The sequence below is a fragment of the Flavitalea flava genome (genome assembly GCF_054461575.1).
The window spans coordinates 1-52,413 of sequence record NZ_JBTLQH010000043.1 but is presented as its reverse complement, the minus strand read 5'-3'; the positions used below and the strand labels follow the sequence as shown (position 1 = coordinate 52,413).

General features: G+C 45.5%; 47 protein-coding genes. 25 read left to right on the top strand and 22 right to left on the bottom strand.

All coding sequences use genetic code 11. The annotated features are described in order from the left end of the window. The 11 genes from ACX0G9_RS25965 to ACX0G9_RS25915 all read right to left on the bottom strand — a co-directional run. On the bottom strand, positions 1–333 hold a 333-nt coding region (locus tag ACX0G9_RS25965), incomplete at its 3' end, for a hypothetical protein (protein ID WP_459067888.1). Between the two features lie 329 nt (positions 334–662). Beyond that, entirely contained in the window at positions 663–1,010 is a 348-nt protein-coding gene (locus tag ACX0G9_RS25960; RefSeq protein ID WP_459067887.1) for a hypothetical protein, read from the bottom strand. A gap of 367 nt (positions 1,011–1,377) precedes the next feature. Then, positions 1,378–1,881, bottom strand: a complete 504-nt coding sequence (locus ACX0G9_RS25955) for a hypothetical protein (protein ID WP_459067886.1) — start codon at positions 1,879–1,881, stop codon at positions 1,378–1,380. Further along, positions 1,878–6,572, bottom strand: a complete 4,695-nt coding sequence (locus ACX0G9_RS25950) for a DUF6443 domain-containing protein (protein WP_459067885.1) — start codon at positions 6,570–6,572, stop codon at positions 1,878–1,880. The genes ACX0G9_RS25955 and ACX0G9_RS25950 overlap by 4 nt, the downstream gene beginning before the upstream one ends. Positions 6,573–6,611: 39 nt before the next feature. Further along, positions 6,612–8,291, bottom strand: a complete 1,680-nt coding sequence (locus ACX0G9_RS25945; RefSeq protein WP_459067884.1) for an Ig-like domain-containing protein — start codon at positions 8,289–8,291, stop codon at positions 6,612–6,614. Positions 8,292–8,336: 45 nt separating this feature from the next. Beyond that, entirely contained in the window at positions 8,337–13,043 is a 4,707-nt protein-coding gene (locus ACX0G9_RS25940; protein WP_459067883.1) for a hypothetical protein, read from the bottom strand. A gap of 83 nt (positions 13,044–13,126) precedes the next feature. Further along, positions 13,127–14,608, bottom strand: a complete 1,482-nt coding sequence (locus ACX0G9_RS25935) for a hypothetical protein (RefSeq protein ID WP_459067882.1) — start codon at positions 14,606–14,608, stop codon at positions 13,127–13,129. A gap of 364 nt (positions 14,609–14,972) precedes the next feature. Further along, positions 14,973–15,368, bottom strand: coding sequence for a hypothetical protein (locus ACX0G9_RS25930; RefSeq protein ID WP_459067881.1), 396 nt, complete (start codon positions 15,366–15,368; stop codon positions 14,973–14,975). A gap of 53 nt (positions 15,369–15,421) precedes the next feature. Beyond that, on the bottom strand, positions 15,422–16,891 hold the full coding sequence (locus ACX0G9_RS25925) for a glycine-rich domain-containing protein (RefSeq protein WP_459067880.1): 1,470 nt from the start codon (positions 16,889–16,891) through the stop codon (positions 15,422–15,424). A 55-nt stretch (positions 16,892–16,946) separates the two neighbouring features. After that, the gene (locus ACX0G9_RS25920; protein WP_459067879.1) at positions 16,947–18,053 is read right to left on the bottom strand and encodes a hypothetical protein; all 1,107 of its coding nucleotides are present in this window, start codon (positions 18,051–18,053) and stop codon (positions 16,947–16,949) included. 16 nt (positions 18,054–18,069) lie between these two features. Continuing rightward, entirely contained in the window at positions 18,070–19,323 is a 1,254-nt protein-coding gene (locus ACX0G9_RS25915) for a DUF1028 domain-containing protein (RefSeq protein ID WP_459067878.1), read from the bottom strand. 240 nt (positions 19,324–19,563) lie between these two features. Between ACX0G9_RS25915 and ACX0G9_RS25910 the strand changes: the two genes are divergently transcribed. From ACX0G9_RS25910 to ACX0G9_RS25900, 3 genes are all read left to right on the top strand, one after another. Then, on the top strand, positions 19,564–20,271 hold the full coding sequence (locus ACX0G9_RS25910) for an NAD(P)-dependent oxidoreductase (RefSeq protein WP_459067877.1): 708 nt from the start codon (positions 19,564–19,566) through the stop codon (positions 20,269–20,271). A gap of 93 nt (positions 20,272–20,364) precedes the next feature. Further along, the gene (locus ACX0G9_RS25905; RefSeq protein ID WP_459067876.1) at positions 20,365–20,727 is read left to right on the top strand and encodes a YciI family protein; all 363 of its coding nucleotides are present in this window, start codon (positions 20,365–20,367) and stop codon (positions 20,725–20,727) included. Positions 20,728–20,739: 12 nt separating this feature from the next. Continuing rightward, positions 20,740–22,017, top strand: coding sequence for an RNA polymerase sigma factor (locus ACX0G9_RS25900; RefSeq protein WP_459067875.1), 1,278 nt, complete (start codon positions 20,740–20,742; stop codon positions 22,015–22,017). Between the two features lie 67 nt (positions 22,018–22,084). On the opposite strand, the gene ACX0G9_RS25895 is transcribed toward ACX0G9_RS25900, so the two are convergent. Further along, complete coding sequence (locus ACX0G9_RS25895) at positions 22,085–22,276, bottom strand: cold-shock protein (protein ID WP_459067874.1); 192 nt, start codon at positions 22,274–22,276, stop codon at positions 22,085–22,087. Between the two features lie 112 nt (positions 22,277–22,388). Here ACX0G9_RS25895 and ACX0G9_RS25890 point away from each other — a divergent pair, with 112 nt between their 5' ends. Then, positions 22,389–22,967 (top strand): O-methyltransferase, encoded by a 579-nt coding sequence (locus tag ACX0G9_RS25890; protein WP_459067873.1) that lies wholly within the window; start codon positions 22,389–22,391, stop codon positions 22,965–22,967. A 75-nt stretch (positions 22,968–23,042) separates the two neighbouring features. On the opposite strand, the gene ACX0G9_RS25885 is transcribed toward ACX0G9_RS25890, so the two are convergent. Next, complete coding sequence (locus ACX0G9_RS25885) at positions 23,043–23,696, bottom strand: response regulator (protein ID WP_459067872.1); 654 nt, start codon at positions 23,694–23,696, stop codon at positions 23,043–23,045. A gap of 206 nt (positions 23,697–23,902) precedes the next feature. After that, positions 23,903–24,469 (bottom strand): hypothetical protein, encoded by a 567-nt coding sequence (locus ACX0G9_RS25880; protein WP_459067871.1) that lies wholly within the window; start codon positions 24,467–24,469, stop codon positions 23,903–23,905. Between the two features lie 190 nt (positions 24,470–24,659). Here ACX0G9_RS25880 and ACX0G9_RS25875 point away from each other — a divergent pair, with 190 nt between their 5' ends. From ACX0G9_RS25875 to ACX0G9_RS25830, 10 genes are all read left to right on the top strand, one after another. Further along, the gene (locus tag ACX0G9_RS25875; protein WP_459067870.1) at positions 24,660–25,235 is read left to right on the top strand and encodes a hypothetical protein; all 576 of its coding nucleotides are present in this window, start codon (positions 24,660–24,662) and stop codon (positions 25,233–25,235) included. A 9-nt stretch (positions 25,236–25,244) separates the two neighbouring features. Further along, the gene (locus tag ACX0G9_RS25870) at positions 25,245–25,868 is read left to right on the top strand and encodes a hypothetical protein (protein ID WP_459067869.1); all 624 of its coding nucleotides are present in this window, start codon (positions 25,245–25,247) and stop codon (positions 25,866–25,868) included. Beyond that, complete coding sequence (locus tag ACX0G9_RS25865) at positions 25,838–26,623, top strand: sensor histidine kinase (RefSeq protein WP_459067868.1); 786 nt, start codon at positions 25,838–25,840, stop codon at positions 26,621–26,623. The genes ACX0G9_RS25870 and ACX0G9_RS25865 overlap by 31 nt, the downstream gene beginning before the upstream one ends. Next, on the top strand, positions 26,616–27,305 hold the full coding sequence (locus ACX0G9_RS25860) for a response regulator (protein ID WP_459067867.1): 690 nt from the start codon (positions 26,616–26,618) through the stop codon (positions 27,303–27,305). The genes ACX0G9_RS25865 and ACX0G9_RS25860 overlap by 8 nt, the downstream gene beginning before the upstream one ends. Before the next feature lie 52 nt (positions 27,306–27,357). Further along, positions 27,358–29,115 (top strand): DUF6377 domain-containing protein, encoded by a 1,758-nt coding sequence (locus tag ACX0G9_RS25855; RefSeq protein WP_459067866.1) that lies wholly within the window; start codon positions 27,358–27,360, stop codon positions 29,113–29,115. A 190-nt stretch (positions 29,116–29,305) separates the two neighbouring features. After that, positions 29,306–31,870: a TIM-barrel domain-containing protein gene (locus tag ACX0G9_RS25850; RefSeq protein ID WP_459067865.1), complete on the top strand. Its 2,565-nt coding sequence runs from the start codon at positions 29,306–29,308 to the stop codon at positions 31,868–31,870. A 72-nt stretch (positions 31,871–31,942) separates the two neighbouring features. Then, the gene (locus ACX0G9_RS25845; RefSeq protein WP_459067864.1) at positions 31,943–34,915 is read left to right on the top strand and encodes a SusC/RagA family TonB-linked outer membrane protein; all 2,973 of its coding nucleotides are present in this window, start codon (positions 31,943–31,945) and stop codon (positions 34,913–34,915) included. 18 nt (positions 34,916–34,933) lie between these two features. After that, a complete protein-coding gene (locus ACX0G9_RS25840; protein WP_459067863.1) occupies positions 34,934–36,565 on the top strand; it encodes a RagB/SusD family nutrient uptake outer membrane protein in 1,632 nt (543 codons plus the stop codon). A gap of 60 nt (positions 36,566–36,625) precedes the next feature. Further along, complete coding sequence (locus tag ACX0G9_RS25835; protein ID WP_459067862.1) at positions 36,626–37,756, top strand: SusE domain-containing protein; 1,131 nt, start codon at positions 36,626–36,628, stop codon at positions 37,754–37,756. 51 nt (positions 37,757–37,807) lie between these two features. After that, a complete protein-coding gene (locus ACX0G9_RS25830; RefSeq protein WP_459067861.1) occupies positions 37,808–39,217 on the top strand; it encodes an alpha-amylase family glycosyl hydrolase in 1,410 nt (469 codons plus the stop codon). 8 nt (positions 39,218–39,225) lie between these two features. On the opposite strand, the gene ACX0G9_RS25825 is transcribed toward ACX0G9_RS25830, so the two are convergent. Then, positions 39,226–40,350, bottom strand: a complete 1,125-nt coding sequence (locus tag ACX0G9_RS25825; RefSeq protein ID WP_459067860.1) for a branched-chain amino acid ABC transporter substrate-binding protein — start codon at positions 40,348–40,350, stop codon at positions 39,226–39,228. Positions 40,351–40,476: 126 nt separating this feature from the next. On the opposite strand from ACX0G9_RS25825, the gene ACX0G9_RS25820 reads away from it, so the two are divergent. Continuing rightward, the gene (locus ACX0G9_RS25820) at positions 40,477–41,289 is read left to right on the top strand and encodes a hypothetical protein (protein ID WP_459067859.1); all 813 of its coding nucleotides are present in this window, start codon (positions 40,477–40,479) and stop codon (positions 41,287–41,289) included. 95 nt (positions 41,290–41,384) lie between these two features. Here the strand turns inward: ACX0G9_RS25820 and ACX0G9_RS25815 are convergent, their stop codons facing one another. Next, on the bottom strand, positions 41,385–41,801 hold the full coding sequence (locus ACX0G9_RS25815) for a hypothetical protein (protein WP_459067858.1): 417 nt from the start codon (positions 41,799–41,801) through the stop codon (positions 41,385–41,387). A 45-nt stretch (positions 41,802–41,846) separates the two neighbouring features. Between ACX0G9_RS25815 and ACX0G9_RS25810 the strand changes: the two genes are divergently transcribed. From ACX0G9_RS25810 to ACX0G9_RS25790, 5 genes are all read left to right on the top strand, one after another. Beyond that, positions 41,847–42,605, top strand: a complete 759-nt coding sequence (locus ACX0G9_RS25810) for a DeoR/GlpR family DNA-binding transcription regulator (protein ID WP_459067857.1) — start codon at positions 41,847–41,849, stop codon at positions 42,603–42,605. Between the two features lie 26 nt (positions 42,606–42,631). Then, positions 42,632–43,390 carry a helix-turn-helix transcriptional regulator gene (locus tag ACX0G9_RS25805; RefSeq protein ID WP_459067856.1) on the top strand — a complete coding sequence of 253 codons (759 nt, stop codon included), beginning with the start codon at positions 42,632–42,634 and terminating at the stop codon, positions 43,388–43,390. A 40-nt stretch (positions 43,391–43,430) separates the two neighbouring features. Then, positions 43,431–44,531, top strand: coding sequence for a flavin-containing monooxygenase (locus ACX0G9_RS25800; RefSeq protein ID WP_459067855.1), 1,101 nt, complete (start codon positions 43,431–43,433; stop codon positions 44,529–44,531). 93 nt (positions 44,532–44,624) lie between these two features. Further along, positions 44,625–45,080, top strand: a complete 456-nt coding sequence (locus ACX0G9_RS25795) for a PA2169 family four-helix-bundle protein (protein WP_459067854.1) — start codon at positions 44,625–44,627, stop codon at positions 45,078–45,080. Positions 45,081–45,236: 156 nt separating this feature from the next. Continuing rightward, positions 45,237–45,659, top strand: coding sequence for a nuclear transport factor 2 family protein (locus ACX0G9_RS25790; protein WP_459067853.1), 423 nt, complete (start codon positions 45,237–45,239; stop codon positions 45,657–45,659). A gap of 19 nt (positions 45,660–45,678) precedes the next feature. On the opposite strand, the gene ACX0G9_RS25785 is transcribed toward ACX0G9_RS25790, so the two are convergent. Further along, positions 45,679–45,897: a hypothetical protein gene (locus ACX0G9_RS25785; protein WP_459067852.1), complete on the bottom strand. Its 219-nt coding sequence runs from the start codon at positions 45,895–45,897 to the stop codon at positions 45,679–45,681. 116 nt (positions 45,898–46,013) lie between these two features. On the opposite strand from ACX0G9_RS25785, the gene ACX0G9_RS25780 reads away from it, so the two are divergent. Together ACX0G9_RS25780 and ACX0G9_RS25775 are read left to right on the top strand one after the other, a co-directional pair. After that, entirely contained in the window at positions 46,014–46,439 is a 426-nt protein-coding gene (locus tag ACX0G9_RS25780) for a hypothetical protein (protein ID WP_459067851.1), read from the top strand. A 109-nt stretch (positions 46,440–46,548) separates the two neighbouring features. Next, a complete protein-coding gene (locus ACX0G9_RS25775) occupies positions 46,549–47,442 on the top strand; it encodes a haloalkane dehalogenase (protein ID WP_459067850.1) in 894 nt (297 codons plus the stop codon). 7 nt (positions 47,443–47,449) lie between these two features. On the opposite strand, the gene ACX0G9_RS25770 is transcribed toward ACX0G9_RS25775, so the two are convergent. Continuing rightward, complete coding sequence (locus tag ACX0G9_RS25770) at positions 47,450–47,773, bottom strand: hypothetical protein (RefSeq protein ID WP_459067849.1); 324 nt, start codon at positions 47,771–47,773, stop codon at positions 47,450–47,452. Positions 47,774–47,942: 169 nt separating this feature from the next. Between ACX0G9_RS25770 and ACX0G9_RS25765 the strand changes: the two genes are divergently transcribed. Together ACX0G9_RS25765 and ACX0G9_RS25760 are read left to right on the top strand one after the other, a co-directional pair. Then, entirely contained in the window at positions 47,943–48,665 is a 723-nt protein-coding gene (locus ACX0G9_RS25765) for a DUF2278 family protein (RefSeq protein WP_459067848.1), read from the top strand. A 99-nt stretch (positions 48,666–48,764) separates the two neighbouring features. After that, complete coding sequence (locus tag ACX0G9_RS25760) at positions 48,765–49,661, top strand: haloalkane dehalogenase (protein WP_459067847.1); 897 nt, start codon at positions 48,765–48,767, stop codon at positions 49,659–49,661. Between the two features lie 175 nt (positions 49,662–49,836). Here ACX0G9_RS25760 and ACX0G9_RS25755 read toward each other — a convergent pair whose 3' ends face one another. From ACX0G9_RS25755 to ACX0G9_RS25745, 3 genes are all read right to left on the bottom strand, one after another. Next, positions 49,837–50,337, bottom strand: coding sequence for an Abi family protein (locus tag ACX0G9_RS25755; RefSeq protein WP_459067846.1), 501 nt, complete (start codon positions 50,335–50,337; stop codon positions 49,837–49,839). A gap of 293 nt (positions 50,338–50,630) precedes the next feature. Continuing rightward, the gene (locus tag ACX0G9_RS25750; RefSeq protein ID WP_459067845.1) at positions 50,631–51,200 is read right to left on the bottom strand and encodes a hypothetical protein; all 570 of its coding nucleotides are present in this window, start codon (positions 51,198–51,200) and stop codon (positions 50,631–50,633) included. Continuing rightward, positions 51,184–51,459 (bottom strand): AlbA family DNA-binding domain-containing protein, encoded by a 276-nt coding sequence (locus ACX0G9_RS25745; protein ID WP_459067844.1) that lies wholly within the window; start codon positions 51,457–51,459, stop codon positions 51,184–51,186. Before ACX0G9_RS25745 ends, ACX0G9_RS25750 begins: the two co-directional genes overlap by 17 nt. A gap of 207 nt (positions 51,460–51,666) precedes the next feature. On the opposite strand from ACX0G9_RS25745, the gene ACX0G9_RS25740 reads away from it, so the two are divergent. Next, positions 51,667–52,077 (top strand): hypothetical protein, encoded by a 411-nt coding sequence (locus ACX0G9_RS25740; protein WP_459067843.1) that lies wholly within the window; start codon positions 51,667–51,669, stop codon positions 52,075–52,077. A 3-nt stretch (positions 52,078–52,080) separates the two neighbouring features. On the opposite strand, the gene ACX0G9_RS25735 is transcribed toward ACX0G9_RS25740, so the two are convergent. After that, positions 52,081–52,413 (bottom strand): ribosome maturation factor RimM (locus ACX0G9_RS25735; RefSeq protein WP_459067842.1); only part of this gene is annotated, 333 nt, incomplete at its 5' end.

Here is a 52,413-nt window from a genome sequence, read left to right as displayed (position 1 = left end):
CATCAAACCCGTACTGCTCAGGACTAAGATAGTAATAAACAGGGCATACCGTTTGTTCTTTTTGATCAAAAAGTACCCTACCAATAAGAGGTAAGCCGGTAACAGAAATGGTGTAGATCCGAAAAAGGTGAACCCGATCATCGTGTCGATCAGGGCGGGGTTGGAATGCCTGGCGACAAATTTCTGGACGCCTTCGTCAAAGGCATCTTCCCGCTCATAGACCGCCTCATACGCAATAAAGGCAAACGCCGCCAGAGATAAAAGGAATAGGGAAGCTACCACGAGGACTTCAAGGGAGATTGACTTAATTTTATTTTGGAGGGTGGGATTCATGGTGGCTGCGTTTAGCTTACATTTAATAATTAAACCAATGTTTCAGCACCCTACCTCAAAAAGACGCTGATTTTTCTAGCAGGCAAAAGTTAAAGCCAAATTCACCTTACAATCTAGGCCATCTGAACATAAATTCAAGAAAAAAAATTTGTCAATGGAGTTCAAAACAGCTTTCACTAATAGATTATTTTATCTACTTTAAACTTCGTAATAGGTATCGAACATTGTTTATTAAAAAAATAATACAAATTACGATTAGTAGTAATTGGGGGATTGTCTCACTTAGTAAACTATTTGAATAGTCGGAGCTTTTATTTCTTGATAACATGTTAAAAATAAAAAAAATAACCTGGTAATAAAGACAATATAGGGCTGCGGCAATGCTTACTATATAATACAATTTCATAAGACAATACTTTATTGATCTCCGAATTTTCTACCGCCCTGTCAATTACTCCTTCGCCTGACACACCACCATTCATTGCGTTCTGAGCATGAGCCGCAGCCTCTAGGTGTGCTTGGGTGTCAATATATAATTCAATTGGAACTCCACCTTCTTCCCTACCTGAAGCAAGCATTATATTTTCTCCCTCTAATATGGCATAACATGTTGTAAAAGTACCATTGTCTTTTTTGGTCCGAAGATTTGCGCTTTCATCATCAACAGAATTCAACACGCCTAGAGGCAATAGGGCATACAATCCATCCTTAGCGGCTGCCCTAAATGAATTCTCCTGATATTCATCATGCGTAGCATATCTAATTAAACCTGCTTGGTCCCCATCTCTACTTTTGGCCTAAATAAAGAGCATTACCCTTTTCTGAGAAGAAAGCGTATCTCCCAAGGGGTCATTATGCAAAATAGGATTATTTATTTTCCATCGAAGTGTAAGGACTTTCAGTTTCAATAGGCTTTAAATCGACCTGCCGCCATCTTTTTAATTGTGAGTCAAGCTCCCTTAGCTGTGTTTCATACATCCCAACCCTGACCCATCAGCAAATTGCTAATCCCCGCCATCGTCATCTCAAATGGATGATAATGATTTATTCCTTAACTGATATAGGTATGACACTAAGGCTATCAACTCTGATTGGTAACCCTCCAAAAGACCTTATGAGAATAAAATGATTTTTTAATTTAAATTTATCAATATTAGAAGATTGTGCCATTTGGACATTTGACTTGGCATATTTGTATAGCAAATAATATAACCTAACTGGAATCACCCGGAGATCTACACCTTTTCCCTTGCTATACAAACTATAATTCAACAGGCTGCTTGAATGCCCGTATTTTTCTAAGGTATCCAAAGCAAGTTGTTGCCAATTCAATTGTATCCCTATTTTCAGAGTTTCTGTAGAAAAGTCAGCCATCTGAATTCCTCCAATTTGGTCTTTTAACGGCACAAAAGTTGGATATTCCTTATCAGTGTAATACAAAAATCCGATTTCGCATTTTTGAATATCGTGCGGATTTTCCTTCAATATTTGACCAATAGATTCAAATTTCGATAAAACTATTATTAATGCTAAAAATATTTTTTTCATGGTTGACTATTTTCATTTTGAGAATCTCTCACTACATCTCCAAGGGTAGGAGCTGTTTTAATCCCCCTGGAATCGATATCAACCTTCCTGTTTAGAACTCCTGAATTTGTACTTTTTTTATTAAAATAATTCTTATAATCACGATAATGCGTATCTCCGATTCTAAACACATTATCCGTACCCATCACATCGTCTTTAAATCCTTCATCCGCCTTACCTACTCTCTTTCCGTCAGAATTGATCCACTCGGAATACCTATCAGATAACCCCAAAAAATGAAAGGTCTCATGAAAAACATCGTAGTCAAGATCTTTAGATTTAAGATACAGTGTTCCGGTGCGTCCTGTGCCATAAATGGTTCCTAGTCGTTTATCCCCCTGATAAATCCCATACTGTTCAGGATTCACCTCAGAAACACCAGCAGCATCTACTACATTTAACAAATTTTCACCTTTGCTAAGATCCTTTTCTTGCTTGTCTTTTGCGTATTTATATGTAACATTAAAGCTAATAGCAACGCCGTTTTCAGTCTTGGAAGAAAACTTATTTGAAACATTATTATTAAATCTGTTGGCTAAGTCATCACTTGCTGCATTGCCCGTCAAATAAACTGTACTGGATATTTGCACTCCGGTAATCTGTCCACTTTTATCCCTTGAAATTGTGAATAATGCATCTTTACCGTCTGGGTCCACTCCATTTATCGGATTGTTTATGGTATAATTATAAGGGGTAAATCCAAAAAATTTTTCTGCTTTAGGGTCTATAGTTTGCCACCTTCCAATTTGGGCATCATAAAATCTAGCCCCATAATCATATTCCTCCAACCCACCCCCATCAGAAAACTCCTGACTCTGCAATTCCTTCCCATTATACCGATATTTATTCTGAGCATACCCCGTCTTCAACGCCTTATCACTAATTCCCGCCATCGTCAGCCCAAACGGATAATAATGATTTTCTTCCAATAAAGGCCCCCTGGTATGCGTTACCTGCAAGTTGTCAAAGAACACTTCGATATTGTCCGTCTCGTTGCTGTTATAAATATACAAATATCCGCTTTCAGTAATCGGTAAATTGGGTTTTTGGTGCTTTTTCAGCTCCAGGTCAGCCCCTACCTGCTCGAAACCGCTGCTTTCTGCCACATAATTGAACTGGTTATCGAACAGCACCCAATTGATAAAAGCACGGGGTTTGGTATTAACTCCCCCTGCGTGATTATCCGTCAGGAATTTGTTGATATTGGTGTTTAGCGGTGTGGAATTAGCCAGCATCGCTCCGGAAGTCGGGTGGCCTCCTCCAGGCAGCCCCCCTACTCCACTGATTAGGGCAGCCAACAGATCCGATAAGGGATTGGCTGGCGGTCCTGGGGTTATTCCATTGGTTTTATAATAGCTACTGACCTGGATACTAAATTGGTCACCCGCCATGACCTTAAGGGTAATACCTGGTCCGATTTTCTGGCCCAGGGAGCTTCCGCTCAATTTGGCCGCAAAATTATTTGGGTTGGTGGTGTTATCCGTTGGATAACCTGTCGGTAAAGCTGTTCGGGTTTCCTCTATTTTGCTGTAATACAGATTTTCCGTTGCACTACCCGCTGTCTCCATCGTAGCGGCCGGATACTGATTGCTTTCCTGTTCATCAGTCAACACAACCCGGGTATTTCCCAAATGGTCTTTAATCAGGTAGTCAAATTTGAAGGAGGTCTGATTCTGGCCGCTAACCAAATTGGAGACCAAACGAACTCGTCCTTCTTCATGACCGAAGGATTGGAGCGTATCGGCCGCCGTGGCACTGCCTGCCGTCAACGATTGTCTGCCCTGGTATTGAAATCCTCCTATATAGGTAGTAGAAGTCTGGACGTTGGCCCCATTGTCAACGGTTGTCTTTTTCAACTTGTTGCCTGCCGCATCATAGATATAGGTGATCGTACCCTTTGTTCCGGTTGCCGAATTAACGGTTACCTTCCAGGGTAGGTTCAGGTGATTGTAAATAATCCCATCTGTCGATAAGGATCCGATATCCTTATTCAGGTCACGGGTCAGGTTCCCATTAACATCATACTTGTAATCGATCGCAGTAATTGTTTTGCCCGTGGCATAGGGACTGAGGGAAGATGTTCTAAAGTCGCCAAGGGTGGTCGGCTGTGCGTCAATATGCGCATCGATTACATTTAGCAGCTTATTGCTGTTGGTATTATAAGAATACGTTAGCTGGTCGATATAATCACTGCCGCCTAATCGCCATCCCTTTTGGCTCATGGCTTGTATATTGCCATTCTCATCATAGGCTTTCGTAGGATCATTGCCATCTCCCATGACACTGGTAAAATCGATGCCTGCCGTCTTATCCCAAATGCCGCCTGCGTTTTGATTAAAATCCGCAAACAAGAGCCGGTTCAGATTATCATATCCAAAGCCATAGGATCGTTGTTTACCGTCTCCTTTACTCCGCCATTTGGTCCCGGAGATATTGCCGTTCAATTGATTGTTGCTAAAGCCCCAGTCATAATTAAGCTCCATGCCAAACCAACGGCTATTGCCGCCATGACTATTATCGTTATTGGCATAATCCTTATTGATCCCTTTCAGCCAGCCCCGAATATTGTAACTGTAATCCAGGGTTTCCAGGAAACTGCTGCCGGGTACCTGTCCAATTTGTTTCTGTTTTAACTGCCCAAGCTGGTCATAGGCGCTTTGAGACAATAACCGCTTGGTATTAACGTCGTCATTAATGGTTTTGTATACCTGCAACAACCGGTTAGCATGATCGTAATTTAGATTGGTCTTTACCCGGGTATTACCATCACTCGTAGCTACTGGATTATTGTGTGCCAGGTAGCTGGAAATCACCTGGCCAGTAAAATTGTATCGATTGGTAATGGCATCCTTGCCTCCCTTATAATTATCAGTCTGAGACTGAACGATACGGCCTCTATCATCATAAAATGGCGTTGTGGTTAGCCAACTGCCCTTTGTCAGATCCGATGGATCTTCCAGCACCCGAATTTTAGTACTAGTTATCATTCCAAGCGTTTGTACCTTGGATTGGTCCACACCAGCCTGAATATCTTCCGGATGCGGATTCGTGCCTGCGTCCAATAAATCATTGTATTTTGTCGTGTATTGCCTGTCTGTTGCCGCATAATCATCATAAAAGGTCATCGTCAGGGCAATAAAATTTCCGCCGGATGGAATAGGATTATCCAGGACCGTTATTGTATTAGTAAAAGGGCTACCTGAGGTTCCGCCCGGTATAATTTCAGCGGTAAAATCCACGATATCCGGCGTTTCAAAACCGTTATCCAGGGTCACCAGATTCAGGGCCTGCTGGCTGCCGTTCTGTAAATTATTCAAGACCAATTCCTGAGAAAAAGAAGCCGGACTGCTTCCGCTGACGGGTAGGGTGCCTGGAATACTATTTCCTGTATTATCATTCACATATTGCTGCAATTGATCCCGGGTGCCATTATAGGTAATCATTCCAGTAGCCGTTGGCCGGTTTTGCCCATCGTACAATGTCGTCATCCAATGATTAGGAGTCCGTATGTTGGCATCCTGGGTAAAGACAAGCCGGTCACGTTTGTCGTAGACTAAATATACCCAACCTGCACCGGGTACTTTTTTGGCGATCATTCGTTTACGGGCATCATACTCATAGCGGAAACAGAGTTCATTAATGGTTGTAGGGTCGGTAGCTACATTCCAACCATTCCCCGCTACTACGGGTACCGCTTTAGGGGAAAGGACAAAACGCAATTGATTGAGCAGATCATAAATATAATAGGTACAGAGCCAACCTGAATAGCCGGAATAATCTGAAGCTATCGTTCCCACCTGTACTTTCCTTAGGATCACCAGTCCTTCCTTATCCTTATATTCCACTACGGCATGGTTATGCTCATCCAAGCTCACATTTTTGTATAATTGCCCCGCAGGATAATAGCCCGACGAAGTTGGAATATTGGTCAAAATATCATTATTAGCAAAGGTTAGCGGGTCGCTATTAATTGTCCATATCCGAACATTGTCTGCATCGGCGTTCACCAGGTATTGTTGGGAACTTCCCTTTCCGCTTCCGGCCCAGCTATTTCCAGGTGCCATGGTTTGCAATACGCGGTTTAACGGCGAAGCTTCAAAATTCGTTTGCCCATAATAGATCTGCTCTCCGGTATAGGCCGATTGTTCGGCGGGATAGATACTTTGATAGAAGCTTTTCTGGTCGGTAAACGGATCTGATTTAACCCCACCGTCACTGGAATTTTTTGTCGAGGCTACATAAGGTAGATATTTTGTCACCTCTCGTCCAAATTGATCATAGGTATCCATGCTAACCATATCCAAAGGGTTGTTGCCGGGAGTGATCTGCCGGTTAACCGTTTGTAAGGGCCTCCCCAATCCGTCAAAATAACTAGTAGTTTCTTTGACATCCATATATCCCGCCGCATCGAAAATTGCGGTATCGGTAATGCGCGTCATCGCTGTTCGTTCCCGCACAAAATTGACCAAGGGCGTTAGTCCGACCGTCCAATAGCCTGTAGGTGAAGGAAGTACCGTTCCTGAAGGAGCAGGGACCTGGGTCGCCGAGCTGGGTGTATTCGTAGGCTGCGATTGCGCCCGGGCAAGCAGACCGACCTGGAAGATCAGAAGGGCTGGGAGCACCCTATATATAACGTTAGCTTTATGCTGCATAAGTCAATGGCTTGGATAGTAGGTTCAGGGGTCTTGGGCCTATTTTTTTTCTTTAATCAGTCTTTTCAGTTCTTCGATCTCCTGTTGTTGTTTGTCCAGGACTTTGTTCTGCTGTTGCAATTGCTGGTTCTGCTCCTGTAATTGTTGACGCTGTTCCTGCAATAGTTTTATAGCCTGCGTTTGCTCGTTTAGTTTCTTGTGTTCCTGGATCAGGTATAGAGTCAACTCTTCGATCTTTTTCAAGAGCGCCGCCTGATGGGCACCCACATCGATCCCGTTAGCCTGTACTTCCTGCTCAGAAGCGATACCTGGCAGGTGTTTGTGCTCGGATACATAGCGTTCGATCTCCGCCAAATCTGGCAGCTGGTAGCCTTTCTTAAACACATAGTCCGGCCAGGTGCCTGCTGTTTTTACTTTCACCTTGGTAAAAATGGCTGTGCCATTCACCGCCAGTTTGTAGCCTTGGGTATTGCTCGTGCCGATTCCGATATTATCCGCCGAATCATAGACCACCCCTCCGGCGTATTGCCAGCGACCCGTCAAACTGGAAGCCGTCCGGTAGAATAGATTACCACTCGTATCACTGACCAGGACCCGGCTTTTGGTACTATCGCTGGTCAAAGCCGCCAGTCGTACTGTTCCGGTCGTATGAAACTGTGCGGTCGGAGTTTTGGTCCCGATCCCGATATTTCCTGTAGGTAGGATGCTCATACGTTCGATGTTCTTGGTCCGGAAGGCCAGCCGGTTGCTGTCCACCGTTCCCACAAAACTGGTGTCACCGCCCGTGGCGATATTACCTGTCGTGGACCAAAAAGAACTTAAGGATTCAACACTGATATTGATCGTAGTAGTATTGGTATTGCCCAGACCGTCAATTGCTCTTGCCTTTAAAGTATAGACACCCGCATCAGGGCCATACCAAACCAAGGAGTAAGGGGAAGTGGCCGATTCCCCGATCTTGGTATTATTGGCATAGAACTCGACCTTGGTGATTGTCCCTCCCACTTCCGAAGCCGTGGCAGCGATAGTTATATTTCCGTCTTCTGGGATCACATCCCCGTTAGCGGGACTCGTAAAAAGAACGACAGGTACCGGACTTGCCGTACGGCCACGGGTGATCTGCAAACCAGCTATACCTGCGGTATTGCTTAAGGAGGCTACCGTATTGACATACACATTGATTACCCCGCTGGCATTGGGAGCAATATTGGTGAAAATGGCTCCATTGGCGGTGTTATTGTTGGCATCCAGATCGCTATACCCATATACTGTGGCTCCTGTTACCGTATAACGGGTCGGGCTCAGGTCAAAGGAAGTCCCGCTAAAGCTGGTGGTCATTTTAAGGGTATAAACACTATCGACATTCAATCCGCTGATCTGTAACTGAGGCACGGCGGCATTATAAGTCGTCAGGCTGCCATACTGGAACCATTCGTTCACCATAACGCCTGCCGGGAAAAAAGTGCCACTAGCCATACCGCTACCATCATTGGCTGCCTGGGTACCGTTCCAGGCTACCCAATTGGCGGTGCTCACTGAACTGATCGTGAACCCGGAACTCGTTGCTGAACGCACGGCTACGGAAGGATCACCGGCTACATTCGTCCAGCCGGAGACAGGTTTGGAAGTGGCAGAAAAATTGAAACTGGCCGTTTGGGCCTGAAGCGAAGTAGATCCATAACCAAGAATCAGGAGCAGTATCGGGAGTATTCTTTTCATATTGATCATATTAAAGGGCTATACAAAGTTTTTGAATGCTTTTTTTTATTGAGTAATTCCTTCGATCGTTATCGTCCATCCCTTAGCCTTTAACACGTTTACGGCCGATGTGCTTGCACTGGTTCGGGGATTTCCACCTGAATACATATTAATTTGGCCACCTTCTATAAATTTTCCTGCTCCGGCAGCTACCTGGATAATAATATTATCTATAACCGTTGATGGAATAGGTACAGGGAGATTATTCGTAGGATCATTGGAATGATTCTGGCTACCGGCATAAATAAAGACGTATTTCAAATTAGGTAAACCGGACAAATCCTCCCGGTCCCAATGCTCATCACATATAGCAATCATAGTCAGCTGGGTGAAAAAGGTATTCCAATCGCTTTTAAGCCGGCTTAGTTTAAAGGTAGGGTCATGATAACCTGCTTTATATATTCCATTGCCATAATTAGTATTAATAATCTGAAGGTTTGAGTTATTCTTCAGGAAATCCTGGGTATAGTTCAGGTTCATGGCCGGGTTAATGCCATCGCCGAGGTTGGTAACAAACTGTACTATCGAATGGATCGAATTCCAATTCGTGATCCCGGCCACCGAATTCAGTGTGGGCGATTGAAAACAGGATCCACCGATAACTGTGGTATTTTGCGGAAGGTTACCGCGGAGATTGCTTAGGTGTAACAAACTGGTGGCAGGAACAAGGGCATTGTCCAACGCCTCATTCTCCGTCCCATCATTATGGTAAAAGGTCAAAGTCTTTACACTGTTGGTCGGGTAATTATGTATCATTACTACATTGCTACCATCGTTATTACTCCAGACTGTATATGTCGTATTGGGGGCAAACACAGCAGGAGTGTCGGAAGATTTAGCATTCATATACATACCAGTGCTATCTCCAAAATCTACATATTTTGCATTTGCTCCCGTAACGCCATCCATTTTGTTCCAGGCCAGATCTACCTGGTAATAACGGCAGCCCGTCACACCAGCAGGAAGGGTCTTTCCGGTATTCAGGGTCATATTAAAATGCATGGAATCCTTACCGGTAGCTAAAGATCCAAGAAGGGCATCGTCTGCGTCGCTATTCCATCGGGCCACATATTCCGACTGATTGTTCGCATTACCCAACAACTTGCCACTGACGCTAAATACACCCACCGGATAGCCCAGGGTTGTACCTCCTGTGAAGGTCTGCATAGGAATAGGATAACAATTAGCTCCGCACCCGGCGATAGCCTGGTATTGGTACTCATAGGTTTTCAGAATATTATAATCCTGATCGCGAATGCGTTTGAGCCGTTGAAAGCCATCATACTCATAATAGGTGATCCGGTTACCTACATCGCATTGACTGGTCATGCCTACTAAGGGAGTATACGTGTAAGTGGTCATCTGGGCGTCAGCCGGATAAAGGCGAAGTTCGTCGATAAGACCGCTGCCGTTGATACTAATGGTAGTCTGACCGGTTACTTTATGCACGTACAAAGTCCAACCATTGATGGTCCTGCCTTTGGTGGGGAACCCAGTGATGGTGCCTGAGATGGTGAAAGGTGATGCATTTCGGGTCCAATAGGATACCAAATAAATGATAGAGTTATTCAAACCTGATTTAGTAATCGAACCGTTTAAATTGTAAGATTTATTACCAGTAACAGAAGTAGTATTATCAGCACTCCCAGTACCTATTCCCCAATTCCCATTACCGTCAGCCTCAAAACTAGTATACGCGATAGATGCAAAATCAGAATTAAGTACTTCAGCGATCGGAAAATATGATTTATAGTCATAAATGTACGCCTGTGTTTTATCCTTTGATTTGGTTATCTCAATCGGATTGTTAAAATTGTCATATTTACTAAAAATTAATCTTTCCTCATAATGGTTATCCATAATAAAGTTACCAGCCCCATCAATATAGCTTTGAGTAAAAGATGAAAAAAGTAGAGGAGCGCCTATCTTAAGGCTATAACTTTTATTAATTTCAGGCTTATCTTTTTTATACGTTTGCAAAGTTGCACTTATAACATAATCAACCCCATTAATCGATTTTAAAATTATTTTCTCAATTGGCACTATCATATTTAAACTCACAATGAATTTTAAACCCAAAGCGTCATCAGAAACAGCGTTTGCATTGTTATTGTAATCGAAGGAATAAATTATTTTTTGCTTTTCTGATTGATTTTTACTATCAAAACCTTCTTGTATAACAGGCATTGTATGATAAACGGATGACTCACTTATATTACTTATATTACTGATCGTGTTTCCCTCCAAATATTCAGTTTGTATCGATTGATTTTTATAGAATTGTTCAGAGAATAACATTGAAGCATTAGTCCTAAATGAAACGGTAGCCATACTCATTGCAGAACAATACATTCCATAATCTGCCCTAAAACTGATTGCCAAATTTTGTCTATTACTGTTAAAGTAATTATTATCTATTTCTGATCTCAATGAAAAACTAGTACCAGTTGATTTATAAGTTTTTTTAGTAAGGATACTTCCAGAACGCCAATAAGTATTTAAAGCTGGGGTATACGGTTCGCCATTACTACCTCCTTCATTAGATGTTGGAAGAAAACTGTATTCTGTCTTACCGTTGATGCCTCCTTCATCATCATATTCAGTAACATATAAATATTCAATATTAGCTCCCGCTACTGTTGCAATATTTTGGTCATGAAGAACATATTGAGCACCGCATGGAAGACAATAGTTAGCATCGGGTGCAACTCCTATGTTAAAGCTGGTCAAATAATTAGGTATATTTCTGAGAACGACATGACTCAAATTGTCATCGTAAACATACTTTTTTATCAGAATTTGGTTCCCTCCTATTCCATCATCGTTTATTATCTTAGCAATTCTACAACCTCCAATTGGATAAGGAGGAATTGCACCTGATGGTTGAACCCATTGTCCAATATCAAAGTTGGCTTGTAATGGAATGCAATTACCTGTATTGTCATTGCAAGATACTCCTGAAGTAAGAGAATAGGTATAGGTGCCACCTGGTAAAAATATAATACCCTGTCCTTGGAGTGAATTTAGTGTCGTATGCTGACTTAATAAATGCATAATGCCATCGACCCCTACTTTGGGACCGGTAAAATTTATTATGGGACTTTCAAAAAAGGTGGGATCTAAATCTTGGTAAATTCTTACATCGTAATATCCGTCATTGGCAAGTGTAAATGAGCCTGAAACATTATGTTCATCTCCGTATCCAGATACACTTTGAACATTGGTCCAATTTCCTGCTATTTCGTTTTTTACGAGAGATTGTGAAAATTGTAAATATATGGATAGCGAAGAAATATCGGAATAATTTTGAATAGAAATCTGATTAGGTTCATATTGAAATGTGGACGTTCCGCCAGTAGGATATTTTATACTTTTTATTAACCCTGTCTGAGACGAGTTAAAATCACATGTTCTATCTGCATAGTTTCCTTGTACCATATCAATCCAATTGGGAAGTATTTGCGAATAATCTGCTTTTGGAAACAAATTCATGTTCGATTTTCCATTATAATACCCCCAATGATCCTTTGATGTTGAAAAAAAAGCCGATGATCCACCCGAATTACCTCCATAATACGTAAATGCCCAATTTCTTCCAGCGACTGATGTATTTCGCTCCTGAATCGATTGAAGTGTAAGTCTGCCAGCTGCAGAATAATTCTGGGTAAATAAAAATTGCTTTATAAGAGTACCATTGCTATTATAGGTAGAAAATCCTTTAACCGAAGGAACATTACTTGCACTAATGGAAGAAATGTCCTGACGACTATCATTGCTGATTGAAAATTTAATATACCCAAGATCAAAGCTCAAAGAATCGAGTAATAAATAATCCTGGCTTACAAATGTTGAACTGGAATTGCTTGATGGAAATGGGCAAAAAGGTTTATTGCCCCTATCAGGCATCTGGGTAATAATCGAATTTGGTCTTGTATAACTAAGGTTAAAAGTTTTATAAAAAAATTTAATTTCTCTATTATTTTTAGTAACTATTTTACTTAGTCGAAATGCAGAAATGCTGCTGAATGAAGGTCTTATTTCAACATCACCAGCATCATTCATCGTTGCGTATTCAGTAGATTCAAAATAGAATTTATTACCCGAATAATCAATAACCATAAAGCCTAAAGCAGTTTTTGAAATCTTCAAATCAGACTTTTGGGTAGTCCGAGCATGCCAGGTAGGGTCAAAATAAAAGGAGTTATTAATTCCTAAAAAATTAAGTGTATACAAATCAAACTGGGTATCACTCAAATCATTATTTACAACTCCTGTGAGATACCAAAATTTTTGTTCATCCGTCATGGATCCACTAAAATATGTATTAAGAGGATCAATCCCCCCATTATAAAGACCATATTGTGGGTCAAAATCATTATTTCCCCTTTGTTGATATAAAATTGCACCACCGACTTGTAAATCCCATCCAAGCCCCACACTGGAAGGGATTTCGTCGATCTGTAAGCCATTATTGTGATAGGTTAGCTTTAATGGAATTTCCAGCCCGTCCACTGATATTTTATCTAAATCGATTGAAATATCTGCCATACCCGTGCTTAAAGAAACTGGCACTTCCCCATATTTTCCTAATCCGGCAGCATCGGGAGATTTAGGAGTGATCTGTGGTAACGACAAATTATTCTGCCCTTTTAGGGGGTTGTAAAAAGAAAGCCCAAATGTTATTAAGTATCCTATGTACAAAAGTTTCTTCATCGTCATTTTTTTCTACCTTGAAAAATTATTCACCAACATTTATTATTAGTTTCTGCTAATTATACAATTGTCATAAAGTTTTTTTAAAAACTATACCCAATCCTGACCTTAAATGCAGCCTGATAAGGAACCTGACTGTAACTCAAGAAGTCCCACAACAACTGCAGATTGCCTTTAACCCGGCTATTGACTTTATATTTTTTCGTAACCCCTACCAAGCCGCTTCGGGTCCAATCACTCAATTGGTGCATCTGCTGAAAGGAAGCAAAGGGTTTTTGATAATTGTATTCGAAACCGCCAGTGGCGAACCAGCTGTTTTTTATGCGGATTTCGGCAAAGCTTCGAATACCTATCCCTTGATTGGTGATGGCGATATGATTGATATCCCGACCCCAGCCTATCCGGTAGGCTCCGCCAATACCCAGCATCGTTTTTTCACTCAATTTATAGCCCAAAGAAATTCCGATATCAGAAGTGGCCGGAAAGGCGGAAACGGAAGGCAGGGATTGGAAATTCGCTCCCCATTCGAGTCTGCCCAATAAGGACCGGGTTCGCATCGGATTTGGTTTGAAATCAGGAATATCCATGGAGCTGTTTCCTCCGCCTAGACCGGCGATCTTATCCTGCAAAGCCTTAAGCTTGGCCCGGGCCTCCTGGATATTTTGTTTGACAATTTGTTCTCCACCCGGACCTCCGGCGGCCAGTTGACCCTTTAATTGATTTTGAATTTCGGAGCGGGTTTGCAGCCCTTCCAGGGGTTTGGTATTACCGGGTTCAACGCCTCCCGGAACGCTGAATAGACCTGCCAAATCAGAATGGCTTTTCATGAAGGATTGGAAGGCTGGCGTACCATTCAGGATACCCAACGCTCTTTTCGTTAATTTATCGGGATCCGAGAGTTCGTTCTTGTACGCTTCCAATTGAGCTCCGTAGTAGTAGGCTTCTCTCGAATAGCCCTGATAGGCATTTTGTAAACCCGATGGCAAATGGGCATAATGACTCAGGGCTTGCCGAATCTCTTCTTTCCGCTGGCTGATCAAATGTTTTACCTGATCTGCACTTTGCAGTTTGTTTTGCAATTGGTTCACCTGCCCAAGGGAGCTTTGGAGTTGAGTTTGCACGGATTGGCTACCGGCTAATAATTTGGGATTCTGTTGAATAAATTTTAAAGAGGTCTTTACGGAATCTAAATAGGGAATATAGGTATTCGAACTGACTGCCTTATTGAGGGCACTTGGTACTCCTGAAGGGGAAGAGTTGCCTAACTGTTGGGTAAGCGCTTTATAATTCCATGAATTATTACCAAATAGTTTATTCGCAGCTGATGAGTCTTCTTTATAGAGTTTCTTGCGGAGTTTCGATTCTTTTGCCGCCAATCTATTCAGGTATTTTTCCGTCTGACGGTCAATGGAATTCCCCAATCGAATCGATTGATTATTTACACGATTGAAATATTGGGATGGAATGGAGAGTAAGGAATCTTCAGGTCCGGATTGGGTCTGGGCTTGGGTTATAAGGGGAGTAAAATAGCATAGTAATACTATTCCACTCATGAATAATTTCATATAAAGTCGGTTAGGGGTAATCAGTAAATTAGCTTGCCTATAACCGACAAAGGAATTATTTTGGAAATAAAACAGGGTAGGATTAAAGAAATAAAAATATCTTCTGTCAGCTTAGGGAGTGCGAAGTAACCAAACAATTCTGAATAAAAAAAAGTGTTTGCAAAAATTTAACCTACAGGAGTATATTTACTTTTCATGAGCGCTGACCCTTAGGCGTAAGATACGTGTAAACACTTATAAAATTGAGAGATAAAATATGACAACGTAGGACGTATTGAGGAGAAATGACCGCACCTGATTCATTGAATAAAAAGATTATATCCTTAAATTACTTAAGGTCCACAAAAGTTAAATTGGAAGATGGCTAACTAGTTTTTTGGGTTTTAGCCTTTTCTTCTTTCATATCTAAATACCAGTTAATCAAAAGGTAATAATTGATCGCACAGTAAATTACTAACATTAATAATGATTTCAATTGTATTTCGGGGGAAGATACTCCCATAATCGTTAGGCCTGCGGTCTGGGTTATTGAAAAAAAAGAAAGCAGATTGAATGTCGCTAAGATTAATATCAGCCCTGTTAATAATATGGCTGGCTTGTACCTCACAAAATAAAGCACCGCATTAATCGCAACTAAAGTCAACGCCACATAATGCCGCCAGGTAGCCATATAATCCGTTGTTATGATCTCAAACCAGGTATATAAAACTATCAGGCTAATGATTAAAAATGGAATGGCAGGTAATAATCTATTTTTCATATCCTAACATATTTTGTTTTAACTATCTTGCTTTCACTTTTACTATCCATTTCTCAATCCCCTCCCCCGCAGCCTCCGCAGCCACCACCCCCGCAGCTACTGCTTCCGCAGCTACTTCCGCCACAACTGATATTATAACCATTTCCACCACCTGAATCCCCGCCCCACCAACCCTTGGACAACAGGCGGTGATTAACCGGGGTTACCGTAGTAAAGACGCCGGCCAGCAAAAGCCCTGCGGGAAGTCCATCCATAGCAGCCAGGCCTTGCAGGGCGAATTGTGGAACGATCCGCCCTTCTTCTCCTGCCTGATTACGTAGACGTCCATTGATCAGGTCTTGGAATTTATTGGAAACGAACCAACGATCAGCTAACCGAGTCCATACCAATAGATAAAGGAAGAACAAAATGATCATCTCCCCGATAAGGAGACCAACAGGTCTGTTATTGGAAATGCCCTGTATTATCCTAACGATGGCCATACCATAAAAAGGAATGAAAAAAAGATAAGTACGCAGGTATGGCTCCCGATGACGCGCAATTTGGTTCAACGCTTCCAGGCTGGGATGAGCAAAATTCTTCCGGTCATACCAATTGGCAGATATGTCTTCGTAACTATGTCTGCTTCCATCCGCCTCTGCTGCAAAAGCAGTTATCAGCGGGTTGGTTTCTCCGGGCATAGGCTTGTAATGATAAGCCTTTACAACAAAACGATTATCCTCCTCGTCTAATGCAAGCAGGTCTCTTTCAATGAGGTCAACGATCCCAACCTGTACAGCCCGGTCCCTGCCATATAATGCATTGGCCAATTGATAAGGAGAGGCTTCTTCCGGAAAATGGGCCAGGGTGATCTTTTGGTTCCGTTTGTTAACCAGGTAACAAAAAAGAATATAGGCCAGGAAGAGAAAAACCCCGTACAAGGGAAAGAACCGGAGAAATTCCGGTCCGTCCAGGGAAAAAGGAAACGGGGTATTATATACTAACCAGATAAAAAGAAACGGAATCGATGCTAACAAACAAATAGCCGCTATCCCTGTAAAACTCAAGCGAACCGGAATTGTTTTCGGCACTAATTTTAGTTTTTCAGGGGCCTTCCTGGAATGCCGTTTAGCTGGAGGCCAGATATCGGCTGGGGGATAAGTTCCGAATATGGAATAGTATAAGTTGAGGGTTTCGTCATACCATTCCCGGTGTTTATAGTCTTCCTGGTCACCTCCGGCAGAGGGGAAATGATGGATTTCCTTGCCCAGGGCATCCCTGCAAAAGTCTATCCAATAAGATCGGGTATAGGTCAGATGGAGATGCCATACCTCGTCAACTGCATGGGAAGGAGCTGCTCCATTTTCCGAAATGCAACAAAGTAATATGAACTTTCGGTACTCGTCAATGGCTCTTTTGGTAAAGGAGCTCGTCCAGTTCTGTTTGGCTGCCAGTTTCTTTGAAAAGGTTATTGTCGCCTTTTCGTCGTCAAAACGAAAGTTTTGTATTTTTTCCCAGAGAGAAAGGTGTTGTTCAGGGACCATTAGGGTTAAGGCTTGGGTTGCCTAAAATTAGTGGAAAAAAGGAGAAATCTTTATTTTAAAAATTTAAGTGTTTCGCTAAATACCTTGCAACGGTATCGTAAGCTTTAGCATTGGGATGACCATCATTCAGAATATAATATAGGGGATCTTTTATGTCTAAAATCCCGGAAACCCTGATTATATGGACACTATCTTTCCTGAGCCTCGTTATCTTATCTTCCAATATAGGGCGATAATATCTATTGGGGTCACCTTCCTGAGAAATATTATCCCAAAATAATAATAAAAAAGTACCTCCGGTTTCTTTTGAATATTGGCTCATCTTCCTGATCATTAAATAGGCCTTTTGATATTCTTCTGTTGACACTTTTTTAGCTCTCCTTTTTTCTTCAATATTGGTGACTTTATCTTTTATAAAGCTATAACAACCAAAAAACGAAGAATAATAAGCAATATCATTGTTTACAAAAGGCAAAGACCCTCCATATACCAAAGAATCACCAACAAGTTTGAAAGAGGGTCCGGGACTCCAATCATATAAACCACTTGCCCTTAAAACATGGTCCGGAATCATGGTATAAATAAATATTTTATTTTCATTATTCTTCTTGGCATATTTATCCAGAAATAATTCGTAAACGTGGTGAAGCCCATAACCAACACCCCCTAAATTGAGGGTTGAAATACCTTGTAAAGCACCCAATTTATCAGGAAGTGTTTCGTGATCATTAACACCTTGACCAAAGGTTAAACTGCAACCTAAAAAAATGACTTTTGGAATGGGGGATCCAGGGTTTAGATAGCCGGCGCGATGATTAAAACTAAACGAATTTATGTTAGAATCTGCGATAATTGTATAGTTGGCGTGGTAGATACTATTTCCATTGTATGATAATTTTGAACTGCTTAAAACCCCTGTTTTACTAATTTGGTATCCTAATACGCTGTGAGGTTCAAAAAAAACTGCATTATCAACTTTTTCATAATAATCTTGTCTCGTCTTAAAAAAATTCCGATAGGCCGTTTCAATTATGGATAGGAAAAAAAATAATGAAGTGCAAATTAAAATAATATTATTAAGTCTTTTTCTTTTCCTGGTTAAATAAGCCAATGCGAAAAGAGATACATTTCCCAGAATAAAAAATAGCAGATTTTTGCTCATGGTTTTGCCGAAATTACTAAAAGTTGCCCATTTCCAACATCTTCACCGCCTCCTCATTCCCCGGATCAATCCTCACCGCCTCTGCCAAAACAGTTTTAGCCTCCTCTTTCCGGTCTTCTGCCAACAACGCTTCGGCCAACTGGTAATTCAGATAAGAAGAGGCTGGAAACAGCCGCAACGCCTTTCGGGAAAGCAATTCCTGCTCCGGGGCACGATTTAATTGCCCCAATAAAGCGACGGCGCTGATCCAGTCCTTTTCACTGAATTTGGTTTCATCGATCAGCCCTTTCATCCCAGGCTGCTCCTTGAGCAAATAAAAGGCAGGCAGGTTTTCTTTCCAGGCCGGATTACTACGGAGAGCAGCCCGGATAACGGTAACCGCCCTTGCCTCTTCGTGTAAGAGTAAATAGCCGAGGGCTATTTTGCCTTGGATCCCATTCCAGCCAGCCAACATTCCTTCCGCCACGGACAAAAGGCCCTTGCCCTTTTGACTATTCCTGATTGGGCCATTCCCTTTTTGGCTGCTCTCCATTTGAATGGCTCCGATAGCCTGGTTCAGTTTTATTCTGCCATAATGATAATTCAGCAACCGTTGAAGATCGGTAAAAGGATCTTTGGAATTGTCCACCCGTATATCAATATTGTTGAACCATTCATTACGGGTTCCCTTGACGGCCAGCGCAGCAGATTGTTTACCGGTTATCTGACCACCGGCTTTTTGACCGGCGATCAATGCAGCCAGGAGCCGCTGTGCCAGGGTGCCTGCGGCTCCTTCGAAGGTGGAAGACATTTTAAGCAATACGCTGTCGGCAAGCTGGTTGCCCATTACTATATACCCTTTACCTGATAAAGAGCCAGCCTTCCCTTTTTGATATTTCCAGGCTGAGCCCGTGAAGGCATAACCATTCCCCAGACTATCGATGCCTGATACCTGCCGGAGAAAGGCGTCGGAATCCTTTTTCAGGGTATAGTCAATGGCCTCCTTAATATTCCTGCCAGCCTTTAATTGCTCAAAACCATTGATCGCATAAGCAGGCTCGGTTTCGGCAATCACGGAGAAAGCGCCCAGCCCGGGCTGGATATACACAGTGGAATTGCCCACATAGATATTATTGGTGGCTACGGCAATACCCCATTCCTGCGAATGGGCATCATAGGCTATAATGGAAAAAGTGGCATTGATATTCCGGCCGGTAATCAGGGAAGGAAGGTTTTGAGCAAACAAAGAAGTACTGCCTGATAAAAGAAGCAGAAAAAGTATTTTTCTCATATTCAACTAAATTGGCTTTATGGAATCGATTTAGCCAGGGGTTGGTCCCGGGCATTCAAAAGGCAGACAAAAAAACAAAATGTTGCATCTGATGTAATTGATACCTTATAGAAAAGTATATCTTTGTCTTATTAAAATCTCGCTATAAATAGTGTTTCTCCCTGCTGCAAAGGTCTCAAAGGCGATTGCAGCCCTCGTTTCATTTTAACGAATTCATTTCAACTATTTATACAGCATTACATGGAAAAAATTACAAAAGTCGCCGTCATCGGCGGCACCGGCAAGTCCGGGAAATACCTGGTCAAACAATTAATCCATCGGCAGATCCCTATTAAGATCCTGGTCAGGAATCCTGATCATTTTCAACTAAAAGATCATTTGGACGAAGGCCTATCCGGTAATAATACCGGTCATTCTAATGAAAACCCCTTAATCGAGGTCGTTCAGGGCGATGTCCGCGACTATTCCACTGTTCTTTCTTTGCTGAAAGGTTGTCAGGCGGTTATCAGTACTTTAGGCCTGGGCATACCTCCCAGCGAAAAGAATGTTTTCAGTCAGGCGACCAAAAATATCCTCCGGGCGATGAAGGTTACGGGTGCTGCAGGACGATATATCGTAATAACCGGTTTGAATGTCGATACCCCTTTTGATAAAAAGGGGCCTAAAACAAAAATGGCTACCGATTGGATGTATGCCAACTATCCGCTGACCACGACCGATAAACAAAGGGAATATTCTATCCTTACCCAGAGTGCCCCAAACAATATAAATTGGACCTTGGTCAGGCTGCCAATGATCGAACAAACGGAGGAAAGCAGGGAAATAAGCATAAGTTTGGAAGACTGCCCCGGCGATAAGGTCAGCGCCGTCGATCTGGCTCGTTTTCTTATCGGACAATTGTCGGATGATACCTATAGTCAGAAGGCTCCTTTTATTGCAAGCCGGTAAAATTTCAGGGACTTTTAAAAAAAGGAAAATTGTTGTCCTATTCCGGAACCCCTTGTTGTTATGAGGTATATATCACCTTAAAAATGAATTTTTATGAAAGAGTATGTAATGATCTACAGAACGAGCAACAATCCCGATTTTAAGCCAACGCCCGAACAGGGGCAGGCCATGATGACCGAATGGATGAATTGGGTGGGAGGCATAGCGGCCAGGGGTCAACTGGTGGACAATGGCAAACGCCTGGGCCTGAAAGAGGCAAGAACGGTATCTCCCGGCAATATGGTCGCCGATGGCCCTTATACGGAGATTAAGGAGTTCATCAATGGCTATACGACCATAAAAGCCAAATCCCTGGATGAAGCGGTTGAACTGGCCAAAGCCTGTCCATTGGTTCTTTCAGGCGGAGGAAAGGTAGAGGTCAGAGGGGTCGTAACGCCTGACGATTTTGAAGGATGATCATAAGTAAACATGGATGAACGCAGAACGATACCAGGGCTGATTTCGGAGCTCTACAGAAAAGAGTATGGCAAAATTGTGACGGTGCTTTGCAGCCGGTTTGGAATGTCTTTTATGGAGACGGCTGAGGACATCGTGAGCGATACTTTTTTGTCTGCTGCCGAAACCTGGGGTATCAATGGCCTGCCTGAAATTCCTGCTGCCTGGTTATATACTGTGGCCAGGAACAAGGCCCTGAATGTGCTCAAACATGACAAGGTAGTGGAAAAGATGGTCAGGTCCGATCTGGCACAGGGCGGCGCCAAAAGTTGGGAGGCCTGGGAAAAAATGGAATCCGCGATAGAATCGGGCATCGACCTTTCTCCCGGGAACATTTCGGACAGCCAGTTACAAATGTTGTTTACCATTTGTCATCCTTCGATCCCTACGGAGGCTCAGGTCAGCCTGGGTCTCCGTATCCTTTGCAGTTTCACCATCGATGAGATCGCACAGGCCTTACTGACCACCAGGGCAAATATTAACAAACGCCTTTTTCGCGCCAAGGATAAACTAAGAACCGAACAAATAAAAATCGTTCTCCCTGAGAAAAAGGAAATAAATACCCGGCTCGATGCGGTGCTGATTACCCTGTACCTGCTTTTTAACGAGGGATATTTTTCGGCCAGCCCTGATAAAGTTTTGCGTAAGGACTTTTGCCTGGAGGCGATGCGGCTGGCTTTATTGCTGGCCGGTAATAACCAGACTGCCTTACCGAAAGTATATGCCCTCCTTGCCCTGATGTGTTTCCAGGCCTCGCGTTTTGACGCCAGGATCGACCAAAGCGGCGATCTGGTCCTGTATGAAGACCAGGATATCGGCCTTTGGGATACCGACCTTATCAACCAGGGAAATACCTTTTTTGTAAAATCGTCAACAGGAAATGAGCTATCCGTATATCATCTGCAGGCAGCCATTGCCTGGTGGCATACGCATCAGGCAAGCACAAAAGAAAAATGGGAAAATATCCTCAGGCTGTATAATAAACTGCTTATCCTTGCCTACTCCCCCATGGCGGCGCTAAACCGGGCCTATGCTTTTTCAAGGGTGTACGGCAGGGAAAAAGCGATCCCGGAAGCAGAAAGCCTTCGTTTGTCGGGCAACCTGTTCTATCATAGTTTGCTGGGAGAATTATATACCGGTATCGATAAGGAGATGGCCATTAACCATTTGGAAAAGGCACTGAACCTGGCGGGATCGAAGGAGGAAAGGGCAGTGCTGGCAACCAGACTGGCGGCATTAAGTAATTCATAACAAGATGGACCACAAAAAAAGGGATACCAAACGGCATCCCCTTTCCAATGATTAAGCTATATAAAATTTAGATAACTTTTACGTTAACTGCATTTAATCCTTTTTTACCATTTTCAACATCGTAAGAGACATTGTCCTTTTCACGCAGTTCTCCACCCTGAAGGCCGGAAGCGTGAACGAAAATATCCTTACCGCCATCTGAGGGCGTAATAAAACCAAATCCCTTGGATTCATTAAAAAACTTAACTGTTCCTTGCATTTTTAAATATTTATAGCCTGCAAGGTACGCTTTTTAGGCGGAATTATCTAATATGTTAATCCCCCTCCCCCCAGCTGCATGGGGCAATGGTTAAATAACCGTAATCTTGTGCATGATCCACGCCATAAATCAGCCATTTCCCAAAGCTTATCCTGCCATCGCGGAGGCTACAAGTCAATCCGGGTTTACCATGGCTTCCGATGTCCTGACCTGCTCCTTACTCCGGACCCTGGCCGTCTCGAAACCCGGGGGGAGATTTTTGGAACTGGGAACCGGCACCGGATTCTCGACATCCTGGATACTGGATGGAATGGATGCCGGGTCCACCCTGGTTTCTATTGATAATGATCCGGTCTTTCTGGAGATTGCCCAACAATTTTTAGGCAGCGACCCCCGGATGGAATTGGTTTGCACAGACGGCGCCAAATGGGTGGAAGAGAACAAACAACAAAAATTCGACTATATTTTTGCCGATACCTGGCATGGAAAATACCTGCTTTTAGAGGAGGTCCTGGGCATGTTGAACAAGGGGGGCTTATACCTGATCGACGATATGCTCCCTCAACCAAACTGGCCGGACGGGCACCAGGAAAAGGCCCTTCAATTGGTCAGTACTTTAGAAGCCAGAGAAGACCTGTTCCTGACCAAACAAGTCTGGGCCACAGGTATCCTACTGGCCGTTAAAAAATAACAAATTCCACTCTCCTGTATGACCAATTTTACGATTGGGTTTTCTTTGAGCAGAACCCCCACTTCATCCAGAGCCTTAACCGGTAGCAGGATATATATGAATCCGTATCGCATAGAGCACCAGACCGACCCGGGTGGAGATTTGTAATTTCCGGAAAAGTGAATCCCGGTAGCCGTCTATCGTCCGTTCGCTGACGAACATTTCTTTCGCGATCTCGTAATAGGTTTTTTCGCTGCAGGCCAGTTTCAAAAAAGCCAGTTCCCTGTCGGAGAGGCTGGGGAAAGGGTCGGAGGCGGAGTCTGAACCGATGGACCTTAGCGTATCCGGAGAAACCGGCTCATTATAATAATATCCGTCACTGATCACGGCGTCGAAAGCCTGTCTCAACTCTTCCGGTTCGGCGTCTTTCAGCAAATATCCCCTGGCGCCACAGCGGATCATCCGCAGGATCGCCTTTTCCGATTCCATGGTACTGAGGGCCAGAATTTTAATGGCAGGGTAATTTGCGCTGATCCATCCGGCCAGGCCATACCCATCCATTTCCGGCATGACGATATCCAGCAACACGATATCCGGCAGACGGGCCGGGTTAAGCTGGCGGATAAAATCGTTCCCGCCTTCGGCATCCAGGATGACGGTATAATTGGGAAAAAGATTGATCAGCGCGCATAAGCCTTTCCGGAACATGGTATGATCATCTACAATAGCGATATTTTTGGATTCCTTCATAAGGGATACTGACGTAAATACGGGAGGACAGCTTGTAATGGATAAGGTTTCTGAGGTAACAACTACAAAGAAAAAAAACGTAAAAATAATGCTCCTGTCAAAGGTTTTCCGACGATTCAGGGATCAGATTCAAGGATCAGATTCAGGGATAAGGGGTTTGGAATCTTTTATGCGGATCACCCCGACAGGAGCAAAATGCTACTGAACTATACTACTTTAGCTGCTGCTACCAGCGCTGCAAATTTTTCGGTAAATGGATCTTTAAAAAAATCATCCACATCGGAGGAGGGACTCGATAAACCAAGTAAGGTAGGCGAGGGATGGGGAGGGGGTTTCGGAGGCCAGGTATCCTCCGGGTTTAGCCCTGCCAATCCACTCGAATGGCTGAGAAAATGAATGGGAAGTATATTTTCATCATCACCAAGGCCAACGAAACAGCTGGTAATCCTGCCGAATCCCGGCTTGCCGGCTATCACAGGACTTTGGTCTACCGGATCTTCCAGACCGAAAAATACGCCGAATTTTGAAAAACCGGGAGTCTGTGCTATGGTATTCAGGCTTGTTAATCCATCCTGATCGATATAGAATTGCAGCAATACATCAGAAGGTTCGATCTGAAGATCGGCAGGGGCCTTATTATTATACAGAAATTCGGCGATCCGTTTCATTTTAGTATAAAAACCGACTACCTTAATCCTGACAAAGTCAATACTTATTTCATCAGCATCCGCAGTAAATTCTTCCAAATCACTCTGCGTAATTGTGTACCTCATAAATGATAAATTAATGATTAAAAAATAAGATGTCATTTTCCATTGTGGTCCCGTTCATGAATGGTAGATCAAAAATAAGGGTCGGAGGCTCTCCCTTCACCCGTGGAAAACACCCCTTTTTGGATTCCTGGCAGAATACATTCGTAATTCTTAAACCGATGTTGTACTTTTTAATCCTAAACCATCATTTATGAAAAAAATTGAATTGCCTTGTAAGCGTTTGGGCGAAGCGACCCCTCTGGAGGACATCCAGTTAAAAGTGTATACTTTTTATGAGAAGATGAGAAGGATAGCCCAATTCCTTAAAGACAACAACGCACCACCTGAGATGCAGATCGATCCGGAAAATCTTAAACTGGAATTTTATATCGACAAGAAGGCTATAACACGGCTCATCAATATTTGCATGCAGGATAATTTTGCAATCTTCGGTGTGTTCTTTGGTTTGCAGGATCCGAAAGATCAGCAACCGTTGAAGGGAGATGCTGAGATTTTCGGTGAACTAACAGGCTGTTTTCTTGGCCTGGACGATGACCGCAATATCCTCGGGTGCCATTTCCCAAAAATACCTGTTGGCACCACCAAACCCGTGGTGGTCATGGGAGAAGATACCTGGCCTCCCCATCCCCCGAAACCTATCCCTCCCGTTGCAACCGGATCAACAGCGCAAACACCCCGGTATTTTTCTTTGGCCAGTAATCCAATGGATGTCTGTAAGTATTTTCAGACGGATGTTTCTGCCAAGGTATCCACCGGAAGCAAATAAGATAAGCTGATGAAGTACATCTATTATTTTTTGCTGGTCTCCGGTCTGGTCATTTTAATCCTGCGGAGAAAACGTATCGACCGGCGGTTGTTACTGTTCGGTCCTCTTTATTTCTTCAATATCGTGACCGAACTGATAACCGATCTGACGGATACCTATTTCTATTACCATATCAACCAGGCCATCGGTTGTTTTCTGTTATTCCTGTATTACTTTCTGTTATTCCGGGAGAACAGGTATCGTAAATGGATTTGGGTGGCCTTCGGGTTGTATCTGTCATTTTTTACCATTTATTTTATCCGTTATCCTGCCTATTTCTTCAACTTCGATCCCATCGACTTTGTCGTGGAAGGGGTCTTCATTACGCTGTTTTCTTTGTATTACCTCGTGGATTTATACCGGAGCGAAGAACAGCTCCGGTTTTTTCAATACCCGCATTTCTGGGTCGCATCCGGGAATTTGCTGTTTTATTCGGGAGCTTCCCTGTTTATGGGTTTTGCCTTTACCTTGCTGAAAAAGGACCGGCCTTTATATGATGAATTGAGTTATATTGTCTATTTTCTTAACTTGATACTCTATTCCATATACATCAAAGGATTTTTATGCCATTTGCAGGGGAAGAGGCCAGGATAACCATCTTATTGGGGACATTGATCATCCTCTTTTTCGGCGTCGCTGTTATTACCCTGTTTACCCTGTTTAACAAAAAAAGCCAGCTGAATCTGAAAGAAAAGGAGATCATGCGGGCAACCTACGAAAAGACTATTCTCCAATCCCAGTTGGAGATCCAGGAGCAGACCTTCAACGTCATCAGCGGAGAATTACACGACAATGTGGGGCAGGTACTGAGCCTGGCAAAGGTCCAGATCAATATTATGACCGAGAGCGATAATCTCAATAAGGGGATGCTGAACGAGGTAAAGGAAAATATCGGCAAGGCCATGAAAGACCTCCGGGATATTGCCAAGGGGCTTAGCAGCGACCGGATCCGGTTGCTGAGTATTTATGATACCGTGGAGGAGGAACTGGACCGGGTCAACAAAAGCGGGGTGCTCCGGGCAGCCCTGTCCAGGAATGGCCAGGAGTTCCGGCTTGACGAACAAAAAAAACTGATCCTCTTCCGGATCATCCAGGAAAGCATTCAGAATTGTATCAAACATGCTGCGGCTTCCGAAGTAAGGGTATCCTTTTTTTATGAGGACCGGGGCTTGAAAGTTTGTATCCAGGATAACGGCAAAGGATTTAACCAGGCGGAGATCCGTAGAACCAATGAAGGACTGGGTCTTATGAATATAAAAAGAAGGGCCTGGCTTGCCGGCGGGGAGGCCCTGGTGGAGAGCAGCCTTAATTTGGGAACTTCCGTAAACATCAGTATTCCATATGAATGAACCCCTGATAAAGGACAATTTGGTGCAGGACGGCAAACGTATTGCCATCGCGGACGATCATACGATGTTCCGGCGTGGCCTGGGCGCCTTGATCGATCTTTTCCCCGGTTACCGGATGGTCCTGGATGCAGCCAATGGAAACGATTTTATCCGGCAGTTAAATCCGGATCAATTACCCGATATTGTTTTGCTTGATATTGCGATGCCGGAAATGGACGGATATAACCTGGCAGCCTGGATAACCGCTAACCATCCGGAGATTAAAATGCTGGCCCTCAGTACCATGGAATCGGAAACGGCCATCATACGGATGATCCGCGCAGGCGCAAGGGGATACCTGCTGAAAGATGCCGAACCGGCGGAGTTAAAGCTGGCATTCGATGAGGTATTGAGTATTGGCTATTATTATAACGAACATGTTTCCCGGCAAACTATCCGCAGCGTCAACCTGCTGGCTGGGGAGCCGGATGCAGGCAACAGTCTGTCAAAGATGTCGGAGCGGGAACGGGTATTTCTTCAGCTGGCCTGCAGCGAAAAAACCTATTACGAGATCTCCAAAGAGATGTTCGTCAGCGAACGAACGGTCGATGGTTACCGGGATTCGCTTTTCCGGAAATTGCAGGTCTCCACCCGGGTCGGTCTTGCTTTATATGCGGTCAGGAACGGATTGGTGCATTTATAAATATAGTTGGGTTTATGGTTATATTTGATTGCCGGAGGAAAGGCAAAGCTATATGCGACAATTGATTATCCTTTTTTTATTGCTGACCGCCGGTCTGACGGGTGTCCGGGCCAATAAGGATAGTCTGTTGACGGAACTGAGCCGTACCATCCCCCTATCCCCCCGTTATGACTCGGCCCGCATCGGGGAGATCAACCAGTTAAAACAATTGCTGGATGCGGCTGGCAGCGCCAAGGGCCCTACCCCGGATGCCGCCGGCGGACCGGCTGCCGATCTTTTCGCAATCCACGAAAAAATTTACGAAGCGTATAAGGTTTTTAAATACGATTCCGCATATAGTTATGCCATTCGGCTGATCGGGATTGCCCGCGACCGGAAAGATGCCGGTCTTATGGTCGCCGCAGAGCTAAAACTCAGTTTTATCCTTTTGTCCGCCGGTCTGTACAAAGAAACCTACGACTCTCTCCATTCCTTATCCGCCAGACCAGTACCGGATAGTCTTAAGGGAGAGTACTATACCTTATGGGGCCGGTATTATTATGACATGGCCGGTTATGCCAATGACCCTTATCATTCCGTGGATTATGATATCCGGGGCAACCAATACCTGGATTCTGCCCTTAATTTTTATAAACCTGCCAGCTTCGAATACACGTATTACAGCGGTCTGAAGAATTTCAAACAAGGCAAAGTCAATGAGGCGGCCACCTTTTTTGAGAAACTGACCGGCAGTTCCGGTCTTACCGATCACCAGCTGGCCCTGACTACATCCACCTTAAGCGCCATTTATTTCCAGCAGGGGGACAGGGATAAGGCCATCGACCTGTTAATAGAGGCTACCGTAGCCGATATCCGGTCTTCCACCAAGGAGACCGTGGCTATTTTTCACCTGGCCGAGCTGTTGTACAAAAGAGGCGATCTGAAACATGCCGTCATGTGTATTGAAAGCGCTATCGCCAATGCGGAGTTCTATGGGGCGCGGCAACGAAAAATTCAGGCCAGTTCCATTCTGCCCCTGATCGAAGGCGAGCGGATCAACGGGATCGAGGCGCAAAAAAGCATGCTTATCCGTTATGCCGTTCTGGTCACCCTGCTGGTACTGGCCCTAATCGCGCTGGCCTGGATCGTACTGCGGCAGGTAAAAAAACTGAAACGGGCGCAGCAAGCCTTATCGGAGGCCAATGACCGGCAACAGGTTATCAACCGGCAACTCGGGGAAGCCAATCACAAACTAGGAGAGGCCAATCACAAACTAGGAGAGGCCAATCACAAACTAGAAGAGTCCAATCACAAACTGGAGGAGTCCAATCTTCGGCTGGAAGATGTCAATGAAAAATTGGAAGAAGCCAATAAGATAAAGGAGGAATATATCGGGTACTTCTTTAACATGGATTCCGAATTCTACAGCAAGCTGGATAAGATCAAGGCCAGTATCGAACAGAAACTCCAGGAAAGAAGATATGACGATATAAAATTCATCCTTAACCGTATCGACGCCCGTAAGGAAAAAGAAGAGCTGCTCCTGAGTTTTGATAAGATTTTTCTGAAGCTTTTTCCCAATTTCGTGACGGATGTCAATTCCCTGCTAAAAGAGGAAGACAGGATCCGGCTGAAAGAAGGTGAGCTCCTTACCACGGATCTGCGCATCTTTGCCCTGATGCGGATGGGGGTGGCCGACCCGGAAAAAATTGCCGCGATCCTGGAATATTCCGTCAAGACCATTTACAGCTATAAATCCAGGATCAAGATCAAGGCCATTATCCCCGGCGACGAGTTCGAGGAAAGGATCATGCAGATAAAAACGCTCTGATTCCCTTCGCATTTTATTCTATATAAAATTTTTACATATATAGGTACTATCTTCTCTATCAATATTTTATTTCTCCCCTCTCCCTTGTTTTAATCTTTATTTTTTCCATTTCGGTTTGAAAACTTGTCCCGCCCCCCGCAGGATCGTTCCTTTATTCCCATTTTATAACGAAACGATTGCTTAAGCCGGTATGAAGAAAGTTCTCCACTCTTTTGTCGTAGCCATTATTACCGGGTCTGCCGGGATCCTGGCGGCCGCCATCCCTTTCCAGGTTGTCCATGCCCAGAATCCCCAAAATCCTCAGAATGCCCGCTATGCCATCACAGAGGACGCGATCGTCCCGACCGGGGATATCCGGCAGGCCAGTTTTCTTAACGGCAAGTTGGATCTGACCACCACGCAGGCCTTTATACGGATCCAGGTTTACAGCCCCTCCATCATAAGGGTCCGGATGTCCAGACAACCGTTTCAGGATAGCGACGACTTTTCATATGCTGTAATCGCCGGTCCGCTAAGCGGCAAACTGGAACAGGACCGGAAGGGAGTCGCGGGAGCCGGAGCTGAGGATAACACGAACAACATCGAGATCCGTTTGCATACCGACTCCCTGCGTATCCGCATACAAAAAAATCCATTTGCCATAAATTTCTATACACCGGACGGGCGGCTGATCAATGGGGATGAACCCGGGCTCGGCACCTCCTGGAACGGAACAGAAGTAACTACCTACCGGCATCTGCAGGAGGGTGAACGTTTTATCGGTCTGGGAGAAAAGACCGGGAACCTGGACCGCCGGGGTAATGCCTATACCAACTGGAATTCCGATGTGTTCGGCTATAGTGTTGCCCAGGATCCCCTTTATACCACGATTCCCTTTTATATTGGCAATCATCATGGCCTGTCCTATGGCTTCTTTTTTGACAACAGTTACCAATCGGATTTTAATTTCGGAGCGAGCAATAACCGTTTCTCCTCCTTCGGGGCCAGGGGCGGGGAAATGAATTATTATTTCCTGTATCGTAGCTCCGTTGCCGGTATCATCCAATCCTATACCCAGTTGACCGGCCGCATGAAAATGCCGCCGCTCTGGAGCCTGGGTTATCAGCAGAACCGTTATTCCTATTATCCGGAAACCGAAGTTTTCCGGATCGCCCATACCCTGCGGGAAAAAAAGATCCCTGCGGACGGCATTACCCTGGACATCCATTATATGGATTCCTACAAACTCTTCACCTGGAATAAAGATCGGTTCCCCGATCCGAAAGGGATGATCGACAGCCTGGATAAAATGGGGTTTAAGATCACCCTGATCGTAGATCCGGGGATCAAGGTAGAGCAGGGTTATCCCGCTTATGAGAGCGGTCTGGCGGGTAATATTTTCCTGAAATATGCTGATGGGCAACCTTATACCGGGCAGGTATGGCCGGGCTGGTGCCATTTCCCGGATTTCACCAGCGAAAAAGGACGCAGCTGGTGGAAACAGCAGATCACCGGTTATACCAGGGTGGGCGTTGCGGGGATCTGGAACGATATGAACGAGATCTCCACCTGGGGGCAGAAGATGCCGGGCAATGTATTATTCGATTATGACGGGCACCCCACCACGCATTTAAAGGGTCATAATGTATTCGGTCTGCAAATGGCGCGGTCCAGTTTTGAAGGCAGCCGTCAGGCCCTGCAAAAAAGGCCATTTATCCTGTCTCGCTCCGGTTATGCCGGTTTGCAGCGGTATTCCGCCCTGTGGACGGGAGACAACCGGGCCGAGGACGATCATATGCTGGCCGGCGTCCGGCTGATGGCCAGCCTGGGTCTCAGCGGCATTGCCTTTACGGCGATGGATATCGGAGGTTTTACCGGTAACCCTACCCCGGCCTTATATAGCCGCTGGATGCAGCTGGGGGCCTTCATCCCTTATTTCCGCAATCATACCCAGTTAAATACCAAGTCCGCCGAACCCTGGTCCTTTGGAGAGGATATCCTGGATATTTCCCGGAACTATATCAATCTGCGTTACCGCCTTCTCCCCTATCTCTATTCGACTTTCCGGGAAGCTACGCAGAACGGTATGCCGGTGCTCCGGTCCCTGGCCATCGATTATACCGGGGATGAAAATATCTATCAACCCTTGTTTCAAAATCAATATTTATTCGGCCCCTCCTTCCTGGTCATGCCGCAGGAAAGCACCACCCAATTTGCGAAAGTTTATTTCCCCGCCGGAGACTGGTATGATCTCTATACGGATAGGCGAACGGATAGGAAAGAAAAAGGCGGAACCGAAAAACTGATCGAGCTTTCTCCGGCCGTACTTCCTGTCTATGTTAAGGCAGGCAGCATTATCCCTATGCAGTCCCTGGTACAGTCCACCCGGGAAAAACCTTCGGATACGCTGACCCTGCATATTTACAACGGCCCACAAACGGAGTTTCTGTATTACGAAGACGATGGGGAATCCTATCGTTATGAAGAGGGAGCCTTCTTTCAACGGATCATCCGTCTCGATCCGGCCACCAGGACCATCAGCCTGGACAAAAGAACGGGATCGGGGTCTTCTTCCAAATTCCGGGCAATCCGTTTGGCCCTGCATGGTTTTGATCCGGGGTTAAGCGCAGTTACCGCGAACGGCAAAACCGTTCCCGTAAAAAACGCACTGATCTCTTTCCTGTCCGTCGCACCGAAGGCTGGAGATGTTTACAGTTATGAAGTGAAGAGCCTGGTGGTGGAGAACGGCCAGGAGACCATCACGATCGGTTATTAAAACGACTATTTAGTATCCTGCGTACCCTGTACATCAACCATTTTTTCAACACGTTCACTCAATATGCCATATATGAATGTATCATTTGCACCAAAACTGCTACTGCTCGGGACCTTCTGCTGTCTGGGTCTGCTGCGGCTAAACGCACAGCAACCAGCCGGGGCCGTTACAGGCCCTGTTACCGGAACCGTTAAGAATGAAAAAGGAGAACCGGTCGAATCCGCATCCGTCCAGGTACTCCATAAAGGAAAAGGGGTGTATACCGGAAAGACCGGCGCCTTTTCCCTGCTGGCCTCACCGGAGGACAGCCTGCTGATAACTTCCGTCGGTTACGAAAATCTGCGCACCAGGGTCCAGGCCGTGATGAGCCTGGTGCTTCGACCCTCTTCCTCCACTATCCTGAACGATGTGGTGGTGATCGGTTACGGTTCCACCCGCAAGAAAGAGTTGACCGGGTCCATAACGACCGTCAATTCCAAGGACTTCCAGATGGGGGCCATTACGACACCGGAACAACTGATCGCCGGCAAGGTAGCCGGGGTCTCGATCACATCCAATGGAGGAGCGCCCGGAGCGGGGAGTACGATCCGGATCCGTGGAGGCGCCTCTTTGAATGCGAGCAATGATCCGCTGATCGTTATCGACGGACTGCCCTTCAGCGGTAATAATATCTATGGCTCCTCCAATGCGCTGAGCCTGGTGAATCCCAATGACATCGAATCGTTCACCGTGCTCAAGGATGCAGCGGCGACGGCCATTTATGGTTCCAGGGCTTCCAACGGGGTGTTGATGATCACTACTAAAAAAGGAAAGGCCGGCTCACCGGTGCTGAGTTTTACCACACAGGTGTCCCTCGCCAAACTGATCAAAGAAACCTCCGTGCTGTCATCCGGCCAGTTCCGCCATTTGGTGGATAGCCTGGGCAGCGGGACCTATGACGGTACACATACGTATAAGTCACTCCTTGGCAGCGCCAATACAGACTGGCAAAAAGAGATATTCCGGGCAGCCATCAGTACGGATAATAACCTGAGCCTGACCGGAGCGGTGAAGAACATGCCCTACCGGGTCTCCGTCGGTTATCTCAATCAGGAGGGTATCGTGCGGACCGATAATCTGCAGCGTTTTTCGGGAGGCATATCCCTGAGCCCCCGTTTGCTGGACGGAGCCCTGAAGATCGATATCAATCTGAAAGGAGCCCTCAGCAAGGCGCGGTTCGCGAACGGATCTGCCATCCAATCCGCTATCAGCTTCGATCCTACCCAACCCGTACACGCCAAAAACGAATTCGGCAATTATTTCGAATGGGCGTCCACGACCGGTTCTACGGTAACCCTCACCAAACTGGCTACCCGAAATCCCGTATCACTGCTCGATCTTTATCATAATCAAAGCGAGGTCCAGAGAAGCTTCGGCAGCGTGCAGATCGATTATGCACTGCCCTTCCTGCCCGATCTGCATGCCAATGTGAACCTGGGTTATGATGTCGCCAAAGGCAGCGGAACGATCAAGGTGCCCGCCTATGCCGGTCAGAATTTCCTGGATACGGGTCAGAACAACCAGTACAGAAATTCGATCGCCAATACGGTAGCCGAATTCTATCTTTCCTATGACAAAAAATTGTCTTCCCTCAAAAGCCGTGTGACAGCCACGGGAGGATATGGTTATTATGATAATCTCTCTAAGAATTATTTTTATCCTTTTGTCCAGGCTACCGGACATGTCACCCAAGGCACCAATCCGCCGCATCCTTATGACAAGCCCCAAACAGTACTGCTGTCTTATTACGGAAGACTGGTCTATTCTTATGACGACCGTTATTATCTCGCCGGTACCATTCGTACGGATGGTTCTTCGCGGTTCAATCCCGATGTGCGCTGGGGGGTATTTCCTTCGGCAGCCTTCACCTGGAGGGTCAGCCAGGAGCAATTCCTGAAGAACAATACCACTCTTTCCGATCTGAAACTGCGGCTGAGTTATGGCGTAACGGGTAACCAGGACGGCATCGGCGCCTATCCATACCAGGCAGTTTATTCCACCGGAGATAATAGTTCCAGGGTACAGTTCGGGGATTCTACCTATAATATGGCTTCTCCCGGCGCTTATGACGCGAATATAAAATGGGAGACGACGACCACCTATAATGCCGGTCTCGATTATGGATTCCTGCAAAACAGGATCACGGGCAGCATCGATTTTTACCAAAAGAAAACAAAGGATCTCCTGAATATCGCTCCGGTGGCAGCGGGCACCAATTTCAGCAATACGCTGCTGACCAATGTCGGTAATGTGGAGAACAAGGGCGTGGAAGTACAGATCAGCGCCAACCTGGTGAAAACACGGTCTTTCAGCTGGGATGCCGGCTTTAATGTGGCGTATAATAAAACCACCATTACCAATCTTACTGCATCGAAGGACCCCTCCTTCCCCGGAACGCTCTATGCCAATAACGTGCAGATCAATGCCGTGGGATACGATGCCGGCTCTTTTTATGTATACCACCAGGTCTATGAGAAGACAGGACGTCCCATCGAAGGTGTCTATGAGGACGTGAATAAGGATGGCCTTATCAATACGCAGGATCTTTACAAATATAAATCCCCCTTCCCCAAATGGATCATGGGTTTCAGCACCCAGTTCACGTATAACCGCTGGACGCTGAGCACGGTGCTTCGGGCGAATGTGGGCAATTATATGTATAACAACGTGGCCCAGGGCGCCAACAAGGCCAGTATCTTCAATACCCTGGGGTTCCTGTCCAATACGCTGACCGATGTGCTGCATTCGCAATTTATCAATGGCCAGTCGCAATCCGACTATTTTGTACAGAATGCATCTTTCCTCAAAATGGATAACCTGGGGCTCAGCTATAAACTGGGGTCGGTATTCCGTCAGCATGCGAGCCTCCGTATCAATGCCAATTGCCAGAATGTTTTCACGGTGACAAAATATACGGGCATGGATCCGGAGATCTATGGCGGTTATGACAATGTCCTTTACCCAAGACCAAGGGTCTATGTGTTAGGGGTAAACCTTCAATTTTAATTGTTTAATACCAAGTATATGACCAACAAATTACGCTTTACCAATAATCGGCCGGCCGTAGCCATGCTCTTTGCGACTGGTCTGATCCTTAGCCCGGGGCTTTTTTCTTCCTGTTCGAAACAACTGGATCAGCAGCCTTTGAATTCCAATACTGCGGCGGTTCAATATACCACGCCCGGCGGGTACAAACAGGTCCTTGCCAAAGTATATGGAAGTTACACCCTGGTCAGCAGTTCGGGTGCAGGCAATTCGGATATAAATGTGGCGGGTATATCGGATCCTGCCACCACGGATTTCCTCCGGTCCTACTGGAATGCCCAGGAGCTGACCACGGATGAGGATATTTGCGCCTGGAATGATGGCTTTCTGCAGAATTTTCACAATTTCAACTGGACATCCGCCAATATCTATTTAACAGCCCTGTATAGTCGCTGTTTGTTCCAGATCACGGTCGCCAATGAATTCATCCGCAATGCCTCGGAAGATGCCATCAACAGCCATGGTTTCTCCGTGTCAGACATAAAGGAAATCCGTCATTACCGCGCCGAAGCCCGTTTCCTCCGGGCTTACCAGTACTGGGTGCTGATGGATCTGTTCGGTAATCCTCCCTTCGTGACGGAGAAGGACCAGATCGGCAAATTTTTTCCGAAGCCCTTGAAAAAAGCAGAGCTGTTCGGTTATATCGAGTCAGAGCTGAAGGCGATCGACACTTCGCTCGCCGCACCCCATCAGAATGAATACGGCCGTGCGGACCAGGCGGCAGACTGGGCATTGCTCTCCCGTCTTTATCTGAATGCGGAGATCTATCTGGGTTCGGGAACAAAAAAATATACCGAAGCAATAACCTATTCTTCCAAAGTGCTGAATGCCGGCTACTCGCTGATGCAGCAATACAGGAATCTTTTCCTGAGCGATAATAATCTGAACAATCCCGAAGTGATCCTGCCGATCGCCTATGACGCAAGCAGCGCCCAGAATTTCGGAGGTACGACCTTCCTGATCTGCAGTTCGCACAGCAATGTACCTGCAGACAATGCGGCCTATGGCATTCCCGGCGGCGGATGGAAAGGCAACCGGAGTACCAAGGCCCTGCCCCAGCAATTCGGGGATTACAGCGGCAATGGTGACAAACGGGCTATGTTCGGTCCCGGTACGGTGGAAATATCCGATCCGATCACTTTTGACTTTGGTATTGCCGTATACAAATTCAGCAACAAAACTTCGGCCGGGACCACGCCGTATTCTCCCAATGGCGTTCTCTGCAGTACGGACTTCCCGCTCTTCCGGGTGGCCGAGATGAATCTCGTGTATGCGGAAGCGGTACTCCGGGGCGGCAGCGGAGGCGATGCGGGAACGGCTCTTACCTATGTGAACCAGCTTCGTGAACGGGGATATGGAAATGCGAATAACGATCTGACCAGCCTTACCCTGCAGGATATATTAAATGAAAGACAGCGGGAACTGTATTGGGAAGGATTCCGGAGAACCGATCTCATCCGTTACGGCCTGTTTACCGGCAATACCTTTCTCTGGCCCTGGAAAGGAGGAGTTGAGGCAGGAACGGCAGTGGACGCCCACTTCGCCCTTTTTCCCATTCCTTCGACGGAGATCATTTCCAATCCCAACCTGGTGCAGAACCCGGGATATTGATGGTGCGTTGCGGAACAGCCGGTATCGATTCATTGTTCATGATTTATAAATACGATTTTTATGCAATTACCGATAAAAAAATTCCAGGGTCATTTGACAGCTATCGCTGTCGGGATGATTATGTTTATCCTGGTACTGGCCGGTTGTAAAAAAGATGGCCAGCCCATTATCATCAAACAGGCCGTATTCCCCGCCAGCGCCCTGACGGCGAGTACGGACAGCGTAGGGCTCAGTGTTGCCAACAGCGGAGATACCGTGATCCGGTTCAAATGGCCGGCCGTGAATAATGCCAGCCAGGTCCTGATTGGTTATACCTTGCAGCTGGATAGGGTCTCTGATACCTCCGGAGCGGCAGGATGGGCAAAGGCCAAAAGTTTTTTGGCCGGTGTGAATGGTCTCAGTTGGGCATTCCTGGGTAACGATCTGAGCAATTTTGCTTCTGCCATGGGATTCGGTCCCGGCAGCGTCAATCCGGTTGCCGTCCGGGTAATCAGCAATGTACAGCAGGCCGGCGGATCGAATTCCACGGTCGCACCTGTTTATTCCAATTCGCTGGTCTTCCTGGTCACGGTCCCCAAATTCCCGCCCTATCTTTTTATTCCCGGCGGTTACCAGGGCTGGAACCCCGGTGCTGCCCCTACGCTTAATTTAAAAGGAAGCACAGGTCTCTATGAGGGCTATGTCAATATCACCGGCGGCGGTATCCAATATTTCAAGTATACCAATTCCCCCGACTGGGATCATACCAACTATGGCGATGGCGGAAATGGCACGTTCAGCACGGACGGCAATGCAGCCGGTCTCTCCGTTCCCAATGACGGTTATTATGAATTGACGGCCAATCTGAATACGAACACCTGGACGGCCACGGCGGTGACCTGGGGTATTATCGGAGATGCTACCCCAGGTGGTTGGGGTTCGGATACCCAGATGACCTATGATGCGAACAACCAGGTATGGACAGTGACGGCTGCTATGAAACAGAACGGGAGTTATAAGTTCAGAGCTAACGGTGGGTGGACGATCGATTTCGGGATCGACAATAGCGGCAACCTGGCTTATGCCGATAACCCCTTCTTTGGTTATACAAACGGGCTCAACAATTTAACCGTTCCGGCGGATGGCAATTACACGATCACGCTGGATCTGCATATTTCGGGTCAATATTCCTATAAAGCGGTGAAGAATTAGAAAGTAGTGAAGAATTAAATAGCGATGAAGAATTAAAAAAATAAGATGCGAATGAATTTTATATATTTTATGGGGGTGATCCTGGCCCTGGCTTGTCATAAGACAGATCCCCTTGCGCCGGTAACTCCACCGGATCCGCCGCCCGCTGATACCGTCATCCAACCTGCGCAATACGGTACGCCGTATGCGCAGGTTCCGGATCCTTATAATGTCATTATGTACCAGGTAAATTTCCGGGCCTTCAGTGCTGCAGGGAATTTTGCCGGGGTGCAGGCCAGACTGGATTCCATCCGCGCCTTAGGCGTGAATACACTTTATCTGATGCCGGTCTATCCGGTCGGGGTTCTCAAATCGGTGAACTCTCCTTATTGTGTCAGGGATTTTATGGGGGTGAATCCTGAATTCGGAACCCTCGACGGTCTGCGCACGCTGGTAACAGAAGCGCACAAACGCAATATGGCCGTGCTCTTCGATTGGGTAGCCGATCATAGCTCCTGGGACAATGCCTGGACCAGCAATAAGGCCTGGTACAAACAGGACGGCGCTGGCAATATTATCAGCCCGCCGAATACTGGCTGGAACGATGTAGCTGCGCTTAATTTTTCGAATACTGATCTCCGTAAGGCAATGATCAGGGCAATGCAATTTTGGGTATATCAGGCCAATATAGATGGTTATCGTTGTGATGCCGCTGATTTTTTACCGTTTGATTTCTGGCAGCAGGCGATCGACAGTCTGCACACTATACCTGGTCATAAATTGTTATTGTTTGCAGAAGGAACGCGTAAGGATCATTTTTCAGCAGGTTTCCAGTTGGAATACGGAATGGGTTTTTATTACAACCTGGTGAATAATGTATATGGCAAACAAGGTTCCGCTACTTCCCTCGATTCGGTTAATAAGGTTGAATATTCGAATGCCGGTGCGAACGACCAGGTCGTACGATATATTTCCAATCATGATGTCGACAACAGCGATGGTACACCCTTGGATCTGCTCGGCGGCAAAGCCGGTTCTTTGGCGGCCTTTGTCGTGAGTGCGTATATGAATGGTGTGCCCATGCTCTACAACGGGCAGGAGGTTGGTTGCCCGGTTAAACTGAATTATTTTAATAACAGCACCATCATCGATTGGACGCTCAACCCAGATATGAAGGCCGAGTATAAACGACTCCTGTCTATTCGCGCCGGCAGCGGAGCGCTTCAACAGGGAGATTTGGTCACCTACAGCAATGCAGATGTTTGTGTATTCACGAAGACCTTCAACCAACAAACGGTTTTGGTGATCGTCAATCTTCGTAATGCGGCTGCTTCTTTTACTATGCCGGCTGCCCTGACGGGTGCCGGTACGGGTACAGGAATTTCCTGGACGAATGTTTTTAATGGAAGCGGTCTGAATGTAGATGGACAAGGCAGGGTAAATCTACAAGCCTATCAGTATATCGTGCTAAAAAAACCCTGACCGTGATTTCAAAGCGATGGAATTTTAGCCAGATCGGGGCTTACTGCCCTGTTGATACAGGCATCTTCTACAAATTTGCCACCCTTCACTATGTTCAGCCGGGTTATGGCGTTGGTATTATCGCCGTTATGATCCCATACCAGTGGATTCGGATTGGCAATGCCCCTAAAGGAAATTTGTTTCAAGGTTTCGATGATCTCTCTCCGGCCAGGAAGCCTGCCGGCAGAAACAGGGGTTTGTTCCATGGCCTTAATCAGTACACTAGCCGCGTCATAGGCATTCAAGGCATAATTAATAATGGGGCCGTATCGGGCTTCATATTTTTTGGCAAAATCCAGGGAACCCTCTACATCTCCTATCGCGGAAGATGCTGACAGGACCAAAACACCTTCCCCCTGTTCTGCTGCTCTACCTGCCGGTTCTAAAAAATTAAGCCGGTCCCAGCATCCGTCCCCGGTAGCCAGCAACTGGTTATATCCCGCCCTGCGTATGGCTTTTAACAAATAAGCGCCTTCAAAACTGCCGCCATAAAAGACCAGATCGATGTCCTTTTTCTTAAACGAGGTCCTGATCAGTTCGTCAAAATCCTGTTCTCCTTCGTAAACGGTCAGACTATCGACGATCCTTCCGTGTTCCCGCATAAAGGCCGTCTCAAACTGACCGGCCATGCTATTGCCATAGGGAGTATGGGTCTTAAAGATTATTGCTTTTCTTTTGTTCATCCCGTGGTACAGATAATGACTGATCGCTTCAGCCGTATGATCGTCCCGGTTAGTATAGCGGTATACATTAACAAATTGAGAACTGGTCAATACGGGGTTGGAGGCTATCGGCGCAACCAGTGCCAGGTCGTTTTCCTGGCAGATCTTTGCGGCTGCGATACTGGTGTCGCTTCCATAATGACCGATCACACCGCAGAGATCGGATTCTCCGGCAAAATAGCCCGCAATTTCCTGGGCATTTATCACTTTGCCGGCATCATCCTTTACAATGGCCCTGATCGTTCTTCCCGCTATTCCCCCCTGGGCATTTTTTTCCTCAATGGCCAACTCGATAGCCTGTTTCATTTCCTGGCCTAAGGTAGCAGAGGGTCCGGAAAGTGGGCAGGCAATGCCAATGGTAATGGTTTCCATGTCCTGTAAAAAGCAAAGGATATGCCACCGCCCCTTTAAGTTTGGCCATGCTGTCAAAGTTTGGCCAGGCACTCATTTTCCCATTCAAGGTTTTAACATTATATTCAGGCTAAATCCCGGGTATTCATGAACCGTAAAATCCTGATCCGGCTCTTGCCGGTCTGCTGCTGCTGGCTGTCCATTTTTCTTTCCCTGGGTCTTCAGGGACAGATCCTGAATATCGACAAAATCGATACCTCTGCCTATGACCACCGGACAAAAACCACTTTTAACCTGAGTTCGGGTCTGGAGATCGACAAACAAAACAAAACCTTATACGATGCCACGAACACGGCCGAGATGATGGTACAAAAATATAAGGAGCTGTTTATTTTTGCCGCCAGTTACCGTTTCACGTATAATGGTCCGGATGATATCCTGAATGCCGGTTATTTTCATCTGCGTTACCGGCATGGTTATAAGAATAAGGTTCAGCCGGAACCCTTTGTACAATATCAATGGGACAACAAACGGGGCATTTTGAGTCGTGCCCTGGCCGGCGCGAATGTCCGCTATAATTTTTTTAAAGGAGACCATTTCGATCTCAATTGCGGGCTGGGTCTGATGTATGAATATGAAAAATGGAATTATGCCGGGGTCGATACCGTCAAGGTTCCGGTACATGCCGTACCCATCGTCAACCGCCTGATCAAACTGAATTCCTTTCTCCGCCTGGACTGGAAACCAAATGGCAACAACGATATTACGTTCAATGTTTTTCTGCAGACCCGGCCCGATCGTTTTCAGCCAAGGATCGCCCCGCATATACGCTGGGACATAAAGGCGGGTAAACATCTTGGCCTCTCCATCATCTATACCGGTTTGTATGATACGCGGCCCGTCGTTCCGATCGATAAATTCTATTATAGCCTGAGCAATAGTATCCTGTTAAGCTTTTGAATCTATCCGGATCAGAGAGTTCAGCAGGTTCAGCGGGTTCCGCGGGTTCAGAGAGTTCAGAGAGTTCAGAGGGTTCCGCGGGTTCAGGAAAATAGTCAGGCCATCGCTTCCGGATCGGTCAGTATCTTCAGTTCGGCCAGCAGATCCTCCAACCGGTAATAGACCGGAATACCGAGTTCTTCCGCCTGCCGGACATCCCCATCGGCGCCTTTGGAGGCCCCTTCCAGCCGTAAGATGGCGTAACATTTTCTTATAATTCTGGCCGCTACCGGATAAAGAATTTCTTCATAAATAGGATCTCCCAGGTATTGAGAACCAGCCACTTTTAACAAAGGCAGGGCATACCACTCTCCTATTACCGGTAAATGACCCGCCCGGAAAATGGGGAGGGCTGCCTCTTCCAGTTTCCGGAGATTTTTTTCCATTAAAACTGGATCGTCATTGGTTCCGGAACGATAGGGACCGGCGATCAGGATCTGCAGGGGGAATAATTTATTTTCCACAATGATCATTTTTGATTAAATTTGATTAATTTAGATCAAGTTAAGGTATTAGCTATGACATTTCAAAAAAGAAAACAATTAATTCTTCAGGCCCTCGATGAAACGGGTGAGGCGGATATACACCAGCTGGCGCTGGACCTGGAGACTTCTGAGATCACGGTACGAAGGGATTTGAACAGACTGGCAGAGGAGGGAATGTTATCCCGTACACATGGAGGAGCCATGAAAATCGATCCGCTCATCAATTTAAAAGCCTTTGAGAACAAAACTGCGGTAAATGCCAAGGCCAAGGATGCCATTTGCCGGAGAGCGGCAGAAGAAATTAACGACGGGGATATTCTTTTTATGGATTGCGGCAGCACCGTATTCCGTTTGTGCCCTTTTATCCGGAACAAAAGGATCAAGGTGATCACCAATTCCCTACCCGTTATCTACGAATTACGGGAATCGGCGGTTACGCTGAATATGATCGGAGGCGAGGTCGACCGGGACAGGCAAGCGATACACGGAAAGATCGCCGAAGAACATATAACCCGGTATAAGGCGACCAGGGCCTTTCTGGGGGTAGATGGAATTTCCCTCAACGGCTTGTTTGCCAACAGTGAAAAAGAGGCGTCCATTACCCTTGCTTTTGCAGCCCGAAGCAAAAACACTTATATGCTTTGCGATGCCGGAAAGATCGGCAAAGAAGCATATTTACATTTTGCCGGTCTGGACCTTGTCCATACCTTGATCACCGATCACCCGGAGCAGGGGGGGCTGCTGGACCGTTATCGTTCGAAAGGAGTGACGGTGCTGACGGTAAAGGGGTGATGACGCTCATTTAAAAATGTTAAAAAATGCCAGCTTTTATTTTTCAATCCGATCTTATCGGGCAATCCGGAATACCGGATGATTTTTTTGAGGATGCCGCCAATGAAAATTGCAGCATCTTTTTAATCACCTGTCACAGTAATATAAAATTACAAATGATGGGGGCCCCCTGCGAAAGGATCACCGGATATCTTTCGGATGAGTTCGATAAAGGCGGAATGAATTTTTGGTTTTCACTCATCCATCCGGAAGACCTGGCGCGGGTAACGGAAAAGATCATCGCCGGTCATGAAGAATTATTGACCCGTAATCCTCAGGCCATTTCTCCCGTTCGTCTCCATTATCGCTTAAAAAGGGGTGACGGTGAATGGGTAAGACTTCGGGATACACGTTTCCTTTTGTCCTATGGAAAAAAGGCCGTGATCGACGAGATCCTGTGCAAGATGGAAGTACGCCCTTTTGAAGAAACAGGGGACGACCCCCTAGAATCTTTGTTACATGAGGACAGATCCTGCAATCATATGCTGGAAGTCGCCGTTCAGCACCAGGCAGCTACCCGTAAAACTCCAAATGCCGACCCTGTTCAACCTAAGCAACAACTGACCCGGCGGGAAAAGGAGATCCTGCAATTGATCGGGAATGGCCTCTCCACCAAAATGATCGCGCATACCTGTAAAATCAGTATTAATACCGTCGAGACGCACCGGAGGCACCTATTGGAGAAATTAGAAGTGAAAAATTCCATGGAGCTGATCAAAGAAGCTTCGAAATGTTCACTGCTCTAACGAATCACGGTTTTCTGCGATTGTCCGGCAACGGTTATTCATGGACTTTTGCGGGATGAATACCCATACCATTATCATCGGTGCAGGTCAGTCCGGCCTGGCCACCGGCTATCATCTTCAACGTTTGAAAATAGATTTCCTGATCATCGATGCCGCAGCCGCGATCGGCGATGCCTGGGCGAACCGATGGGATTCTTTACGTCTTTTCACCCCCTATTGGGCAAATGATCTGCCAGGTCTTCCTTTCTCCGGCAACCAGGATCTCTGTCCAACCAAGGACGAAATGGCCGCTTATCTGAAAAAATATGTTGCCCATTTTGACTTGCCGGTCCGTTTGCAAACCAAGGTGAGGGATCTTGTTAAAAAGGAGGACGGTTATCTGATCACGCTGTCTGATGGAAAAACACTGAGTTGCCGGAACGTGGTAGTCGCAACCGGCAATTATTCCATCCCCAAAATTCCGGCTTTTGCCCGGGAGCTCGATCCGCGTATTGTGCAATTACATTCTTCTGTATATAAAAAACCTTCAGGACTTCCAGAGGGAGCGGTATTGGTTGTGGGTGCCGGCACTTCAGGTCTCCAGATCGCCCTCGATCTGGTAAGGTCCCGGAGACGGACCTATGTCGCCGGAAAACCTCCTGCCCGGATTCCCGATTTTGCCCTCCGTTATGCAGGCAGATTGTTTATCTGGATGATGCGCAATATCCTCACCATTCATACCCCGATGGGGCGCAAGGTTCGCAACGCAATTAAAGTGCAGGGGGCAGCAGCACCGCTGATCAATATTTCTCCGCAAACCGTTTATGAAGCCGGTGTGGTACCACTCCCCAAAATAGAAGGCGTCCGTAATGGATGCCCTCTATTGCCGGATGGCCATACGCTGGAAGTTTCCGGCATTATCTGGTGCACGGGTTACAACAGGGATTTTTCCTGGATCCGCTTACCCGGCGTGACAGATGAAACAGGTTATCCGCTCACTTACCGCGGCATTTCGCAAGGTCACAAAGGTTTGTATTTTACCGGTATGGCCTTCCAGTATTCCCTGGCTTCCGCCCAGATTGGCGGCGTGGGAAAAGATGCTGCTTATATTGCCCGTCATATTAACAAAACGATGGCAAAAAATGGGGAGCGGTTCGTGTAATTAATTCCCCCGGCGGAGGCCATTTTTCTCCTTGTTTTTATCTTACACTGGGGTGGCATGATTTTACCAGGTAGATATCTAAAATCTACGAATATGCAAAACAATGAAAAAACAATCGAAGTCCTGAATGACCTGATCCAGATAAACAACGACCGCATTACAGGATATGAAAGAGCTATTAAAGAGACCAAGGAAGAAGATAAAGACTTAAAGGTTTTATTCGTTTCCATGATCGCCGAAAGCCATAAAATAAAAATTGCCCTCGCCACGGAAGTTCAGACACTTGGCGCAACCGTTGAACAGGGTACTACCACCAGCGGCAAAATATACCGGGCATGGATGGACGTCAAGGCCATCTTTACCGGGCATGACCGTCATACCGTACTGCAAAATTGCGAGGCCGGGGAAGATGCCGCACAAGAGGCTTATGATTCAGCCTTAGAGCATGAAGAATTACCCGCCTTTATCCGGGATCTGCTGGTTGGCCAACAAAAGGATCTTAAAGATTCCCATGACGAGATCAAATCCCTGCGTGATCAGTACGCATAAGCGATGATCAAATAGATCCGCTCTTGTAGTAATCACGCGCGAAGGAGATCAACTCCTGGTCAGCATAAAGGACCAAGATGCGTACGCAAAAAAGCAGCATTCAGCCGTTGGCAAGATGGTAGGATGCTGCTTTTACTAAATTTAAAAAGGAAATCTATGACAACCAAAAATCATGCGGTAGTAAAAGAAACTTCCAGGGATTCTGCCGTAATTATAGAAACCAGTGCTAAAAATATTGTGCTCTCTTGTGTAGACGCCCTAAATAAGGAAGAGTTCAGGACGGCCAGAACCTTTGCCAGTGACGATATGGTCTTCGAAGGCGTGCTTGACTCCCGGAACGGAGCCGATGCCTACTTCAAGGATATGGAAAAGATGAAGTTTAAATATGCCATTAAAAAAGCCTTTGAAGAAGGTGATGATGTCTGTCTTCTTTATGATCTCGACATGTCCGGTTTAACGATCTTTGGATGCGGATGGTATCATGTAAAAAATGGAAAGATCAATTCCGTCAAAGTAGTTTTCGATCCGCGCCCGGTTTTGGAACAGGCTGCCGCCAAAAAACCGGAGCCAAATACCTGAGCTCCGGCTTCTTTACTTGTTACTTTTTTATTGAATCGCGTTTGATCTGGGCACTGTCCTTCTTATAGGCTGTATCTGCCAGCGAAGAATTCGTTGCGCTTGAATTATCAGGTGCCGGACTAACGACGGAATCCTGTGAAGTGCTGACAGGCTTGGATTCATTGCTGCCGCAACTGGTAAGCGCGAAGGCTAGCATAAATGAAAAAGCGGCTGTGCCTATTTTGGTACGTTTGTTCATGATTTGTTTTTTTTGTGGGTAAGATTATTCATTTTAACTCCTGTAGGGATCTTTAAAAACCATGCCAATTTTTGGTGGCACAGGAATTGAATAACTAACGCAAACAAACGCTACCCATGTATACGACCATTGTAAAAGATCAGGACCAGGCCCTTTGTCATTTATTTTTTCATTGTTGTTTGGAAGATGAGATTTTTACCGGAAGGGAAATGGACGATCTTTCCGAAAAACTTGTCCTGTTGGGTTTAACGCCCAGAATGGCGGTAAAGGAGGAATTGATCAGATACCGGTCCTACAAACCTTCTATTACCGATGAGCAGGAATATATCCGTTACCTGATCCTGAAGATTAATCCCGTCAATGATCTGGCTCTATTTTCCTACTGCACGGAATTATGTCTTAACAATCCATCCATCGATCCAAAAGTGGAATCCCTGTTAATAAAGATCGGTACCGCCCTCGCCATCGCTTCCTCAGAACAGACGCTTATTAAAAAGCTGGTCGCTCAACGAAAGGCGGTGGAATTGCAGAAGATATTCTGATCCATTCTGATCATACATTCTGATCATGCACTTATCATGCACTTATCATGCATCTAATCTTGTATTCTTATCCCGACGGAATATTTCAATCTCATTATTTAACATCATTATGAAAAAACCTGAAATTTCAACAGAGGACGCCTCTTATCGAAAAAGGATAACAGTACTTGATACGGATATGGCCTTCATTGATGTCGGAGAAGGCGACCCGATCGTTTTTTTACATGGTAACCCGACCCCATCCTATCTATGGCGAAATATTATTCCTTATTGTCTGCCCTTTGGACGGTGTATTGCACCAGACCTGGTAGGGATGGGTAACTCAGGGGCTATGCCTGACGGCTCTTATCGTTTGGTAGATCATCAGCGATACCTGGATGCCTGGTTCGAGGGAATAGGAATAAAAGACAATATTATCCTGGTAGTGCACGACTGGGGATCGGCACTTGGATTTACCTGGGCTCAGCGTCATCCTGAACGTATAAAAGCAATCGTATATATGGAAGGCATTGTCCGGCCATTTCATTCCTGGGACGAATGGCCTGAAGTAACAAAGGCTTTTTTCCAGGCGCAACGTACGCCAGTTGGAGAAAACATGATCCTCCGGCAAAATCTTTTTATCGAATACCTTCTTCCTCTACGGGGTATTTCTGAAGAGGTCCTGGAAATCTACCGGCGTTATTACAGAAACCCTGGGCCTTCCCGCCAACCCATGCTTACCTGGACCAGGGAGCTGCCGATCGAAGGACAGCCGCAAGATGTCGTCGCCGTTGTCGAGTCCTATTCCCGTTGGCTCTCTGTAAGCCCTATTCCAAAACTATTCATTAACGGAGATCCATCCGGATTCCTTATCGGTGCACAACGGCAGTTCTGCCGGGCATGGCCGAATCAACAGGAAATCACCGTGAAGGGAGCACATTTTTTACAGGAAGATGCTCCCGAAGAAGTTGGAAGCGCGATAGCCGGCTTTGTAGCCAAAGTTCTTTCCGGGCAAATTGCGTAAGGATGATCTATATTTTGGCAGGATCCGTATCTGCAAATGTTTGTAATGTCAAAGAATCTTTATCCGATGCTTCCTTCCTGTCAATGGCCAGACCTATGGCCTGACTGATTAGCGATTCTTTTTCGCTGTCCCTATGGACCCAAAATCCTTCTAATCGTTTGATTTCGACAGCAGGCAAAACTGTTCCTTCCCGATGATGCTGTGTATGAAAGTTCTGAACTACATAAAATGGAGATTCCGGGTTCCCCTGCACTTCCGCGGTGAGTGGAACAATAATGGAGGAGCCGTCTAAGGCATACTGAAATGTAATAGTAAAAACAGGCTGATTCATTTTTCTACGGTTAAGGCGTCAAGGCTGAGGCTTTTACTTTACTGGTCCAAATTTATTTAAATTTTTCGAAATAGTTGAATTAAAAAAGGTATTTATACCCATTCGGGAATTATCAAATCATTTTACCTTTCTATGGACTTATAGTTCTATGATCTAAAAACCCGTCTTTATGCCCATCAAAAATTACTCGCTGTTGAAATGCAAGCCTTTGCAATACGGGATTGGCGGAGGTCACCCTCCCGGAGGAAAACCGAAACAAACCGATCATCCTCATTTCCAGATACTGGTGGAAGGGAAAAAAGGAAAGCTTCACCGTGTAGCCGTGGATATTGTCTCGGATGAAGAACATGGCAATAAGGGTGCCTCACTGATCCGTTTGAAATATGTCGACAAATTCAAACTGCCGGGTCTGACATCACTCCTGACGAGCAGCAAGGTAAAGGCCGGTTTTAATGCCTTACCGTCCAAACCAGGGGGCCTATCGCTTGATTTTGTCCGTTTGAAAGGATTGGTTAATACAGCGGATATGAAGAGCATGCCATTCTATCAAACAGGCCCGAACAACGATATACAGGATCTGCTGACCCATCTTTTCGATGCCGCCATTAATGGCGGGAATATGCTCTTTGCCTTTGGCGCCGCCTGGACGGATAATTCACAGGTCTTTTTTGCGGGTGAGAACGGCGGTATTCATGATATTCATGCCAACCAGGGTAATCCTGCAAAGGGAGGCCATTCCCGTGATAATGGGATTTGGCAGGACGGCGCACTGTTACTTTTTGATCCGGCCAAAAAAACATGGAAGGCGGTGTTTATGGCCTTTGATAGTCAATTCACCGGGAATATGATTCAAACCGATGATCATGGGAATCAATTGGGGGCGAAGAAATGAGGGGCGGGAATCTGGCCTAGCAGGTAAATGAAAACTGGTCTATCTAACTAGTCCAACAAAGATAGAATTTTACGGTATATTCTTTAAAACACCGTAATTATGTCTGTCTTAGCCAATGCTGTCCATCCGGCCGTTTCGCCCATTGATCCTCATCCCAGGGAACAGTTGACGATCGATGGTGTGGAAATGAGTTATATAGACCTGGGCAGCGGGGATCCCATCGTGTTCATACATGGCAATCCCACTTCGTCCTTTTTATGGCGTAATGTCATTCCCCATGTCGCCGGACAAGGACGTTGCCTCGCCCCGGATCTTATCGGGATGGGGAGATCCGGAAAGGAGCCTTCCGGTCAGTATTCTTTTTTACGCCATGCAAAATACCTGGATAAATGGTTTGCTGCATTAGATCTCGATAAGGTTACCCTGGTTTTGCACGACTGGGGTTCGGCACTTGGATTTTACTGGGCTTATTGCCATCCGGCAAAAGTGAAAGCGATCTGTTATATGGAAGCCATCGTCCAACCCCGGGAATGGCAGGATTTTCCCAATGGCAGGGACAACATCTTTCGCGCCATCCGTTCAGAAAAAGGAGCCAATCTGATCTTCGATGATAATTTTTTTATCGAAACGGCCTTGCCGAAAAACATTCTTCGCACCCTTAGCCAGGAAGAAATGGATGTTTACCGCCAACCTTTCCTGGAAAAAGAACACCGCCTGCCGACCCTCGTATTCCCAAGAGAATTGCCCATCGAAGGCAATCCGGTTACGGTGGCCGGTATTGTACAGGATTACGGTCAATGGATGGCCAGAACTACTTTCCCCAAATTGCTGATCGTTGCCGAGCCGGGATCAATTTTGGTAGGCCGCGCACTTTCTTTTTGCCGGACCTGGGCGAATCAAAAAGAAACAACGGTGAAAGGAATTCATTATATCCAGGAGGATTCGCCGAATGAGATTGGAATGGCCTTGTCAGAATTTATAGGATCATTAAAATAAAACTTTATTCCTATCCTTCGAAAAAAAAGTTCTGTCACATTTGAGTCACAGATCCCGGAAGCCCCTGATTTTACATCATGCTTCTGGTTTTTTTTATCCTGATCTGAACTAAATACAATCTATTCTTTTTAAAATATTACTAATATGATCAATTCCATAAAGCAAAGAACCTTCATCAATTTCGAAGGAGGTTTATCTTTTCAAGTCGAGAAAAAACATAATTGTGATCATATTTAATTGCAAAAGTACTTTTGGGCTTGGCAGGGAATATAGTAAGTAATGTTTGACCACCGACATAAAACTGATGACGAGCGAACATGTATCGCCAAAAACCAAAATCCATTTCTGCTATTAATTTGGGATGTGAATAAATACTTAATTTCCGTAAGGCATCTAGTAAAATAGATGGTGTTTTTCCACAGTGTCGATTATTGAACATTCCCCCTGGCAAAACAGAATCCCTTAACCAATCTATTCCTACCTTTTTTGAATAATGTTGATCTATTTTATTTCTTAAGGCTACCTCAAAGCAGCTTATTACAGTGAATAACTCCTGAGTTAATTTTAGATTTAAGCGGTACAATGCCATTGCCTTACGGGTATCACCCTTGCAAGCGGCTAAATACCTGCTCATTCTCGAAGCCGACATGATTTCTTGAAAAACCTTGTATTTCATAATCACAAAAAGAATTGTAAAAAAGTAAAAAATCAGTTACTTTTGTATCATACAGTTCCCGGAAGCCCCTGATTTATTTCATGCTTCCGGGTTTTCGATTTTTACACCTCCTTTCATGCAAGCAAAGTGCTTTTTATTGCTTTCGCAATGGAGTCCCCTTTTTCGTCCATTATATAATACTTAATAATGACTAATTATTCAGTCATTATCGGCAAATCTTACGGATAATGACTGGAAATTCAGTCATTTGGTGATCTTAGTAACAGAAAGCCCCCGGGCTATCTAAAAATGCCTCATGGACAGGTATGGTCATAAGGGAAATTAAAATTACGGAGTGCCTGTGCCTGGTAACTTACTTTCCGAACCAATTCTTTTACCACATAGGTCTTAAAATATCCCAAAACCTCCTTTAACTGATATTGAAGTGGCCCTTTAAAATAAATTTCCGAAAAATCACTATCGGCAGTCGGGGTTTGGAAATTAACCATCTCGATCTGTGCCATGGGAAATATCTTTTCAGGATGAGCACTAAAGAACATCAGGGCAAAATTTTTGGGTCGGATAAATTCATCGGGTCCCTGAACCAGATTCATTTGCCGGCAAATAGTGAGAAAAGGGGCATTATTGACATCCTCAAAAAGTTTGCTTCCTGCGTCCTGTAAAAAAGCCATGATCAAAGCCGGAGACAAATCTTTATAGGTATGCTGATAATTGATCCGGTCGTCAAAAGGAATGGCGGCAAACCGAAGCAATTCCTGCTTTTCCTCCTTATTGGGTTTTACGGTATTATTAAACTTCCGGATATAATAGTTCCGCGGGGCGGCCTTTGTAAAACTATCGGGCGCTTCATAAGGTCTGTCCATACCACCCGGACACCATATGACCAGGATAAGTTTGCGTTGGAAAGTAACCGTCCAATCCTTTGGGCGGAAATACGGGTCTTCCTTCCCTCTCTGCAATCCCAATTACAATATACCCGCCACCCAGATTTCTGAAGTCATTGGCGAAGGCACAAATAGTGTGTAGGATATCCAGTTCGTTCCATCCCTCTTTAAATTCGATTCGTTCCCATTCAACCACATGGCCATGAAGAAGATCATCAATATTAATTGGCAATGACATAAAACTTGATTTAAGATCGTAAAACTACGTACTTCGGATCTGTCATGTATAACCCCAACGGGCATTCTTTTGTACAAATGGAGAAAAAAAGCAGTGCAGAGGACGTGCAAAAATAAATCCAGGATCCGGCTAGTACTAAATAAAATCTCAGGTGTTTTTATTATAAGAAGATTTAATTAACGCTGTAACCTCATTAAACCACTTACCATGAAAACTGGCAAACCCCTTACTCATGAAAACCCTGGTATTTCATCTTACCTGAGCCTGATTCAACTCGACCAACCCTTTTTTGAACTGATCAAAGGGAAATTATATGATTGCCAGGTTGAACATCAACATGGAATCGACGACGCGAGCATTATTCCGCTGGCTTTTGAAAAAGGGAAGAACCGCCTGTATGTAATGACAGATGCCCGGAGATTATTGGGGATAAACTCAACCTTCGTGTACAAGATTATTAACATGGATTTCGACTATATGTGGCAGGATGGTATCCACAGTGATTGCACATTTGATTATTCTGTCCTGACGATTCCCTGCGCCACCCACCAGGATGGGACCCTGATAGATTTTAGCGAGCTGCAGTATTTTGATTTTGTACTAACTAACGAGCTTTAAATTTTACCGGTAAACATCCAGCAGCCCATCCGGAAGAATCACATAGACCTTCTTATTGCGTTTGTCCAGTTTTTGAAGCGTATCCTCATGGATAGGAATGAGAGCTTCCTTGCCGTTAAGATCGATCATACAAAGAACCTGGTGCGGCTGCTCGATCACTTCCAAAATCTCACCTAAATCCTGTCCGTCCTGGTAAAGATGAAAACCAACCATCGAAATGGGAGCTGATTTACCGGCAAACTGGTCAAAATCAGCTTCGGAGAGCCAGACTTCCCTGGAAAGGATTTTTTTGGCGGCTTCTTTGGAATCGATGCCTTCCAGTTTGATATACAGGTC

Bases quoted from the DNA above. Each gene is read 5' to 3' on its own strand.
- ACX0G9_RS25915 (WP_459067878.1), bottom strand. From the start codon at position 19,323: ATGAGAAAAATACTTTTTCTGCTTCTTTTATCAGGCAGTACTTCTTTG.
- ACX0G9_RS25895 (WP_459067874.1), bottom strand. From the start codon at position 22,276: ATGCAAGGAACAGTTAAGTTTTTTAATGAATCCAAGGGATTTGGTTTT.
- ACX0G9_RS25940 (WP_459067883.1), bottom strand. From the start codon at position 13,043: ATGAAGAAACTTTTGTACATAGGATACTTAATAACATTTGGGCTTTCT.
- ACX0G9_RS25935 (WP_459067882.1), bottom strand. From the start codon at position 14,608: ATGAAATTATTCATGAGTGGAATAGTATTACTATGCTATTTTACTCCC.
- ACX0G9_RS25755 (WP_459067846.1), bottom strand. From the start codon at position 50,337: ATGAAATACAAGGTTTTTCAAGAAATCATGTCGGCTTCGAGAATGAGC.
- ACX0G9_RS25800 (WP_459067855.1), top strand. From the start codon at position 43,431: ATGGACTTTTGCGGGATGAATACCCATACCATTATCATCGGTGCAGGT.
- ACX0G9_RS25890 (WP_459067873.1), top strand. From the start codon at position 22,389: ATGATCCACGCCATAAATCAGCCATTTCCCAAAGCTTATCCTGCCATC.
- ACX0G9_RS25770 (WP_459067849.1), bottom strand. From the start codon at position 47,773: ATGAATCAGCCTGTTTTTACTATTACATTTCAGTATGCCTTAGACGGC.
- ACX0G9_RS25805 (WP_459067856.1), top strand. From the start codon at position 42,632: ATGCCAGCTTTTATTTTTCAATCCGATCTTATCGGGCAATCCGGAATA.
- ACX0G9_RS25955 (WP_459067886.1), bottom strand. From the start codon at position 1,881: ATGAAAAAAATATTTTTAGCATTAATAATAGTTTTATCGAAATTTGAA.
- ACX0G9_RS25795 (WP_459067854.1), top strand. From the start codon at position 44,625: ATGCAAAACAATGAAAAAACAATCGAAGTCCTGAATGACCTGATCCAG.
- ACX0G9_RS25815 (WP_459067858.1), bottom strand. From the start codon at position 41,801: ATGATCATTGTGGAAAATAAATTATTCCCCCTGCAGATCCTGATCGCC.
- ACX0G9_RS25875 (WP_459067870.1), top strand. From the start codon at position 24,660: ATGAAAAAAATTGAATTGCCTTGTAAGCGTTTGGGCGAAGCGACCCCT.
- ACX0G9_RS25775 (WP_459067850.1), top strand. From the start codon at position 46,549: ATGAAAAAACCTGAAATTTCAACAGAGGACGCCTCTTATCGAAAAAGG.
- ACX0G9_RS25930 (WP_459067881.1), bottom strand. From the start codon at position 15,368: ATGAAAAATAGATTATTACCTGCCATTCCATTTTTAATCATTAGCCTG.
- ACX0G9_RS25945 (WP_459067884.1), bottom strand. From the start codon at position 8,291: ATGAAAAGAATACTCCCGATACTGCTCCTGATTCTTGGTTATGGATCT.
- ACX0G9_RS25780 (WP_459067851.1), top strand. From the start codon at position 46,014: ATGTATACGACCATTGTAAAAGATCAGGACCAGGCCCTTTGTCATTTA.
- ACX0G9_RS25840 (WP_459067863.1), top strand. From the start codon at position 34,934: ATGACCAACAAATTACGCTTTACCAATAATCGGCCGGCCGTAGCCATG.
- ACX0G9_RS25920 (WP_459067879.1), bottom strand. From the start codon at position 18,053: ATGAGCAAAAATCTGCTATTTTTTATTCTGGGAAATGTATCTCTTTTC.
- ACX0G9_RS25835 (WP_459067862.1), top strand. From the start codon at position 36,626: ATGCAATTACCGATAAAAAAATTCCAGGGTCATTTGACAGCTATCGCT.
- ACX0G9_RS25865 (WP_459067868.1), top strand. From the start codon at position 25,838: ATGCCATTTGCAGGGGAAGAGGCCAGGATAACCATCTTATTGGGGACA.
- ACX0G9_RS25820 (WP_459067859.1), top strand. From the start codon at position 40,477: ATGAACCGTAAAATCCTGATCCGGCTCTTGCCGGTCTGCTGCTGCTGG.
- ACX0G9_RS25740 (WP_459067843.1), top strand. From the start codon at position 51,667: ATGAAAACTGGCAAACCCCTTACTCATGAAAACCCTGGTATTTCATCT.
- ACX0G9_RS25750 (WP_459067845.1), bottom strand. From the start codon at position 51,200: ATGGACAGACCTTATGAAGCGCCCGATAGTTTTACAAAGGCCGCCCCG.
- ACX0G9_RS25785 (WP_459067852.1), bottom strand. From the start codon at position 45,897: ATGAACAAACGTACCAAAATAGGCACAGCCGCTTTTTCATTTATGCTA.
- ACX0G9_RS25790 (WP_459067853.1), top strand. From the start codon at position 45,237: ATGACAACCAAAAATCATGCGGTAGTAAAAGAAACTTCCAGGGATTCT.
- ACX0G9_RS25880 (WP_459067871.1), bottom strand. From the start codon at position 24,469: ATGAGGTACACAATTACGCAGAGTGATTTGGAAGAATTTACTGCGGAT.
- ACX0G9_RS25845 (WP_459067864.1), top strand. From the start codon at position 31,943: ATGAATGTATCATTTGCACCAAAACTGCTACTGCTCGGGACCTTCTGC.
- ACX0G9_RS25825 (WP_459067860.1), bottom strand. From the start codon at position 40,350: ATGGAAACCATTACCATTGGCATTGCCTGCCCACTTTCCGGACCCTCT.
- ACX0G9_RS25745 (WP_459067844.1), bottom strand. From the start codon at position 51,459: ATGTCATTGCCAATTAATATTGATGATCTTCTTCATGGCCATGTGGTT.
- ACX0G9_RS25925 (WP_459067880.1), bottom strand. From the start codon at position 16,891: ATGGTCCCTGAACAACACCTTTCTCTCTGGGAAAAAATACAAAACTTT.
- ACX0G9_RS25810 (WP_459067857.1), top strand. From the start codon at position 41,847: ATGACATTTCAAAAAAGAAAACAATTAATTCTTCAGGCCCTCGATGAA.
- ACX0G9_RS25905 (WP_459067876.1), top strand. From the start codon at position 20,365: ATGAAAGAGTATGTAATGATCTACAGAACGAGCAACAATCCCGATTTT.
- ACX0G9_RS25910 (WP_459067877.1), top strand. From the start codon at position 19,564: ATGGAAAAAATTACAAAAGTCGCCGTCATCGGCGGCACCGGCAAGTCC.
- ACX0G9_RS25830 (WP_459067861.1), top strand. From the start codon at position 37,808: ATGAATTTTATATATTTTATGGGGGTGATCCTGGCCCTGGCTTGTCAT.
- ACX0G9_RS25885 (WP_459067872.1), bottom strand. From the start codon at position 23,696: ATGAAGGAATCCAAAAATATCGCTATTGTAGATGATCATACCATGTTC.
- ACX0G9_RS25850 (WP_459067865.1), top strand. From the start codon at position 29,306: ATGAAGAAAGTTCTCCACTCTTTTGTCGTAGCCATTATTACCGGGTCT.
- ACX0G9_RS25760 (WP_459067847.1), top strand. From the start codon at position 48,765: ATGTCTGTCTTAGCCAATGCTGTCCATCCGGCCGTTTCGCCCATTGAT.
- ACX0G9_RS25860 (WP_459067867.1), top strand. From the start codon at position 26,616: ATGAATGAACCCCTGATAAAGGACAATTTGGTGCAGGACGGCAAACGT.
- ACX0G9_RS25870 (WP_459067869.1), top strand. From the start codon at position 25,245: ATGAAGTACATCTATTATTTTTTGCTGGTCTCCGGTCTGGTCATTTTA.
- ACX0G9_RS25950 (WP_459067885.1), bottom strand. From the start codon at position 6,572: ATGCAGCATAAAGCTAACGTTATATATAGGGTGCTCCCAGCCCTTCTG.
- ACX0G9_RS25765 (WP_459067848.1), top strand. From the start codon at position 47,943: ATGCCCATCAAAAATTACTCGCTGTTGAAATGCAAGCCTTTGCAATAC.
- ACX0G9_RS25855 (WP_459067866.1), top strand. From the start codon at position 27,358: ATGCGACAATTGATTATCCTTTTTTTATTGCTGACCGCCGGTCTGACG.
- ACX0G9_RS25900 (WP_459067875.1), top strand. From the start codon at position 20,740: ATGGATGAACGCAGAACGATACCAGGGCTGATTTCGGAGCTCTACAGA.